At 34.7% G+C, this 57,671-nt stretch carries 53 protein-coding genes and 6 pseudogenes (1 of these 59 only partly in view); 39 read left to right on the top strand and 20 right to left on the bottom strand.

Annotated features, from left to right (window positions below):
• A protein-coding gene (locus F8162_RS04395) for a penicillin acylase family protein (RefSeq protein WP_151634642.1) crosses the window boundary here: on the top strand, positions 1-1,470 show its 3' portion. 921 nt of this gene lie to the left of the window's left edge; the window shows 1,470 of its 2,391 coding nt (coding positions 922-2,391); the start codon falls outside the window, past its left edge; its stop codon occupies positions 1,468-1,470.
• A gap of 259 nt (positions 1,471-1,729) precedes the next feature.
• Here the strand turns inward: F8162_RS04395 and F8162_RS04390 are convergent, their stop codons facing one another.
• From F8162_RS04390 to F8162_RS04380, 3 genes are all read right to left on the bottom strand, one after another.
• A complete protein-coding gene (locus F8162_RS04390; protein ID WP_151634644.1) occupies positions 1,730-3,517 on the bottom strand; it encodes a hybrid sensor histidine kinase/response regulator transcription factor in 1,788 nt (595 codons plus the stop codon).
• A 114-nt stretch (positions 3,518-3,631) separates the two neighbouring features.
• Positions 3,632-4,210 carry a sensor domain-containing protein gene (locus F8162_RS04385; protein ID WP_151634646.1) on the bottom strand — a complete coding sequence of 193 codons (579 nt, stop codon included), beginning with the start codon at positions 4,208-4,210 and terminating at the stop codon, positions 3,632-3,634.
• A 201-nt stretch (positions 4,211-4,411) separates the two neighbouring features.
• Entirely contained in the window at positions 4,412-5,749 is a 1,338-nt protein-coding gene (locus F8162_RS04380; RefSeq protein WP_151634648.1) for an erythromycin esterase family protein, read from the bottom strand.
• A gap of 360 nt (positions 5,750-6,109) precedes the next feature.
• Between F8162_RS04380 and F8162_RS04375 the strand changes: the two genes are divergently transcribed.
• The 3 genes and pseudogenes from F8162_RS04375 to F8162_RS04365 all read left to right on the top strand — a co-directional run.
• Positions 6,110-6,988, top strand: coding sequence for a CPBP family intramembrane glutamic endopeptidase (locus tag F8162_RS04375; RefSeq protein WP_151634650.1), 879 nt, complete (start codon positions 6,110-6,112; stop codon positions 6,986-6,988).
• Positions 6,989-7,038: 50 nt separating this feature from the next.
• Positions 7,039-7,252: pseudogene (locus F8162_RS04370) on the top strand (small, acid-soluble spore protein, alpha/beta type).
• A 660-nt stretch (positions 7,253-7,912) separates the two neighbouring features.
• Positions 7,913-8,504 (top strand): annotated as a pseudogene (locus F8162_RS04365) (WXG100 family type VII secretion target); the annotation flags it as partial.
• Positions 8,505-8,526: 22 nt separating this feature from the next.
• On the opposite strand, the gene F8162_RS04360 reads toward F8162_RS04365, so the two are convergent.
• Positions 8,527-8,943, bottom strand: a complete 417-nt coding sequence (locus tag F8162_RS04360) for a VOC family protein (protein ID WP_151634654.1) — start codon at positions 8,941-8,943, stop codon at positions 8,527-8,529.
• 952 nt (positions 8,944-9,895) lie between these two features.
• Between F8162_RS04360 and F8162_RS04355 the strand changes: the two genes are divergently transcribed.
• The 8 genes from F8162_RS04355 to F8162_RS04315 all read left to right on the top strand — a co-directional run bounded on the left by F8162_RS04355 (position 9,896) and on the right by F8162_RS04315 (position 17,729).
• Positions 9,896-10,723, top strand: a complete 828-nt coding sequence (locus F8162_RS04355) for a helix-turn-helix transcriptional regulator (protein WP_151634656.1) — start codon at positions 9,896-9,898, stop codon at positions 10,721-10,723.
• A gap of 293 nt (positions 10,724-11,016) precedes the next feature.
• On the top strand, positions 11,017-11,256 hold the full coding sequence (locus tag F8162_RS04345; protein WP_151634658.1) for a cupin domain-containing protein: 240 nt from the start codon (positions 11,017-11,019) through the stop codon (positions 11,254-11,256).
• Between the two features lie 925 nt (positions 11,257-12,181).
• Positions 12,182-13,249, top strand: a complete 1,068-nt coding sequence (locus tag F8162_RS04340; protein ID WP_151634660.1) for a glycoside hydrolase family 113 — start codon at positions 12,182-12,184, stop codon at positions 13,247-13,249.
• Between the two features lie 89 nt (positions 13,250-13,338).
• Positions 13,339-13,530 (top strand): DUF378 domain-containing protein, encoded by a 192-nt coding sequence (locus tag F8162_RS04335; RefSeq protein WP_000670801.1) that lies wholly within the window; start codon positions 13,339-13,341, stop codon positions 13,528-13,530.
• A 208-nt stretch (positions 13,531-13,738) separates the two neighbouring features.
• Entirely contained in the window at positions 13,739-14,821 is a 1,083-nt protein-coding gene (gene serC / locus F8162_RS04330) for a 3-phosphoserine/phosphohydroxythreonine transaminase (protein WP_151634662.1), read from the top strand.
• Positions 14,822-14,833: 12 nt separating this feature from the next.
• Positions 14,834-16,006, top strand: a complete 1,173-nt coding sequence (locus F8162_RS04325) for a 3-phosphoglycerate dehydrogenase family protein (RefSeq protein ID WP_151634663.1) — start codon at positions 14,834-14,836, stop codon at positions 16,004-16,006.
• A 13-nt stretch (positions 16,007-16,019) separates the two neighbouring features.
• Entirely contained in the window at positions 16,020-17,267 is a 1,248-nt protein-coding gene (locus tag F8162_RS04320; RefSeq protein ID WP_151634664.1) for a DUF1015 domain-containing protein, read from the top strand.
• A gap of 84 nt (positions 17,268-17,351) precedes the next feature.
• Complete coding sequence (locus tag F8162_RS04315; RefSeq protein ID WP_151634666.1) at positions 17,352-17,729, top strand: enoyl-CoA hydratase; 378 nt, start codon at positions 17,352-17,354, stop codon at positions 17,727-17,729.
• Between the two features lie 214 nt (positions 17,730-17,943).
• Here F8162_RS04315 and F8162_RS04310 read toward each other — a convergent pair whose 3' ends face one another.
• Positions 17,944-18,339, bottom strand: a complete 396-nt coding sequence (locus tag F8162_RS04310; RefSeq protein WP_151634668.1) for a DUF3224 domain-containing protein — start codon at positions 18,337-18,339, stop codon at positions 17,944-17,946.
• A gap of 75 nt (positions 18,340-18,414) precedes the next feature.
• Entirely contained in the window at positions 18,415-19,446 is a 1,032-nt protein-coding gene (locus tag F8162_RS04305; protein WP_151634670.1) for a S66 peptidase family protein, read from the bottom strand.
• 167 nt (positions 19,447-19,613) lie between these two features.
• Between F8162_RS04305 and F8162_RS28675 the strand changes: the two genes are divergently transcribed.
• A complete protein-coding gene (locus F8162_RS28675) occupies positions 19,614-19,751 on the top strand; it encodes a hypothetical protein (protein ID WP_192797602.1) in 138 nt (45 codons plus the stop codon).
• Between the two features lie 270 nt (positions 19,752-20,021).
• Here the strand turns inward: F8162_RS28675 and F8162_RS04300 are convergent, their stop codons facing one another.
• The 3 genes from F8162_RS04300 to F8162_RS04290 form a co-directional block, all read right to left on the bottom strand.
• Positions 20,022-20,309: a hypothetical protein gene (locus F8162_RS04300; protein WP_151634672.1), complete on the bottom strand. Its 288-nt coding sequence runs from the start codon at positions 20,307-20,309 to the stop codon at positions 20,022-20,024.
• Positions 20,306-21,409 carry a tetratricopeptide repeat protein gene (locus F8162_RS04295; protein WP_151634674.1) on the bottom strand — a complete coding sequence of 368 codons (1,104 nt, stop codon included), beginning with the start codon at positions 21,407-21,409 and terminating at the stop codon, positions 20,306-20,308. Before F8162_RS04295 ends, F8162_RS04300 begins: the two co-directional genes overlap by 4 nt.
• Positions 21,410-21,715: 306 nt before the next feature.
• On the bottom strand, positions 21,716-22,189 hold the full coding sequence (locus F8162_RS04290; protein ID WP_151634677.1) for a hypothetical protein: 474 nt from the start codon (positions 22,187-22,189) through the stop codon (positions 21,716-21,718).
• Between the two features lie 468 nt (positions 22,190-22,657).
• On the opposite strand from F8162_RS04290, the gene F8162_RS04285 reads away from it, so the two are divergent.
• Positions 22,658-23,299, top strand: a complete 642-nt coding sequence (locus F8162_RS04285; RefSeq protein WP_151634685.1) for a hypothetical protein — start codon at positions 22,658-22,660, stop codon at positions 23,297-23,299.
• Positions 23,300-23,476: 177 nt separating this feature from the next.
• Here the strand turns inward: F8162_RS04285 and F8162_RS04280 are convergent, their stop codons facing one another.
• Positions 23,477-23,731, bottom strand: a complete 255-nt coding sequence (locus tag F8162_RS04280) for a hypothetical protein (RefSeq protein ID WP_151634687.1) — start codon at positions 23,729-23,731, stop codon at positions 23,477-23,479.
• Between the two features lie 274 nt (positions 23,732-24,005).
• Between F8162_RS04280 and F8162_RS04275 the strand changes: the two genes are divergently transcribed.
• The 8 genes from F8162_RS04275 (at position 24,006) to F8162_RS04240 (ending at position 32,219) form a co-directional block, all read left to right on the top strand.
• A complete protein-coding gene (locus F8162_RS04275; RefSeq protein ID WP_151634689.1) occupies positions 24,006-24,275 on the top strand; it encodes a 2TM domain-containing protein in 270 nt (89 codons plus the stop codon).
• Between the two features lie 407 nt (positions 24,276-24,682).
• Positions 24,683-25,495: a C39 family peptidase gene (locus tag F8162_RS04270; protein ID WP_151634691.1), complete on the top strand. Its 813-nt coding sequence runs from the start codon at positions 24,683-24,685 to the stop codon at positions 25,493-25,495.
• 28 nt (positions 25,496-25,523) lie between these two features.
• Positions 25,524-26,207 carry a response regulator transcription factor gene (locus tag F8162_RS04265; RefSeq protein ID WP_151634693.1) on the top strand — a complete coding sequence of 228 codons (684 nt, stop codon included), beginning with the start codon at positions 25,524-25,526 and terminating at the stop codon, positions 26,205-26,207.
• Positions 26,204-28,051 carry a sensor histidine kinase gene (locus F8162_RS04260; protein ID WP_151634695.1) on the top strand — a complete coding sequence of 616 codons (1,848 nt, stop codon included), beginning with the start codon at positions 26,204-26,206 and terminating at the stop codon, positions 28,049-28,051. Before F8162_RS04265 ends, F8162_RS04260 begins: the two co-directional genes overlap by 4 nt.
• A gap of 258 nt (positions 28,052-28,309) precedes the next feature.
• Entirely contained in the window at positions 28,310-29,149 is an 840-nt protein-coding gene (locus F8162_RS04255; RefSeq protein WP_000747489.1) for a YitT family protein, read from the top strand.
• A gap of 152 nt (positions 29,150-29,301) precedes the next feature.
• A complete protein-coding gene (locus F8162_RS04250; RefSeq protein ID WP_098759280.1) occupies positions 29,302-29,979 on the top strand; it encodes a response regulator transcription factor in 678 nt (225 codons plus the stop codon).
• A gap of 1 nt (position 29,980) precedes the next feature.
• Positions 29,981-31,357, top strand: a complete 1,377-nt coding sequence (locus F8162_RS04245; RefSeq protein ID WP_151634697.1) for a sensor histidine kinase — start codon at positions 29,981-29,983, stop codon at positions 31,355-31,357.
• Positions 31,358-31,715: 358 nt separating this feature from the next.
• Entirely contained in the window at positions 31,716-32,219 is a 504-nt protein-coding gene (locus F8162_RS04240; protein ID WP_000149531.1) for a DinB family protein, read from the top strand.
• A gap of 318 nt (positions 32,220-32,537) precedes the next feature.
• On the opposite strand, the pseudogene F8162_RS04235 reads toward F8162_RS04240, so the two are convergent.
• Positions 32,538-32,690: pseudogene (locus F8162_RS04235) on the bottom strand (MFS transporter); the annotation flags it as partial.
• Between the two features lie 143 nt (positions 32,691-32,833).
• Between F8162_RS04235 and F8162_RS04230 the strand changes: the two are divergent.
• Complete coding sequence (locus F8162_RS04230) at positions 32,834-33,304, top strand: DinB family protein (protein WP_151634699.1); 471 nt, start codon at positions 32,834-32,836, stop codon at positions 33,302-33,304.
• 116 nt (positions 33,305-33,420) lie between these two features.
• On the opposite strand, the gene F8162_RS04225 is transcribed toward F8162_RS04230, so the two are convergent.
• Positions 33,421-34,680, bottom strand: coding sequence for an MFS transporter (locus tag F8162_RS04225; protein ID WP_151634701.1), 1,260 nt, complete (start codon positions 34,678-34,680; stop codon positions 33,421-33,423).
• Positions 34,681-34,895: 215 nt separating this feature from the next.
• Positions 34,896-35,519 (bottom strand): ArsR/SmtB family transcription factor, encoded by a 624-nt coding sequence (locus F8162_RS04220; protein ID WP_151634703.1) that lies wholly within the window; start codon positions 35,517-35,519, stop codon positions 34,896-34,898.
• A 185-nt stretch (positions 35,520-35,704) separates the two neighbouring features.
• Here F8162_RS04220 and F8162_RS04215 point away from each other — a divergent pair, with 185 nt between their 5' ends.
• The gene (locus F8162_RS04215) at positions 35,705-36,769 is read left to right on the top strand and encodes an ABC transporter permease (protein ID WP_151634705.1); all 1,065 of its coding nucleotides are present in this window, start codon (positions 35,705-35,707) and stop codon (positions 36,767-36,769) included.
• Positions 36,769-37,440, top strand: coding sequence for an ABC transporter ATP-binding protein (locus F8162_RS04210; RefSeq protein ID WP_151634707.1), 672 nt, complete (start codon positions 36,769-36,771; stop codon positions 37,438-37,440). Before F8162_RS04215 ends, F8162_RS04210 begins: the two co-directional genes overlap by 1 nt.
• A gap of 54 nt (positions 37,441-37,494) precedes the next feature.
• Here F8162_RS04210 and F8162_RS04205 read toward each other — a convergent pair whose 3' ends face one another.
• The 3 genes from F8162_RS04205 to F8162_RS04195 all read right to left on the bottom strand — a co-directional run bounded on the left by F8162_RS04205 (position 37,495) and on the right by F8162_RS04195 (position 41,189).
• Complete coding sequence (locus F8162_RS04205; protein ID WP_151634709.1) at positions 37,495-38,844, bottom strand: FAD-binding oxidoreductase; 1,350 nt, start codon at positions 38,842-38,844, stop codon at positions 37,495-37,497.
• A 514-nt stretch (positions 38,845-39,358) separates the two neighbouring features.
• Positions 39,359-40,471: an LPXTG cell wall anchor domain-containing protein gene (locus F8162_RS04200; RefSeq protein WP_151634711.1), complete on the bottom strand. Its 1,113-nt coding sequence runs from the start codon at positions 40,469-40,471 to the stop codon at positions 39,359-39,361.
• 145 nt (positions 40,472-40,616) lie between these two features.
• Positions 40,617-41,189, bottom strand: coding sequence for an ATP-binding protein (locus tag F8162_RS04195; RefSeq protein ID WP_151634713.1), 573 nt, complete (start codon positions 41,187-41,189; stop codon positions 40,617-40,619).
• Positions 41,190-41,329: 140 nt separating this feature from the next.
• Between F8162_RS04195 and F8162_RS28670 the strand changes: the two genes are divergently transcribed.
• The 8 genes and pseudogenes from F8162_RS28670 to F8162_RS04155 all read left to right on the top strand — a co-directional run bounded on the left by F8162_RS28670 (position 41,330) and on the right by F8162_RS04155 (position 48,232).
• Positions 41,330-41,506, top strand: coding sequence for a hypothetical protein (locus F8162_RS28670; protein WP_192797601.1), 177 nt, complete (start codon positions 41,330-41,332; stop codon positions 41,504-41,506).
• Positions 41,507-41,535: 29 nt separating this feature from the next.
• A complete protein-coding gene (locus F8162_RS04190; RefSeq protein WP_413226541.1) occupies positions 41,536-41,658 on the top strand; it encodes a hypothetical protein in 123 nt (40 codons plus the stop codon).
• 286 nt (positions 41,659-41,944) lie between these two features.
• A pseudogene (locus F8162_RS04180) lies at positions 41,945-42,352 on the top strand (DUF4188 domain-containing protein); the annotation flags it as partial.
• A 188-nt stretch (positions 42,353-42,540) separates the two neighbouring features.
• A complete protein-coding gene (locus F8162_RS04175; protein WP_151634715.1) occupies positions 42,541-43,461 on the top strand; it encodes a class I SAM-dependent methyltransferase in 921 nt (306 codons plus the stop codon).
• A gap of 199 nt (positions 43,462-43,660) precedes the next feature.
• A complete protein-coding gene (locus F8162_RS04170) occupies positions 43,661-44,086 on the top strand; it encodes an ester cyclase (RefSeq protein ID WP_151634717.1) in 426 nt (141 codons plus the stop codon).
• A gap of 332 nt (positions 44,087-44,418) precedes the next feature.
• Positions 44,419-45,471, top strand: a complete 1,053-nt coding sequence (locus F8162_RS04165; RefSeq protein ID WP_151634719.1) for an aminopeptidase — start codon at positions 44,419-44,421, stop codon at positions 45,469-45,471.
• 281 nt (positions 45,472-45,752) lie between these two features.
• Positions 45,753-46,985, top strand: coding sequence for a DUF4073 domain-containing protein (locus tag F8162_RS04160; RefSeq protein ID WP_151634721.1), 1,233 nt, complete (start codon positions 45,753-45,755; stop codon positions 46,983-46,985).
• Positions 46,986-47,236: 251 nt separating this feature from the next.
• Positions 47,237-48,232 (top strand): D-cysteine desulfhydrase, encoded by a 996-nt coding sequence (locus F8162_RS04155; protein WP_151634723.1) that lies wholly within the window; start codon positions 47,237-47,239, stop codon positions 48,230-48,232.
• A gap of 170 nt (positions 48,233-48,402) precedes the next feature.
• On the opposite strand, the gene F8162_RS04150 is transcribed toward F8162_RS04155, so the two are convergent.
• On the bottom strand, positions 48,403-48,693 hold the full coding sequence (locus F8162_RS04150; RefSeq protein WP_151634725.1) for a hypothetical protein: 291 nt from the start codon (positions 48,691-48,693) through the stop codon (positions 48,403-48,405).
• Between the two features lie 102 nt (positions 48,694-48,795).
• Between F8162_RS04150 and F8162_RS04145 the strand changes: the two genes are divergently transcribed.
• From F8162_RS04145 to tnpB, 4 genes and pseudogenes are all read left to right on the top strand, one after another.
• Positions 48,796-49,218 (top strand): hypothetical protein, encoded by a 423-nt coding sequence (locus tag F8162_RS04145; RefSeq protein ID WP_151634727.1) that lies wholly within the window; start codon positions 48,796-48,798, stop codon positions 49,216-49,218.
• Between the two features lie 943 nt (positions 49,219-50,161).
• Positions 50,162-51,607: a L,D-transpeptidase family protein gene (locus tag F8162_RS04135; protein WP_151634731.1), complete on the top strand. Its 1,446-nt coding sequence runs from the start codon at positions 50,162-50,164 to the stop codon at positions 51,605-51,607.
• A gap of 344 nt (positions 51,608-51,951) precedes the next feature.
• Positions 51,952-52,167 (top strand): hypothetical protein, encoded by a 216-nt coding sequence (locus tag F8162_RS04130; RefSeq protein ID WP_046954849.1) that lies wholly within the window; start codon positions 51,952-51,954, stop codon positions 52,165-52,167.
• Positions 52,168-52,675: 508 nt separating this feature from the next.
• A pseudogene (tnpB, locus tag F8162_RS04125) lies at positions 52,676-53,803 on the top strand (IS200/IS605 family element RNA-guided endonuclease TnpB).
• A 124-nt stretch (positions 53,804-53,927) separates the two neighbouring features.
• Here tnpB and F8162_RS04115 read toward each other — a convergent pair.
• Positions 53,928-55,301, bottom strand: coding sequence for a sensor histidine kinase (locus F8162_RS04115; protein ID WP_151634733.1), 1,374 nt, complete (start codon positions 55,299-55,301; stop codon positions 53,928-53,930).
• On the bottom strand, positions 55,298-55,972 hold the full coding sequence (locus tag F8162_RS04110) for a response regulator transcription factor (RefSeq protein WP_151634735.1): 675 nt from the start codon (positions 55,970-55,972) through the stop codon (positions 55,298-55,300). Before F8162_RS04110 ends, F8162_RS04115 begins: the two co-directional genes overlap by 4 nt.
• 327 nt (positions 55,973-56,299) lie before the next feature.
• Here F8162_RS04110 and F8162_RS04100 point away from each other — a divergent pair, with 327 nt between their 5' ends.
• Positions 56,300-56,770 (top strand): hypothetical protein, encoded by a 471-nt coding sequence (locus F8162_RS04100; RefSeq protein ID WP_151634737.1) that lies wholly within the window; start codon positions 56,300-56,302, stop codon positions 56,768-56,770.
• Positions 56,771-56,790: 20 nt separating this feature from the next.
• Positions 56,791-57,114: a PepSY domain-containing protein gene (locus F8162_RS04095; protein ID WP_151634739.1), complete on the top strand. Its 324-nt coding sequence runs from the start codon at positions 56,791-56,793 to the stop codon at positions 57,112-57,114.
• A gap of 169 nt (positions 57,115-57,283) precedes the next feature.
• Here F8162_RS04095 and F8162_RS29025 read toward each other — a convergent pair.
• Positions 57,284-57,671: pseudogene (locus F8162_RS29025) on the bottom strand (collagen-like protein); the annotation flags it as partial.

Here is a 57,671-nt window from a genome sequence, read left to right as displayed (position 1 = left end):
GTACCGGGTGTTATATTAGGACACAATGACAAAATAGCATGGGGCGTTACGAATACAGGTCCTGATGTGCAAGATTTATATATTGAGAAGCGAAATCCTAATAATGAAAATGAATTTTTGTATAACGATAAGTGGGAAAAAGCTACAGTTGTTGATGAATCTATTAAAGTAAAAGGCGGGAAAACAATTCCTTATAACGTTACTGTTACGAGGCACGGTCCAGTTATTTCAGAGTTTGCGGATAAAGGAAAAGAGAAAACGAAAACAGTATTCGCTTTGAAATGGACTGCTTTGGAACCTTCCGCTGAATTAAAGGCTGTATTAAATATGAATAAAGCGAAAGATTGGAATGAGTTTGAAACGGCACTTCAAGACTTTCATACACCAACTCAAAACTTTATATTTGCATCAAATGATGGCACAATTGCTTATAAAGCGAACGGAAATATACCAGTGCGTAAAAAAGGAGATGGGAGTTTACCAGTACCAGGGTGGACAGATGAATATGAGTGGGAAGGGTATATCCCATATGATCAACTCCCAAAAGTAATAAATCCAAAACAAGGGTTTATTTCAACGGCAAATAATAAAATTGTGGATGATAATTATCCGTACCATATTAGTAATACGTGGGCACAGCCATATAGGCAAATGCGTATTCAAGAGTTTTTACAAGAGAAGGAAAAGTATACGGTGAAAGATTTAGAAGAGTTACAGATGGATCAAAAAAATTTATACGGGAAAGAATTTACTCCTATATTGTTAAAAGAGTTAAATAAATCATCTTTAAATGAAGTAGAGAAAGAAGGTGTAAAACAATTAACAAAGTGGAATTTTTACGATAGTAAAGATGAAGCTGCACCATTAATATTCCATTTATTAATGAAAGAGATTTCGAATACGTTATTTTCAAAAGAAATACCGAAAGACGTAATGGAGTTATTTGAAGGGAAGTCACAAGTTGTTGATGAATTGATTCGAAAAGAAGTAGCAGGAGAAACCGGCGCTTGGTTTACGAAATACGGAGGTTTCACGAAAGTTGTGCATACATCGTACGAAAATGTAATGAAGAAATTACAGAAGGAATATGGACCGAATGTTGCGGAGTGGAAGTGGGGCGATTATCATCAACTTACTTTTACACATCCAATCTCAAAATCGTCTAGTATGTTAGCACTACTTGCATTTAATCGCGAAAAACCAGTTCCAATTGGCGGCAGCCAAGTTACCGTTCAAGCAGCGAGTTACGGAGATAACGGTATTGTCAATCACGGAGCGTCTTGGCGATTCATTATTGATACGAAAGATATGTCAAATGGTTATCATATCGTAGGGCCAGGACAATCGGGACATTTTAGAAGCGATTGGTATCATGATCAAATAGATGATTGGGTAAACGGAACGTATCATACGACAACATTGAATACGGAGGGGATAGAGGGGAAAGTGTTAAATTTAGAGCCGAAGTGATAATATTTCCACTGATGAAAACTGTTAAATTAGAACATAACCAAGTTCTTAAATAATGTTAAAAGCCTACTATCAGTTAAATTGATAGTAGGCTTTTGTATTTTAGAGGATAAGATTCAATGATTTTATTATGACAAAACAGTAAATGTTTTAACATTTACTTATACGATAATGGGCCTTATTTACTCTGTTACAAAAGAAACCACACAAAGCGTTCTGTTTCTTTGTTACTCATTTTTATATATCGCAAAACATTTTGTTATTCAATAATTCCAATTTCTAGAGCCTTTTGAACAGCTTCTTCTTTGTTACGGACGCCTAGCTTTGTATAAGCTGTGGAAGCATAATTTCTGACCGTACCATTTGATAAGTATAACCTTGATGCTATGGTAGTGTATCGAAGTCCTTTTGCTACTAGTTGCAATATTTCTATCTCCCTAGCTGTTAGCTCATAAGCGGTGGCTCTTGATTGTGGTGTCTCTTTTTGCTCATCAAATTTCTCGAATATTTTGTGAGACATTCCCTGATCAATTAGTGTCCCACCTTTGTGAATAAGTCGGATCGTATTAGCTAGCTCCAACGTTTCAATAGATTTAAGTAAAAAACCATCCGCACCGTTGCGAAGCGATTCTAACGCCTGTTCGGTATCTTGAAACGTTGTAAAAATCAATACGCGGATATGTGGCCATTGTTGCTTAATCTTTTTGGTTGCTTCGATTCCATTCATGTGCTGCATATCTAAATCCATAAGTATAACATGGGGTTGAAGGCGCCCACACAAATCGATGGCTTGATTGCCATCCTCAGCCAAACCGACTACATTTAAATCTTCATATCTATCGAGTAGTGTCCTCAAACTTTCCCGAACAAATGGCTGATCGTCTACAATTAACAAACGAATAAGTCCATCTTTTATTTCAGTTTGTCGCGGTATGGTGCATGTAACAAGCATTCCTTCCTCTGGCTTTGTATATACAGACAAATGACCTTGCAAGTTCATTGCCCGTTCTTTCATCGCATTCATACCGAAGCCTTCCTGCCATTCTACATTTCCTTTTCCGTTATCTTGAACTTCTAACCTCGTATATTGTTGTTCAAACTGCAATGAAACTATAATTTCAGTCCCCTGACCATGACGTACTGCATTCGTAAGGGACTCCTGTAAGCAACGAATGAATGCGATCTTCGCTTGCCGAGATAGTTGATATTCCTCTCCGAATGTCCTAAAACTTACATTTACCTGAGCGTGCTCCTGAAATTCGGCTCCAAGATTTTGTAGAGATTGAATCAAGGAAGGGAATTGACACGGAGAATCCATTTGATGTAGGTATCCTCTCACGTCCTCGATGCTTTTACGTCCCATTTCAAGCAGAGAGTCTAGCCTCTGTATACCCATTTCAGTAGCAAGTTCGGTACGCAACGTTTCCATCCCCATAATAATTGAAGTATAAGCGTGACCAACTGTATCATGAAGCTCGCTCGACAGTCTGTTCCGTTCTTCTGCCAGTGTAATGCGTTCAATCTGAGACATATATTGCTCAAGTACTGCGTTTTGTTTACGAATTGCTTCATTTTGCTTATGATTGACGATTAATAAATGGAAAGCGAAGCCCATTACATAAGCAAGTCCATAGTAGGTAACCATAATCCAATAGCTATTACTTGGCGCAACCGCATAGAAAATTCCAGTTGTTATAAAAACTGTTATTGGAGCTGTCCAATAATAGGACAAATGCTTACTATTTGCAGCAATTAGAAACACCGATATAAGAAATGTACTGTAAGCTTCCGGAAATAATGAGGTTAAATATATACATAGTCCACCATATAGCAATATTTCTGTGAACAAATAATATTTATAATTGAATAATAAGGCTACCCATGGAACAGAGAAGGCAATAATTTCCCAAAGAATAATAATCCAAAGTGGTAATGTTAAACCATCCTGAAAATTTAATGTAGCTAGAATGATAGACACACTAGCAAGTATACGGACTCCTAACATAATCCAATCGTACCAAAACCAATACTTAACCATATCTAACAAGTCATTTACCCCCTAAATAGCCTACCTTTTTACTTCCTATATTATAAATTAATCCTTCATACATTGTTGTACTTTTTAATTTTAGACAACAATTCTCTCTTAGAAGGTAAACTTCTATTGATTTAGTTGCCGGATCATGCTACGTGTATAGCCCCCAATTTTCTTTGTCAAACCATCTACTACTCTAATGCTTATGGCGGTAAATACTATACCCATAAACATTACAAAGAGTGATTTGGCAAAAGTATCTATCTGTAAGAATATAATATTCATTTCAATGTAGCGATACAGTAGTGGTGCCAACAGCAACATAAGTGGCATTACATAAAAAATGATTGCACTAATGAGACTGAAAATACCAATTACTAATTTCTGCATTAACCAAAAGACAGCAGACCAAGTGTGACGATCAGTAAGTACTAATTTCACCTGAGTCCAGTTCGATGTATCTATTGTTATATTTCTATCATAAGAGTCTGTTGAAATATCTGTATAAATTTTCGTCTGTATGCGCTCGAATTGGATAAAAAGTGTAGTAGTCTGTAGTACGCGTATAACTAGTGGAATCCCAATTACCGTAAATGAAAGGGTGAAACTGAATAGCAGAGCTATTAGATAAAAACAAAAATAAAACAATCCTGTAACGAAAGTTAGCAATAAAAAATAACCATTCTGAATGAATCTTGATTTCATAAAGTTCTCGCTCCTATCTATGTAATAACCGAATTGTACTGCTTTTTTTGTCATTCTCACTAGTGTAAAAGTGTCATATGACATTTCTAAATGATGCTAAACAGGGGAGAGTAACCTATTTCTGCTTAAAAAAGATGCTTATATGAATCATCATAAAACAATCCCGTTCTTGCAGATGCAAGAAGGGATTGTTTTGTGCTTTTATTGAATATGAGATGGACTTGTTTTTCGAATATGAAAAATAATATCAAATTGCTCAAGTAATGATTTATCAAAGTATACCGATTCGTTCGGGAGGATTTGTCCTCCTATACTTAGTAATGGTCTTTTTGCTTTAACCCATTTCTCTGCTTGTCCTTTAAGGTGACGGTTATCCAATAAAAACATGTTATATGGTACTTTTCCAAGGGTATAATTAAAGCTATTTACATTTTGTGGAATCTCGCGTGTTGTAATCTTACCTCCAGTGGAAGGGGCATATTCGCTATATAAGGTGAAATTCCCCTCCGTAGTTGTACTGCCAATGGTGACATAATTATTGTCTAAACGTTCCTTCAAAAACTGCCCCGCAACATAAGGGTATAATTTCTCATCGATAATTCCTTTAGCTATATGAATATTGTGTCCCCATACCATCGTTTTACCACCCAATGTCTCTTGTGCCCACATTGCATGATCGGCCAAGTATTGCTCATGTAGCTTTAACATACTTGGATAGTCGTTAGGAATTAGCATTGTGGTAAATTTTTCTATTGCACTTGCCGTTGCTTTCGCCCAGATGTACTCGGGTAAAACTATTTCTGTGTTGGCTTGATTATTCTCATCTTTTAGTAATCGAGCTACTTTCTCAGCGTTTGCTTTGAACTTTTCCTTTATTTCAGGAGCAAGGTTCATATATTCCTGTAAACCTCCATTAAAAGCCGACAATTCTTTATAATTTTCTTCTACTTCTGCCAGCAAATCTGGTCGATGCAGCCTTACATAATCAATTACTTTATTGAAGCAACCTTGGTCCAATTCCTTTAAGTCGAGCCCAATAAATTGGATCTTTTTTTTATTGGACGGATCAGCATTATAATCTTTCATCCACTCAATCATGGCTATAATTTCATCAGTAGGATATAACAAGTTTAAAAATTCCTTAGGGTTTCCTTTTCCTGTTTGGATATATTCATTTAGCTTTAAGCCGTTTCCCCAATCTTCTTCCATTGTGAAATTTGTAAACCCCATCTCAGTAACCAAATATTTCACAAGGCGAAACTTCATAGTGAAAATTTCAGAGCTTCCATGAGTATTTTCTCCTAATCCTACATATTGTGCGCCCCCAATCATTTTCTTAAGTGGTTTTAAATCCTCAAATGATTTTGACGGCTCTATCGTTTTTAATGGATAAGCCTGTGATTGTATTGATTTAACTATATTTTTTTGGATTGATTGACCTGAATTTTCGACTGCTACTGTTTGAGCGTTTCCTACTTCTCCACATCCTGTGACTAATAAAGCTGTACTAACCATTGCAATCATTCTTTTCTTATTCATTTTTTTCCACCTCAATTGAATTATTTTTAAAAGCAAGATTGATTCATGTACTTGCACGTATCAATTGCCTTAATTCAATTGTTATCTATCCCATATCATATTTTCTAGTTACATATTGTCATAAGGTGAATTGACACAGGTCATAGACTAATCATTACACTTTTGTACTATCGGCTATGACAACTTATAAATAATAATTACATTGATGAGTCACAAGTAAGACTAGATTATAAATTTGGGAGGGATTTTAAATATGAATGAATCTGTATACAAAAATATTTTTATGCTAAGTTGTGTCTGTGGAAATGACAAGAAGTACATTCGATAAACAAGTGAATGCAAGGGGAAGGACGGATTACAATGATATTACACGCAAAATCGTTCCGCAATAAAGATAAAATCCAACGTGCTAAAATAGGACTTCAACTCTTTCTGAGTATCTTAATCATTACTTCTATTATCTTAAATGTAGCAGTAATAATTACGAAAAGTATGCCGCTTATTGTGGTATATATGTTTACCCCAGCATTTTCTTCTATTTTGACTCGCATAATACTGAAAGAAGGGTTTAAAGATGTATCTTTTAGTCTCGGTAACTTAAAGATATGGAAGGGGATTGGTTTTGCTCTGCTAATACCTATGATTATTTGTGGAATTACTTATTCTATCGCCTGGTTGAGCGGAATTGCGGGGGTTCAGCATCCCGAAGGTGGTATGTTAGAACCGATCTACAATATACTTGGACTTCAGTATCTACCGGAACCATTCAGTTTCATTTATCTAGTAGTATTGAGCAGCATTTTAGGAAGTTTGCTTAACTTAATCCCAGTTTTAGGAGAAGAAATGGGTTGGCGAGGTTATATGCTCACAAGGCTAGTCGATGCAGAGTTTTCACGGCCTATCCTTATTAGTGGATTGATTTGGGCAACGTGGCATGTTCCAATTGTTATTGCTGGTCTATATGTAGAGGGATCATCTATCCTACTTTCAGTACTTGGCATCTATTTTTGTATTGTGCCCTTCAGTTATATTACAGCTTATTTACGACTGATCACAGGTAGCGTTTGGCCGTCGGTTATCATCCATACCACTTGGAATGCCATTATACAAGGCCCTTTCGCACGTGCAAGTACAGGATATCAAACTGAGATTTGGATTGGAGAATCTGGCTTGATAACCGCTATTATTATCTTAATTACTGCAATAATTACGTCTCGAATAGTAAATCTTACTAAATAGCATACGGATGTGTTTTAAATTCAATTAGTGAAATATAACGAGGCGCAATTATGAATGCTCAAAGACATGAAAGTAATACAAATGAGATTCTTATTTCTGCTGAGAGCTATTGAGCAGATGAAGTACGTGATTGCTCGTGAATTAGGAGTCACATTAGGACCGGATACATCAGCACGTACAAATGGTTCTGTCGGTGGAGAAATAACAAAACGCTTAGTTCGAATGGCCGAAGAACAGTTAACAGGACAATATAGGTTACAGTAAGTTAAGGTGATAAATAAAAGAATCTATATATATTTAAATGGATTCTTTTCAGACTGTGGAGAAAATCTTCTCCACAGTCTGTTTTTGTGTAAAAAGAGGAGTAAGGACTTCGGGAAGAAATACAACGGATGCTGAATTAAAGCATGGATTCAATCCTTCTGATTTCATCAGTACTCCAGTTGAAGATTTTTACGATAAGTATAGCATTTTTTTATTTTGAGGATATAATTTTAACTTCGCTTGACGAGCATGTGGCGTTACCCTATTGTGTTTTTCTTACGACTATCAATCGAATACCAAAAATTATGTAATGACCGAAATATATTTTTGGGAAATTTGTTGGTTTTTATTAATTATTTATCTGAATATATAATTGTATTGAATAGATAAATTATTGACAAAGAGAGGGGGCTATAAAATGAATTTCATTGCAAAATTAATAAACCGTTTATTTTATAATACTATCAGTATAAAAACGTGATTTCTTTTATAACAACGAGGGTTATTTAAGGGGGCAGTTCATTTTTCTAATGAGGAATTGGAGCGGTTTTTATGATGGGACATACTTTCAATTTTAGGAACGTATATTTTCAAATGATAAAATTAATGAAATAATGATATGTTATAATTTTCATAATATATATGCAAAGAAGGGATGGAATGAGCACACAAATAAAGGTAACACCGGAACAATTAGAACAAGCTGCTAAAACCGTAAAAAATACGAGATCATCATTAGAATATATACATAAGGATTTATACTCTCAAATTGAATATATAGCTTCTCAGTGGAGCGGAGCAAGCAGTGATCGTTTCTATCAGATGTTTAATGAAGCAAAACCAATGATGTTTAACATTTTGCAAGAATGAGATAAAATCGCAGTAGAATTAGAACGTGCAGCTGTTAAATTTCGAGATGCGGATGAATTGTATGCTGGTAATTTAGTTGACTCTGATATTCAAGAAGGAGCCATGTGTGGAAAGCTCCCTCCAAACCCAGAAGAGTCATTTTTTAATAAAAAGGATTTAAATGCTGCGTCGACTGGTATTTCTACTAGATTTATAGATGGTGTTGTAGATGCATGGGAAGGATTCGTAACTTTAGGAGATAAAGAAACTTGGTTAAATATGCAAGATACGATTGTAAACTATAGTGAGACTATTCCTCCTGCATGGAACACTCTATCAGATACATTTATGAATAATTTTTTGGAATGGAGATCTGGAAAGCAGAGAACAATATGCAGCTTACCAAGCCTTGGTGAACTGTAAAATTACGTTTTTCTAGTCGAACCCAGAACCTCTAAATAATGCTGATTGTACATAATCCCTAAGATGTTCCCAAAGGGATCGACCACGGAAGCAGTAATGAACCCCTCGCCGCGCTCTGTGGGTGCCTCGTATTCTTTCGCTCCCATAGATAGCAGATATTTGAAAGTTGCTGTTACATTATCGACGTGCCAGTACACTACAGCACCGGCCGGTCCGGTCGCTGAACCATTGGGCGCATAGCGGCTATCAATCAGCCCCAGCTCGTGCTGGTAATCGCCAAGACGAAACTCGGTATATCCTGGACGTTCGAAGTAAGGTTCGATGCCCAATAGCTCGGCGTACCACTTCTTTGCCGCTGCTAGATCATCCGTCCAAAAACTGACTGTGGTTAATCCTCGTAATATCTGTGTGTCACTCATAATCGATTTCCTCCTTAATGTTGAGTAGTACGTGCCGATACTATACTAGATAACAGCTTCTGAATTAACTTCGATTTACTTATGAATATTCCTTTCTATTATTCAAGAAAATGTACCTTTAACCGAATAACATCACTGGAATTTTTAAATACCTTTATTGTAAATGTAACAATTTTATTTGTAATTAAACAATTGTATTATTACTTAACAGCAGAGGGAATCTACCTATTACTATAATATTGATATCCATTATATACATGAGTATAATAATACTAATAATGTCAGAGCATGTTCTGAACAGTTAGCGTTATAGGGGTATAACAGATGACACTCATTTTTAAAATCATAAAATCGGATTCACTTATATGAAAGATAAAAGTCCTCCTAATTTTAGGCGGGCTTTTATCCTCGAACAAGAATATTTTCAATCGAGAATGGAGGTTTAAAATATAAAGGGGTTCCTAAAAAATCCATTTATTAAATATACATTGGCCCTAATTTCAGTTATAGCTATAATAAAAACCGGCTATGATTTAGGCTCTTTTATAATAAAATTAAAATACATTTAAATCATAAAAAGAAATTAATCATTTTTAAACAAAAGATTAATTTCTTATTTATCGCAAACTACATTGTAAACAGTCTCGATTTAAAACTTCATACAAACCAAAAATTACACTATGAACACAAACTGAAATCGTATAATTTAATTAACATAATTCACAAATAACATTCATTCATACATACTAATATTATGTAGTAAGGTTAAATTTCTGACTTTCAATAAAGCTGCTTAACAGTAGACTAAATAAATGAAAAACAATATATTTATAGGTTAGTAACCAAATCTTGTTAAGTCGTATGTACTATTTTTAGTTTAGCGTTGCCCAGAATGTACACCAATTAATGTCGCGAATTACAAGAAAACTATTATTGAAATGAGGCGTGCATTGTGAAGTTGGACGTGAATGAGTTAGCAGAGTATCTTGCCAATAATCCTTTCCGAGTAGAAGGAGTATATCGTTATGCTAAAAATCCAGGTGTGCCTTGTGCTGAGTCTACAGATTCTTTCCCAGGATTTGTATTTCCACTTACAGGGAAGACGCAATTTCAATTTAATGGTACGCCGTATACCCTTTCCCCTGGAAAAGTTATACATGGGGGTGCAAAAATGACATTAGCCCATAAAATGCTTGGTGAAATAAACTGGGAATATATTCTTGTTTTATATCGGATAAGTAATTCAGAACGAGAAGACTCTGGCTTTACTCATCAGCATTTTGAATTATTAACAGGACAATCTCCTCGTCTTGTCGAATTACTTATGCGTCTTTGGGATGTGTATAATCAGCGTGGAGGCATTTCGATGTTTCAGACCGAAATACTGTTTCGCGAAGCGTTGAATGAAGCTTTATTAAGTGTTGTCAATAGAGAAAACAACTATGAGTCGCATACTTTATTCGAACGAATATCTAGTTATGTTCATAAATACTATTATAAAGATATTACAATACATACACTTACAGAACAAAATAATGTTAATCGAAATCGTCTTTCTTACGTGTTTAGAAAGCATGCAGGTATGGGGCCAGTAGAATATTTATTGAACTATCGTATAAAGATGGCTCAAAAAATGTTATGTACAAGTGGTGTGCCTGTACAACAAATTGCGCAGGCTGTTGGAATCGCAGACCCTTTATATTTTAGTAGAGTTTTCAAGAAACGAGTTGGCATTTCGCCTACTAAATATCGCGAGAAGTTCATCAATAATCCATACTAATGTCAACAGGGGTCCATTCTTATTTGAAAATCACTGTTCTATACTTATGGAGAGTTAAAGGAAACATTGGATTGAAAAAACTTTCATTGAAATCACTCCTTTGTACTATCTGAATGAAAAGTTCTGGCCTGAGCATTTTCTTTTTAAGCGTAATGACGACTTTTTCACCTAGATTACTGTAATATAATGGAAGTTATAAATGAGGAGGGATTATTATCCATTACCAACCTATTAAACTAAATGACGAGTTGTCTAAAATTAACGATTATTGGTATCCACAAGTGATTGGTGAAATGAATGATGATCAAATTCAGCTTTTTAAGGCTAATGGAGATTTTATATGGCATGAGCATCCTAATACGGATAAGCTATTTATTGTGCTTGAAGGGGAGATGTTCATCGATTTTCGTGATGGACAGGTGAAAATTTCTAAGGGCGAGATGTTTATTGTCCCGAGAGGCGTTGAGATTAAACCTTTCACTGAAGAGGAATCCCACATCATGTTGGTAGAGCCTAAAAGGGAAATAGATTGATAATTGTATCTAATGTTTCGTTGGCAGATAAGAAAGTGTAGATAAAATTGAGAAGTTAGGATTTAAATGCTCTATTATGGAATAAAGCATGCATCTTTATTTGATACCCTATTATAGAAATATTATGCATAAACCTTTTCCTTATTAATTCGCCCGTATTCCTATTCTAATATCTAACATAAAAATACATCACTATTTAATAGTGATGTATTTTTATGTTAGAAAGAATCGTTATACGCAACTGTACCTTTTAATTAACAGATTTGCTATTAAAAATCATGGTAAAGATGTACGTAGATATATATAACTAAAGTAATTCCTTTATAAAAAAGTATCCATTTTCATGTCTTTGTACAACATCTAAGATAGGAGGGAAGTTTAACTTACATCTTTCAACTGTTCGTTAAATTCCGATTTAATGAACACTTGGATCATATATGTATCTCTCTCCCTTCTTTATTTTTTAACTAAAAGAATTAATTATAGGTATAATATTCATGAAGTAATTATTACTTTGTACACAGTTAAGAATATATTTGTATGATGGTATGATTTTTGAAAGAAGAAAGGAATTATTAACTATAAAGATAAAAAATTAATTAAATGTAAGATTAATACAAAAGAGAATGTAGATAAAAATTTTTTGCTACATTTATGAGTATGAAAATTTAATTATACGAAGAAGTAGATTCGGTTAGGTTATCAGATAAAATTTAATAACTTCAATTGTGAAAAGATAGAAAAGGAGCGGAAATTTGCTCCTTTTTTATTTACCTTACTATTTTTAGGAGGTTAGTATGAATAAGGTGTGAATAAAGGATGAATAACATTTTTGTTGATGAAATTTCATTAAATATTCTTGTGGAATATATGTGAAATATTGTATAGAATAAGCAAGAATGCCAAAAATTATAGGAGGAAAATTGTGAAGAAAAATAAGAGTTTAGTAAGTTTTTTAGGAGTGTTTATTATGCTATTTTCTTTTTGTTTTCAAGGAAATGTACATGCGGATGTAAATACTGTTCAATCTGGAAAAATCAAATCAGGAAATGTAACGGTATGGGAAGTTGGAAATGTGGCGAAAGTGTTAGCTGATGTAGAGCGCTTAAATTTAAATACAGTAAATGTACCGATTCAGGTAGATATTCCGAATGTAACTTCTACGAACATGGTAATTAATCAAGCACAAAAGCAACAGGCTATTATTTTAATTCAGGAATTATTAAAGCGTAATATTCAAGTGATAGTGGAACCGTTCCCATATATTCAGCAAGGAAATGTTGGAGAAACGGAATGGAATCCGAGTAATATTAATGATTTCTTCTGGAATTGGAAAACGGTTATTTTACAAGACATCTTTAATTCGATTACAAGTAAATACAATGTGTATGGACTTAAGATTGCCTCTAATTTCGTGAATATGGAATATGCAGAAGGATATTGGAGCGATACGATTGATTTCGTCCGTCAGCAGTATAAAGGAAATGTTTTGTATCAAATGAATTGGTGGTTAACAGCAAGCTTTGATCCTTCATATGAAGCGAAGTTTAAAGAGAAAATCAATCGTCCGTATTTAAAAAAGGTGGATATTGTAAGTATCGATAGTTGGTTTGAAGTTTCGGGAAAAAGAAATCCAACATATGAAGAAGTAAAGAAAAGTTTATTTGCGACGACAGTGTATAATCGTGGGCAAAATGTTGTGCAGCAATTAGAACAATTACATAAAGCAACAGGAAAACCGGTTTACTTTGGTGGATTTAACGTTCCAGCGCGTGAACTTGGATTGCAAAATCCGTGGAATCCAGATGTTTCTAATGTGTTTTCAAAAGACGTACAATTAAACGGATGGCGCGCTTACCGTGATGTATTAGAACCGAAACCATATTTTAAAGGTTTTTCTATTTGGTTTATTGGCTCTCATAATAGTACGCATGCGTATCAAATACATAGTAAAGAGGCAGAAATGGTTATTAATGGCTGGTACCAAAAATAATTTTTATTAAATAGGTAAGTTTTGAATTTTACCACATATATTTCTAGTGAAAGGCCTTTCACCATCTTATCACCTAGGGGGCAATCATAATGAAATTTTTGTCTTACCTTACAGTAATTTTGGTGATTCTTGGAGGTTTGAATTGGTTATTTGTAGCGTTAGATTACAATGTAGTTGAGAAATGGTTTGGTTCTATGCCGGCGCTTGTGGACACTATTTATTGGCTCTTTGGTCTTTCTGCTATTTATCAAATTTTTGATCGGTTCTTTACGAACGATTAGCTATTATTCTATTATTACTAGAGTGTTAAGTACGAGTATGTACTTAACACTTTTTGTATGTTTGTAAAAAAAGTTTACACATGCAAGCGATTCCATTGCTTCTTGCACCGTAATAATAGAAAACAAATTGACCATGTATTATATTTTAGGTTATAATTCAGAAAGTTTAAAAAATAGCAAAATGAGAAATAGGGAGGTTTTCAGGGTGATGGAGAGAGTGTATAATTTTTCAGCTGGACCGTCAATACTCCCTTTGCCAGTTTTAGAGAAAGTGCAAAAGGAGCTTGTAAATTATAACGGGACAGGCATGTCAATTATGGAAATGAGTCATCGATCTTCTTATTTTCAAAGTATTATAGATGAAGCGGGTAACTTGCTTCGTGAACTAATGAACATTCCTGATGATTATGAAGTATTGTTTTTACAAGGCGGTGCGTCATTACAATTCTCTATGATACCGTTAAATGTAATGAATACGTATAAAAAAGCAGGGTACGTGTTGACTGGCTCATGGTCTAAAAAGGCGCTGCAAGAAGCTGAAAAAGTAGGGGAAGTACAAGTGATTGCTTCTTCTGAAAAAGAGAAGTTTACTACAATTCCTAAACTGGATGGTTTATTGAGCGATGAAAAACTAGATTATGTACATATTACAACGAACAATACAATTGAGGGGACGAAATATGTGGATATTCCACATTTAGATAAAGTGCCGCTCGTTGCGGATATGTCCTCAAATATTTTATCAGAACAATACGATGTTACGAAGTTTGGTCTTATATATGCGGGAGCGCAAAAGAATTTAGGGCCAGCGGGTTTAACGATTGCTATTATAAAAAGAGATTTAATTGGGGGAGCAGATCGCTCTTGTCCTACGATGTTAAACTATGAAACTTACAGCAAAAATAACTCCTTATATAATACACCGCCGTCCTTTAGTATTTACGTAACGAAACTTGTACTAGAGTGGTTGAAAGAGCAAGGCGGAGTATCTGCGATTGAAAAACAGAATAGAATAAAATCTTCACTTCTTTACAATTTCTTAGATGAATCAAAATTGTTTACTTCACCAGTTGATCCTACGTATCGATCACTTATGAACATTCCGTTTACAACGCCGTCAGAAGAGCTGAACAATAAGTTTTTACAAAAAGCGAAAGAACGCGGTCTTGTTACGCTAAAAGGACATCGTTCAGTCGGTGGTATGCGTGCAAGTATTTACAATGCGATGCCAGCACACGGCGTACAGCAATTAGTAAATTATATGAAGGAATTTGAGCTTGAGAATAGATAGGGAGATGGGGATATGTTTCGTGTTCAAACGTTAAATCAAATTGCAGAAAAAGGTTTGCAAGTCCTTGGCGGAGAGCGTTATGAAGTAGGGGATAGAATGGACCACCCAGACGGTATTTTACTTCGCAGTTATTCTTTACATCAAGAAGAATTTTCAAGAGACTTAAAGGCGATTGCAAGAGCTGGTGCTGGTGTAAATAATATTCCTGTCGATCGCTGTACAGAAAAAGGAATTGTAGTATTTAACACACCAGGAGCGAATGCCAATGCAGTAAAGGAACTTATTATCGCCAGCCTTATTATGTCTTCACGTAACATTATTAATGGGGTAAGCTGGACGAAAAATTTAGAGGGCGAAGAAGTACCTCAGCTTGTTGAATCAGGAAAAAAACAATTTGTTGGATCAGAAATTGCAGGGAAACGTCTAGGGGTTATTGGACTTGGCGCAATCGGTGCTTTAGTTGCGAATGATGCGTTAGCTTTAGGGATGGACGTTGTCGGATACGATCCTTACATTTCAGTTGAAACTGCATGGCGCCTTTCTACGCAAGTGCAAAGAGCATTTAGTTTAGATGAAATTTTCGCAACATGTGATTATATTACCCTTCATATTCCTCTTACGAATCAAACGAAGGGAATTATTGGTGAACATGCTGTAGAGAAGATGAGAAAAGGTATGCGTCTATTCAATTTCTCTAGAGGAGAACTTGTAGATGAAAATGTTCTTCAAAAAGCGTTAGAAGAAGATATTATTACGCATTACGTAACAGACTTCCCGAATGAAAATGTGATTAAAATGAAAAACGTAACAGCGACGCCTCACCTTGGTGCATCTACGTCTGAATCGGAAGAAAATTGTGCAGTCATGGCAGCACGTCAATTACGTGAATATTTAGAGACAGGAAATATTCGTAATGCAGTAAACTATCCAAACGTAGAACTTCCTTATATCGGAAAGAAACGTATTACAATCATGCATCAAAACGTTCCGAACATGGTAGGACAAATTACAGGATGTTTAGCAGAACATCATATTAATATTGCTGATATGATTAATCGTAGTAAACATTCTTGGGCGTACACAATGATTGATATTGATAACGGAATTGATGATATAATAAAAGAGAATATTGTGGAAAATATAAGCAAAATTACAGGTGTTGTAGCCGTTCGAATGATTGTGTAAAGGAGAGAGGGAATTGGCAAAAATCCGACCGTTTCGGGCCATTCGTCCAGTAGAAGAAAAAGTAGCGGAAGTTGCAGCTTTACCGTATGACGTATTAAATAGTGAAGAAGCAAGAGAGGTTGTAAAAGAGAATCCATATTCTTTCTTACACGTTGATAAAGCAGAAATTGATTTAGACCCGGCACTTTCACCGTATGATGATCGCGTATATGAAAAAGCGGGTGAAAATTTAAATCGATTGATACGAGAAGAAGTGTTCATTCAAGACGAGGAGCCAGCGCTTTACATTTATGAACTGACGATGCAAGGAAGAACGCAGTCAGGCCTTGTCGTTTGTACGTCTATCGATGAGTATGAAGATGATACAATTAAAAAACATGAGAGAACACGTCATGAAAAAGAACTAGATCGCATTCGTCACGTAGATGTGTGTGATGCAAATACGGGTCCTATCTTTTTAACGTATCGTACAAAAGAAGAGGTAAAGCGTTTCATTGCCAGTTGGAAAGAAGAACATGCGCCGATCTATACATTTACAGCAGAAGACGGCGTTAAGCATGTCGCTTGGAAAATAGCTGATGAAGAAGTAATTGCAAGTTTAGTAAACTTATTTGAAGATATTCCTAACTTGTACATTGCAGACGGACATCACCGTTCAGCATCAGCAGCAAAAGTAGGGCTCATGCGAAGAGAACAATATCCGAATTACACAGGAGAAGAAGAGTTTAATTTCTTCCTATCGGTTCTATTCCCTCAGGATGAATTATCCATTTGGGACTATAACCGAGTTGTAAAAGATTTAAACGGCTTATCAGAAGAACAGTTTTTAAAACAAATTGCACAATACTTTTATGTAGAAGATGCATCTGTTTCACCATATAAACCAAATGAGCCAAAAACATTTGGTATGTATGTAAACGAGAAATGGTATCAGCTCACAGTGAAAGAGGAAACGTTTGATGCGAATGATCTCGTTAAAGGTTTAGATGTATCTATTCTGCAAGATCACTTATTAAGCCAAGTACTTGAAATACATGATCCGCGATCTGATTCACGCATTGACTTTGTCGGAGGAATCCGCGGATTAGAAGAACTAGAACGCCTTGTAAATAGCGGTGCATATAAAGCAGCGTTCTCATTATATCCGACATCAATGGAAGCTTTATTAGCAATCGCAGACGCCGGGGAAGTTATGCCGCCGAAATCAACGTGGTTTGAACCGAAACTGCGTAGCGGGTTGTTTGTACATTCATTAAAATAAATAGACTTCTTTAGATTGAAAAACCGAAATGATTTTTATTTTCGGTTTTTCTTATGTTATAAGTGTTTTTGAGGAGGAGTATGGATGAAATTGCAAGTAGGCGAAAAAATCACCTTTGAACGAACTTTTACAAAAGAAGATGTTGTTTTATTTACGGAAGTATCTAAAGATGAAGGTGTTCATCATGTTACGTCAGATGAGCAGGGGAGATTTGTTGTACAAGGACTGTTAACATCAACGCTGCCTACAAAAATGGGCGGTGATTATAACGTACTAGCTCGCAAGATGGATTTTGAATTTGTACGTCCTGTGTTTAGCGGTGATACGATTCGTTGTGACGTAACCATTGAACAATTTGAACCCGATGAAAAAAATCGTACAAAGATTATGGCGATGTTTATATGTAGGAATCAACTTGAAAAGGAAGTTATGAAGGGGAGTTTTTCGGGGATTATTCTTTAGTTAGTAGAAAAAGTAACGAATAGGTGGGGGCCGTGTCACTCGGGCTTAGATTTTTAATTCCACCATAACGAAAATGATATGCACTGCTGAATACTGATAATAAGACGTTATGTAATATACTCTGTTCATTCTTAACTTGAATAAGCTCGTCAGCAAAAAGGACATTCCTAGTATTACAAGAAATGTCCTTTCCACTAAATTATAAGGTATTTTGCTAAATTTCAAACCCTAAAATCAGTTTACTAGTTTGACCTGTAAACTGATAATGATAGGATCCTCTTAGATTTTCTAAGTTACCGGTAGCTTTAATAATTGTTCCTGGGGAATCTAAATTTCCTTTATCAAATATTCCTTGCTCTATAGCTGTAAATGTCCCTTGTTGCCACTTATAAACTCCTTCAAAGTGTAAAAATCCAGAAATTTTAGCAGTAGCTAAGTGACCATCATTTATATTTGAGTCTAAATAATATAATAAGTATTCAACAAAAGCTTTTCCTTTTAATTCACCATCAATATCATATTCGACATGAGCAATATTAATAGGGAAATCTTTTTTAGTATCATCGATTGGTTTTTCATCCCATTTACTTACTGTAAATGTTACTTCCATACACGTAATCTCCCTCCAATTATATACTTTTAAAAAGTATCAATTCACAGTCATATTTCATAGGAGAGTTTTTATTCATTCCACGCCACTCTCCAAAATAGAAAAAGATCCATTTTCACAATCAATTTCTGCCATCGCACCGTAAGGTAAAATCAACTTCGGTTCGGTATGGCCAAAATTTAAATTATAAAGAATCGGCAAATCTTCTAAGTTATGTTCCTTCATAACTTGCAGTATTTCGTGTTTATATTCTTCATAATATGCTTCGTCTTTTGGTTTACCAAAAATAATGCCTTTTGTTTTTTGGAGAATACCTTGCGCTGCGTAATTTCGTAACCAATATTTTATATAACTTGGTTCTGGATGGTCTTCAGAAGTTTCAAAGAAAAGGATACAATTCTCCCAATGTTTTTTCTCAGGCCAAAGTTCCGTTCCTTTTGCAAATTCGAGTACTTCTATACAACCACCAATTAAACGCCCTTGTACAGTGGTAGAGCCTTGAAGTAGCTCATATCCTTTGTTTTGTTGCATCGTACGCCTTGTATCTTTATTTACCTCTATCCATTCTAAACGCTCACTCGTCCATTCAGGAGCTGGTTGAATTTCGCCAATCGTTTCATTTGAAAAGAGAGTTCGATTTACCATTTCAATTGTATATGGATCCATCTCTACATTTTCGGCAAAATCCGTTAAAATGGCTGGACCGTAAAAAGAGGAAATTCCTGCTTTATGACAAAACAAGTGTGAAACAGTAACGTCAGAGTACCCCATAAAAATTTTCGGATTTTCACGTATCACATTAAAATCTATATAAGGGAGTAAACGGATGCTATCTTCACCGCCAATATTCGCAATAATTGCTTTTATGCGCGTATCCTTAAAAGCTGTCATTAAATCTTCTGCACGAGCCTGTGGATTGTTATAAATGAATTCGCTACCTTTTAAACTATTTGGCATTGGGATAACCGTAAGACCGAAAACTTCTTCTAATCTCTTTACGCCTTGTTCATACCGCCATCGTATCTCAGAATCACCTGCGCCTCCCCATGAAGGGCTTACTGTTGCCACGATATCACCTGGCTGTAATCTGTTTGGTTTTATTAACATGTTAACTCCGCTCCTACATAATGTAATGGACTACAACTATACAAACTGTAGCTTTGAAAAAATATGATGCATCACATTATTTTCTTCATCATCAATCTGTTTACCTGCTGTTATTCAAGAATTCAGTCTAAGTGTTGAATTGCATTTGAAAATTACAGTATGCAACATTGCATAAGAAAGATGGTTGCTATTTTTTATTACCTGTAACCATAATGATTACAGGTTGGTCGTATCCAATCGAAAATACAATCATCATGAATGGAGAGGTTACAGCTTTTCCAGAACAAGAAAGCTATCGCCTTTAGGCACTTGGGATGAAAGTGAGATTGGATACGGAGTGTCACTAAAAATCGCAACGTTCGTGATACTTTAAGTGTCTGAAGTATAGGTAGTTTCTTCGGTTTTTTTTGCTGGGATTTTTAGGGGAGGTATTCTTTAATTATTAGATAGAGAGGTAAAATAAAAACACACCTAATTAATAGGTGTATTTTTTAGAATTGAAAACCACATAACATCGAATAGTTTTCTTGTAAACATATAGGAACGTAATCTAAATTGTTTTTAATTTTGTTAACTTACCAATCTGTACCATGCTCAGAATTAGCAGGAGCGCCGCCAGTATTGCCATGAGATTCAACTTTTGGAGCAGGGAAATGTTCATGCCCTTCTTGTTTAGGAGCCCCACCAGTGTCACCGATGTTTAATGCAGGAGCCCCGCCAGTATGACCCTCAGAAAAAGAAGGAGCTGGTGGAGACGGGAAGTGAGTATGTCCAGCTTGATTTGTGAAACCTGCGTTTAAGCCAAATGCAGCAATACCCGTAAATGCAATACCTACAGCGATTTTACCAATTGTTTTTTTCATTTCTTTAACCCTCTTTCATTTGATTTTTTTGCTATTGTACTATTAAAGAAGTATAAACTTGCTTTTTCATGTTGTTGTTTGTTATAAAACGCAAGAGCTAGTTTTTCAAGATACTCAGAAACATAGATATATAAAGATTCTTTATTGAAGTATTCAATTCCTTCTAAAACAATCGGTTCAATTTTGTCTAATTCAGTTTGATTCGTGAAAGCTTCTAGTATAGCAAAGTGATGTTTGTGCTCTTCATTACCAAGTTCAGAAATAAGTTGTTTCCCTATTTTAATGTAGTGGTTTGCTTTGTCGATAAGTCCTAATTTTTCATGTTCTTGTGCAAGTAAGAATATAGCTTTGTAGTGAGATGGGATTTTTTCAACAACTTGTGTCAAGTGACGGATCGCTTCTTCAGAAAGATTCTGGCTAGCATATAGATGACCTAGATTACCGCGCACATACAGTTGTAATGATTCTTCATTTAATTTTTGGAGAATATCTAACGCTTTGTTATAGCTTTCCTCAGCTTGTTCAAAATGTCCTACGTCTACATAAGAAGCACCAAGTACACTTAAACAGGATGAAATATTTCTTTCACATCCGTGTTGCGTTTCAAAAAATTCTAATGCTTTAGAAGCATTTACAATCGCAAAACTTGGTTGTTGTTGGTGACAATGATAAGCAGCGTATCGGTAATGGAAATCAGCTTGTTCAATTTGACTGTGTCCGGATAAAAGTGCCTGTGCTTTTAAGAAATATTCTTCTGCTTCTTGATAATGATTAATTGCTGCAAAATGAATCGCTTTATAATAATGATATAGATAAGATAAATGTTTATCTTCTGGTTTTTCTTGGTCTTCTATGATTTGAAAACTATCCGTCGTGATTGATAGTCCATCTGTCAGAGCTGTATGTCGGAACTGGAGTAATGCGTAATACAAGTGATAAAGTGGAAATGTTTCTGTCTCTTTCAAAAGCATTTCTTCATGTTCTTTGTTAGCTTCCTGAAACTGAATTTGTGCTTCCTTAACGTTTTGCGTTAAGATTGCGTGGTACCAAGCTTCTAAATGTTTTGTTGTATATGTATGTCCCTTTAATGAAATGTTCATATTAGCCTCCTTGTATATTTTTCTATATAATTGTAACTATAATGGTAACACAATGAAAAGTAATTATATGGAATTTTATTTTTTATAAATAATATTCTGAATTTTTAAATCTTGTAAAACCTGTCAATCCTTATGTTTTTATAGTGTTGTCCATGTTTTTTTGGGGAAAGGGATCACGATTGACTATAGAATCTTAATAAAATGATGTCACATGCACAGTACTAAAATAAAAGTTGAGAAAGTATGCATGAGGTGTCAATAGGATGAAAACATAAAACCCCTAGTTACATAACTAGGGGTTTTATGTTAAATAGTCTCACCGTGAGCTTCTAGTTTCGGAGCAGGCGTATCACCACCATTTAAAGCAGGAGCGCCAGTATTACCATGCGCTTCTAACGTAGGAGCAAAGAAGTCAGCGTGACTCTCTTGTTTAGGAGCCATTCCTTCTCCATGAGTATTCGTGTAGGCAGGGGAATCCCCACCATCGCCAATATTGAAAGCAGGAGCCCAAGTATCCGCATGTGAATCTAATTTCGAGCTTAAATCAGCATGTGTCTCTAGTTTCGGAGTCCAAGTATCCCCTTTATTATATGATGAAATAGGGGGTCTTCCATGATCATAAGCAGGAGTGCCACCGTAGTCACCATGATTTTCTAATTTCGGAGCAAAAGTTTCACCGTGTTCAGCCTTTACAACGCCGCCATCCCCAATATTTACACCAAAAAGACCAAAGCTAAATACCGATAAACCTACAACAGCTGTACTAATTTTTCTTTTCAATCTATATCTCTCCTTTTGTTATGTTTTTTTATTTTGTCTAAACGTGGTAGATAAAATGAAATAAATCGTAAAAAATTTCCAATTATATTACGATATACGAATAATTCTGTGTAATATTTTGTAAAACCTCCTTGGAATTTGAATTTTATAAAAATAAATTTCGACATAGTTCATTTTTCCATTAGTTGAATAGATTTTGGTTGAGTTTTTATAAAGGTATTCGCTAACTTTAGGACTGAAAGCAGCTCTTAATTTCTTTATACCGTGCTCATAAGGTTATTTTAGCTTTGAATTAAATTAACTATTGTAATTCGAGAATTTAGTCCTCTTGCTATATATTTAAAAGTTACAGTATGCAACATTGCATAAGAAAGAGGGTTGATATTTTCTATAACCTGTAACTATAATGATTACAGGTTGGTCGATACCAATCAAAAAATATAATCATCATGAATGGAGAGGTTACATATGGGTATGAAAAAAATAATTTTAGCAGGTGCTTTAGGTATCGCAGCATTATCAGGAACAAATGTACCAGGGTTAGAACTAACAAAAGCGAGTGCAGCTTCTATTGAATCGAATTTCTCGACATTAGAAGGACGAGTAGTAGAAGTAGATAACGGTGTGATTGTTGTAACATCTAAGCAATATGAGGAACCTGTTAGTGTGTATATTGATTCACTTTCAAATGTGAAAGTAGGAGATGAAGTAAAAGCTACTGGATCTATGATGCGTAATTTTACGGAATATATGATTGCAACTGCAGTTGAAAATACAACAAACAAGTTAGGTATGCACATGAAAGAAGATGGTTCGCCTGATTATGTGATTGGGGAAGTATCAAAAGTAGCAACGATGGAAGATGAGGGAGACGGTGCTACTAAATATGTCGTAGTTGAGTATCCATCGCTAAATGGTAAGAAAGTTATTATTGATGTTTTCTTAACAAAGGGACAAGTATTTAATACGGGTGAGAAAGTAAAAATTGATATGAAGTATGTAGGCTGGGGCGGAAGTTCTATTAACTGGAATACAACGGACAATATTGAAAAAGTTCATGAGGTAAAGAGCAACGTTGAAAATAATGATGATGTTTGGATTTGGTCTTAATTAGAATTCTGTAATTAACAAATGTATCCCTTAGTACCCAGCAAATGATCATGTGTATGACAATTTGCTGGGTATTTTTTGTTTATTTTTACATCATTGTATCTATAATAATTTTTAAAATGCGGGTATACAGTTGAATCGAATAAACCCATATAGACAAGTGTTTTATCCTATTGCTTATACATTGATTTTATTCAAAATTGAGACTCTATTGGTCGTAAATAATAGATAATTTTGTTTTACTGTTCTGATTAAAATCCGGTCTGTTGTAGCGTATGCTGTTCCAATTCGGGTTACGTTTTCTTCTTCTACACCAGCATAGGTTTCATCTTCTGTAACTTCAATAATTTCACTTAATGGAATTTGAATCTTAGCTAGTTGCCATGAAATAATTAATTCTCCATCTGTTTTTTTGACATCGATACCTAGCATGTTACCAAGACCTTTCTGTATTAAAATATCGCTATTAATTTTATTATACAGATGTAAAGGTTTTATTTCTATTGTGAAATTTGATTTTTCAATTTTTTCACAAGGTATCGTACTACGAACAAAAAAGGGTATCCGCTAGCACCTGCAATCTTCCTGAAATGAAGACGATCTTTTTTATTTTGTGAATTTTTGAGAATAAGAGATTTTTGATTAGAATATGATGTTTAAATCGGAGCGAATTTAAAAAATACAATAATGAAAGAGGTGTTTATATATGGAGAGAGATGAGAATTATTTACGAGCTAAAAAAAGGGTAGAGAATTTACAAGCGTTTTATATTCATTTAACGGTCTATATACTAGTGAACTTAATGCTTTTTATTATAAATATAAGCTCTGATTCAAGTAAATTATGGTTTGTATATCCACTTGCAGGTTGGGGGATTGGTATCGTTATACACGGTTTGACAACTTTTCCGGTTGGGATATTCGGAAAAGAGTGGGAAGAACGAAAGATTAAAGAATATATGGAGAAAGATAAGTAAATTTATTTTGGAATTTATGAATATAAAATTATATAGTAATTATCTTTTAGAGCATAGTATGTTTAAAAAACAACTTAAATTTGATGGAGAAAGGTTCATTTTGATCAATCTTTGTTCAAGATGAATTTTTTGTTTTTTTAGTTGTGTATGTATTTCTTCTTATAAACTGTAGGGGTTTTCCTTACAGTTTATTTTACATGCTGATGAATCCATATTTTGTGTTGAATAGAGATAATAGTTAAATATTGCTTGTTGAAAGCATGATTTTTTACACATACGATTAATACGTATAGAAGGCATCTTTATATAATCTTTATATAAATTTCTCTTTATCTTTCTATAAATATGAGATTATCTAAATATAAAGGAACTAAACTCTCCTTAGAAAGAAGTGAGGAGAGGTATTTATGAAATATATTAGTAAAGAAACATTTTGCTTATTAACGATTGCAGGGCTTGGAATATGTATTGGCATGTCAAATAGTGACAGCCCTACAATTGCTAAAAAACAACCTGCGGTAGCAAATGAAGTGAAACAAAAATCAGAAGTAGAAAAAATGAGTAATGTATCTGTAGAATCCGTAAATGAAGTAGTAGCTGAAAATGTACCTATAGAACAAGAGAAAGAGATCGTAAGGCCATTAGATGTGCCGCTAATTTTACAAAAACCAGAATTGATGCGTGGTTGTGAAGTAACGAGCCTTGCGATGGTATTACAGTTTTCAGGGATGCAAGTCGATAAGATGGAATTAGCTTCAAAAATAAAACATGTATCATTTCAAAGTAATGGTTTGAAGGGAAATATGCATAAAGGGTTTATTGGGGATATGGCTACTTTTGATAAACCAGGACTTGGTGTTTATGTGGAGCCGATTTTAGAATTGGCTAAGTTGTATGTTCCAGATGAAAAAGTGATGGATCTAAGTCACAAAGAACCTGAACAAATTTATGAAGCAATAGATCAAGGACTCCCTGTATGGGTGTTAACAAATGCTCGTTTTAAACTGTTACCTGATGATCAATTTTATACATGGAAAACAGATACAGGGGAAATGAAAGTGACGTATCATCAACATAGTGTCGTTGTTACGGATTACGATGAACAATATGTATATATTAACGATCCATTAAAAACGGATAAACATAGAGCGATTAATCGGAAGGATTTTGAACAATCTTGGATTCAAATGGGAAGACAAGCAATGACTATTTCGATTTAAAGTGAACGTAGATTGGGTGAGAATAGAAATGAAAAAAGTTTTAATCATTGAGGATGAAAAAATTATACGAGAGACTGTGGCACATTATTTCTCGCATGATGGATATGAAGTGGTAACAGCAGAAGATGGCCAAATTGGATTGGAATTGTTTGCTGCACAGGATAATGATATTAGTTTAGTCATATTAGATATTATGCTCCCAGTAATGGATGGGTGGTCAGTTTGTAGACGTATTCGTAAGAACTCTAATGTTCCTATTATCTTATTAACGGCTCGAAGTGATGAGGATGATACATTACTTGGATTTGAACTAGGGGCAGATGATTATGTAACGAAACCATTTAAACCTGCTATTTTACTAGCAAGGGCAAAGCGTTTATTCAAAGAGACAAATCAAATTGTACAATTTCAGAACTGTATTGATTTATGTGGTATTCATTTAGATAAATCGGCACGTTCTGTTTCAATAGATGGACAAAAGGTAGATTTTACACATACAGAGTATGAAATTTTACAATCTTTAATGCAGCATAAGGAACAAGTATTAACAAGGGAAACGTTAATCACGAATATTTGGGGATATGATTATGACGGGGATGATAAAACATTAACGGCACATGTGCGTAATGTACGTGTGAAACTCGGTGAGAAAGCAAAACATATCACTACAGTAGTTCGTACAGGGTATAAATTCGAGGTAGAAATAGAATGAGAAAGAAAATTGTGTTGCAGTTGTTTTTTCTTACATTTTTATTATGCTGCATGATCATCGCTGTTATATTTTTTGGACAAATGTATGTTACGAAATACTTGTATATAGACAAGGAAAAAGAAAGTGTTCAAAAACAATTACAACAGTATGAGAAGTACTATGAGTCTCATTCACAGGATGAGAAGAAAATGCAAATTATAGAAGAGAAGTATGCAAATCAGCACGGCATTATGATTGCGAGACTAGATAAAGAAGCAAATATTAAAATGTTGCCATCAGGGGATTATTATCTAAAGGTGGCAGATAGAAAAAATCCTGAAAAAATTTCTAAAGTTGTGTTTAACAATTTTATGAACTCAAAAGAATTTATTGATACTGATTTTAGTATTATTATAACGAGTTTCATTAATAAAATATCAAATGTCGCTGTTATGGATATAGCTAGTAAGGATTTGAATAGGGAAATAATTATCCCAATGAGCATGAAAATAAAAGGATATGATACGAGCTTTGTTTCTTCAAACTATTATCAGATACGGAAAAATACGTTGCGTGGAAATAAAGAGGGACATCAACTAATAATAGATGATGGGATGAAGACGCTCCATTATTTAGAAGGAATTATACAAGAAATAAGTATGCCTAATTATACAAATCCTGATACTATTACCACTTTGTATAACAATGATGTTTTTGCGAAACGAATTTTAAATTTTCAAGCTGAATGGATATCAGATAAAGTGAAGTTGGAAGAACAAGGTTGGACACAAAATGAAATCCACATCAATGGGATTCAATATATTGAAACGATAAAACCAATAATAAAAAACGGTCAAGTGCAAGAAATCGTATATACTTTATCATCTTTACAACCACTTACAAAGGCAACTGAATTAATGAGTGATTATTATATATACATCATAGCATTTGTGTTAGTTCTATCGCTTATTGTGTCTTTCTATTATTCAAGAATCATTACAAATCCGTTACTAAAAATTAATAAAGCGACGAAAAAGATTATGGAATTAGAGTTTCAAAATAAACTCTCGATCAAGTCTAAAAATGAAATTGGCGAACTTTCCTCTAATATCAATCTGCTTGCAGAAAGAATGGAAGGATATATCAATCAGTTAAAAGAAGACTTAGAAAAAGAAAAGAAATTAGAACAGACAAGAAAAGATTTTATTGCTGGTGTTTCACATGAATTGAAGACACCACTCAGTGTTATGCAAGTATCTGCATCGATGCTACAGGATGGTATTGCGCCTGAAATGAACCAATATTATTGGGAAGCATTAGAAAAAGAGATAGAGAAAATGAATGTACTTATAGATGAGATGCTTAATTTGGCTAAATATGAATCAGGAACGTATCAAATACAAATGGATCCAGTAAATATAGTGGATTTGATTCAACAGGCTGAAAAAGATTTACACGGTCAAATTGATGAGAAATTACTGCAAATCAAAATGAATTTTGATGATGTACGTGTTAAGGGGAAGGCAAATTTACTGGAACAAGTTATAACAAATTTGTTCACAAATGCAATTCGTTATACAGATGCGAAACAAACAATCGTAATAGATATAAAAGAGGAAGCAGATGGCGTATATATAGGGTTTGAAAATAAAGGATCACATATTGCAGAAGAAAATATAGAGAAAATATGGGATCAGTTCTATAGGGTGGATAAATCAAGAAAACGAGTATGCGGTGGAACGGGACTTGGTCTTTCGATTGTAAAAAACATATTAGAATTACATGATGCAGAGTACGGTGTAAATAATACTGAGGGTGGGGTATTGTTCTACTTCCGTTTAGAAAAATGCGATAGAAAACAGTAAGGTAAAGATCTTAGAGGGGATTTACATTCATATAAATCGTTTAAAAAGAAACAAAGATGCGAATTCTATTCTATGACTTCGTATCTTTGTTTTTTGTTCAAATTTTGTGTGAGTCAGCTTATATACAAATACAGAATAATGTTTGATTGAAACCTTATATTAAAATGAAAACTAACCACTGTTCGATTTGAATATTCCACGATATAATGGTGAGAGTTTATGACAGAATAAATATTTACATAAGAAGTGAGGTACTGTATGAAAAAAAGAACGACAGACATTATTTTTATTATTATCGGTGCATTTCTTTTTGCGTTAGGTGTCAATTTGTTTGTTATACCGAACGAGTTTGGTGAGGGTGGAGTAACGGGTATCACGATTATTACGTACTATTTATTTGAATGGTCACCAGGCTTAGTTAACTTAATTTTAAATGCGATTTTGTTAATAGCTGGTTATAAATTTTTAAATAAGATCACAACGATTTATACGATTATCGCTGTAGTTACGAACTCACTATTCCTTCATTTGACAGAAGGATGGACGATTACTTCAGATGAAATGCTCGTAAATGCCATTTTCGGAGGAATATTTATCGGGTGCGGGATTGGTCTTATTATTCGCGTCGGCGGAACAACTGCAGGTACTACCATCTTAGCTAGGATGACGCATAAGTATTTAGGTTGGAGCATTAGCTACGGTCTACTGTTCTTCGATTTAATCGTTGCGTTTTCATCTTATTTCATCATTGGTGCAGAAAAACTGATGATAACAATCATTATGCTATATGTAGCAACGAAAGTGATGGAGTTTGTAATTGAAGGTTTAAATCCGAAGAAAGCCATTACGATTATTTCTGATAACCCGAATGAAATAGCAGGGAAGGTAACTACCTTAATGGGTAGAGGGGTTACTGTGTACTCAGGTCATGGCTATTACACGAAAACTCCGAAGGAAATTCTTTATGTTGTTATTAATAAGCAAGAAGTAGTGAAGCTAAAACGGATTGTTCAAACTACGGATCCAGCTGCGTTTATCGCTATACACGATGTTCGTGACGTATTTGGAGAAGGATTCGTTGATATTTCTAAAGCTTAGAACTTATTTTTCATTAAAATAATCTTAATACTAAAACGTAAGAATCTATTTTGAATAATCTTTTTTCAAAATAGATTCTTTTTCTTTTTCTTGCAAAAAATCCAATTGTTTCTTAAGGTAAGGATGTAGAAGGATGAACAAGAGAGGGTTTAATGAAGATGATACATATTTTATTAGCTGATGATGATAAGCATATTAGAGAGTTGTTGCATTACCATTTACAAAAAGAGGGGTTTAAAGTTTTTGAAGCGGAAGATGGAAAGGTAGCGCAAGGCGTATTAGAGAAAGAAAATATTCATCTTGCGATAGTAGACATTATGATGCCGTTTGTTGATGGCTATACGTTATGTGAGGAAATCCGGAAGTATCATGATATACCGGTTATTTTATTAACTGCGAAAGATCAATTAGTTGATAAAGAAAAAGGGTTCATTTCTGGTACGGACGATTATATTGTAAAACCATTTGAGCCAGCTGAAGTCATTTTCCGGATGAAAGCATTACTACGTCGTTATCAAATGCTGAGTGCTGATATGATTACGTTGCACGGTACGACTATTGACCGAAAAGGCTTTGAAGTGAAGTGTAACGGTCAAACAATTTTGCTTCCACTGAAGGAATTTGAATTGTTATCGCAACTGGCTAGTTATCCTGGAAGAACATTTTCAAGGGAAGAATTAATTGAATTAGTATGGGGAATGGATTTTGAAGGGGATGAACGAACGGTTGACGTTCATGTGAAGCGACTAAGAGATCGTTTTTCAAAACGAACAGATGATTTTCAAATTACAACAGTGCGTGGTCTCGGTTATAAGTTGGAGTTGAAATAAAATGAAATCACTATACTCTAGATTTGTTTTTATGACGGTTGGGATCATGCTACTTAGCAGTATTATCGGTTTTTTATTAACGAATGTATATTATCAAGTGAAGTTAAAACCGTACAATAGTGAAAAGATTTTAATGTATGCGGAAGAAGTTAAATCGTTATATGAAAAGCAAAGTGAAGAGAATCAAGAGACGTACTTACAGTCTATTGCAAAATTAGGATATGAAATTTACATTGTAGATGATCAAAAGAACGGAAAGCGTATCGGCAATGCGTTTCGTAAGACGACAATAAGTGATGATACCGTTCATAAAGTATTGAATGGCGAAACGTTTAATGGCGTTTCTACATATCCGACTCGCCTATTTATTACAGGGTTTTTCGATAATGAATTAATTAATAGTGTCGGTGTACCGGTAAAACACGGTGATAAACAGTACGCTTTATTTATTCGTCCGGACATTCAGAACCAATTTGGCGAGATGCGAATTTTTCTAGCGGTATTACTCGGTTTCATCGTTGTATTAAGTATCATTTTTATAGCGATTGCAGCAGGTTATATCGTTCGTCCCATTCGTACATTTACGAAAGCGACGAAAAAGATTGCAAGTGGTGAATATGATATCGAATTAGATGAAAATCGAAAAGATGAAATTGGTACATTAGCAACTAATTTTCAAAAGATGACGAAAAGTATAAAAGAATTAGATGAAATGAGACAAGAATTCGTTTCGAATGTTTCTCATGAATTTCAATCGCCGCTTTCTTCCATACAAGGGTTCTCAAAAACGTTACAGTCAGAAGAGATGAGTGTGGAAGAAAGAAACCATTACTTACAAATTATTGAGGGCGAAAGTAAGCGAATGTCTAGTTTATGTAAACAGTTACTTACGCTCGCTTCATTAGATAAAGAAGAGAAAGTGTTGCAAATAAAAGAATTCAATTTGCAGAAACAAATTAAAGACGTCATTTTTATGCTCGAATGGAAATGGCGTGAAAAAGATATCGCCGTTGAATTTGATGTGCCGGATATTACAATACAAGGTGATGAAAACTTACTTCATCAAGTATGGAGTAACATCTTTACGAATAGTATTAAGTTTTCAAACGACGCTGGAACAATTGAATTTGTTGTAGAAGAATTAGAATCAAGTGTGATGATCTCTATATCAGACAACGGAATCGGTATGGAAAAAGAAGAGATGGACCGTATATTTGATCGTTTTTACAAAGTAGATACAGCTAGGGCAAGAAACGTAGAAGGTAGCGGTTTAGGATTATCGATTGTGCAGAAGATTGTGGAACTGCATAACGGAAATGTTTCAGTGTATAGTACGAAAGGGGAAGGGACTACTGTTCAAGTGGAGCTTCCGAAATAGATAGAAGAGGCTGTTTTTGAAACTGCCTCTTCTTTTTTGTCATTTCGTTTCGGGAGATCGCTGATATATTTTCGCTTATGTGTAAAGTGACAAAAAGTTGTTTGAAAAAATGCGAGTCATTCTATTCCGCAATTGGGTCATATTCTTGAATAACAATTTGTAATTAATTTGGATATCGATGTGAATAAATAGGGGTTGTGAAGGAATGTACTTATGGTAACAAGTGAGATTAGTTTAGGAAGGAATATTATAAATAAAATGGAATAATAAATTGAACAACAGAATTTATAGATAAATTATTTATCTAGGCATCAATTGTTTCAATACGAAAAAACTATTAGAAATGAGGGACTTTTAGATGACACACCCCGCATTAATAATGTACAAATACCACGTATGGGCAAATGGAGTGATAATTGATCGTTTAAAAGAACTACCACAGGACATTTATCATAAGGAAATTCAGAGTGGTTTTTCTTCGGTATCAAAGGTGTTGTCGCACATTTACCTTACAGATTACGCATGGTTTGACATTATCTTAGGTAAAAGTATGAATGAAGCAATGGTGTCTACAAACCAATTGAGAGAACAGGTGGAAACGAAAAATATTGAGGAAATGAAAAAAATATTTCAAGACTTATCCGAACGAAACAAAGCCCTTTTAAACAGTCAAGAAGATATTGATAAGGTGATAGTGGTGAATAACCCATATGCTGGGGTGCTTGAAACTTCTATTTCTGAATCAGTACTTCACGTTGTCACCCATGGTTCTTATCACCGTGGCAATATAGCTACTATGTTGCGGCAAATGGGGCAAACCTCTGTTATGCAAGATTTTGGACTTTACCTATATTCAAAATAAAACAGAGTTACTCAAGTGTCAATCTTCTTTAAATGGTTCCGTTTTTAAACTAGTGCGTTAGTCAAAAAGAAAAGGAAACAGTCAAAATCATCATCTTGACTTTCCATAATTGGGCGCTTTTTTTGAATAAAACTTAGATTTTTAAATAACTTTATTGTTATATTTTTTAGTGAAGTGAAGTATCTTACATACAAAATGAAATAACTATATTTTTAACCCCGTCCTATATTTAGAACGGGGTTATACTTGGTTGAACTTATAAAATCAAATAACTTTATTATCTTTAAACATTACGGATTAGATAATGTTTTCTTTCCGCTATAAAGCCGCACCTTTCCAGCATCCTTCCTTAAACCGAACACCAAAAATATTTGCCGTAATTTCATCAGCTTTCGATAATGGTCGTAATTTCGGGTGAAGTAGTCATTCAAGAAAACTGAATAAAATTCCGATGTTTCGTAAGTAAAAAATATTTGAAAAATGTGAGTCCTACTATGCTACAATTGGACCAATTTGTGGCATAAGATTAGCAGGAAGTTTATTTAAAAATGTAGAATCTCTACAGAGTTATAAGGATTGAATTAAAACTTGAACCGTGTAGGGAGGAAATTACTTTGAAACGAATTGACTTGTTATTAAACGTACTAGATACAACATTCGATAAAGAGAGTTGGTATGCACCGTTTAAACATGCTATAGAAGGACTTACAGCCGAACAGGCTATGTGGAAACCATCTGGTGAGGCAACGAATACCATTTGGGAGAGCGTTAATCATCTCATTTATTACAAAGAGAGGCTTGCTGCAAACTTGGAAGGCCGTGAATGGGCACATAATCTAGACGGTAATGACACCTTTTATCTTACTAAGCAATCTAATGATGATACGGAATGGAAGGAAGTCGTTGAACGTTCTGAAAATGCTCAGCGTAATTTAAGACAGGTATTAAGTGCAATTTCCGAAAAAGAGCTTGAACAAAATTCACTTGAGGAGAAATTACTGGACATCATGCTTCATGATGCTTATCATACAGGCCAAATTATTCAATTAAGGAAAATGCAGGGGTCTTGGCCATCAAATCGTTAATTGAACGTTTTAGTTGGTGCTATTGTTATATTTTTAGTGAAGTATTTTACATCCAAAATTAAATAACTACATTTTAACCCCGTCCCAAATCTAGAACGGGGTTATGTTTGTTCCTGCTATAAAGCTGTACCTTTCCCGCGCTCTTCCCTAAAATGAACTCCAAAAGTATCCGCTGTAAATTCATCAGCTTTCGGCAATGCTCGTAATTTCGGATGAAGCAGCCATACGAGAGAAATAAATAAAATACCGATGCTAGCGAGCGCAAAAATGAGTTGGCTACTAAATACATTTGCGGTGTATCCGCCAATTAAAGAACCGAACGGCATAGCAATTGTGCCCATACTTCGCATGACTGAGTTAATGCGTCCAAGATATTGATTTGGAATTGCAATTTGACTAATTGTCGCAAATAATATGTTGGTGGCACCGATTGGTATCCAAGCTAGGCCGAATAAGAGAATAGATAGCCATTGAAACGGTACAATCGTAGAGAGAAACCAAAAGATAGAGCCAGTCGCAAAGCTAATAATGGAGACACGGCCAACATTACGTTTGCCAACCCATGAACTGAATAATGCACCGATGAGACTACCTGCTGATATAGCAGCTAAGAAGAAGCCATATGATTTCACGCCTCCTAAAGAATCAGCGTAAGAAGGGAGTATCGCCATTGTCATACCGATTGAAAAATTAGCGACAACTGAACCGATTAAGAAGGCGCCCATTAATGAACGGAAGACGATCGAAAAGCCTTCTTTTAAATCAGAGAAATATTGTTTAGTTGAAAGTGATGTATTGGTTTCTGCTTGCTTTGGCATTTTCAATGAAAAGAACAAAAGGGCAGTAATCGCGAATGTGAAAGAGTCGATTACATATAAAGTGATTGCGCCAAGTAGTGCTACTAATATGCCAGAAAGAGTCGTGCAAATTAAATCGATGCCTTGATACGCAAATGAAAAGAGTGAATTTCCTTTTAATAATTGTGTTTTATTCAATAGAAGTGGTAAAGCTTTTGATTGTGCGGGATAGGTGAATTGTTCGATAAAGGCTACGATGGGCATAATGATGAGTAGTAGTTGAACAGTTAATAGGTCGAAGTAGTGTGTAATAGGAATGATTAATATAAGAATACATTGCAAAACTTGTGTAATGACGAGGGTGTTTTTGATTGACCATCTATCAACGAATGGACCGGTAAGAAATTGAAGTGCAGAAGGTAATAGCGTAAGAAAACCAGCCAATCCAGAATAAAAAGGATTACCACTCAGTTTATATACGAGCCACATCGCAGCTACATAATACAAGCTATCTCCTATGTTTGTAAAAATTCTCCCTAAAAACAATAAGAGGAAATTCCGGTTTTTTAATATGTCCATTTAATCTACTCCTTTATAATAAAGTGAAACTTTAATCAGTGGGAGGTTTATCCCCACTGATTATTAGTTGAACCAATCGGGCATTTACGGGCAGTTAATCTCCTATCTAACTTCTTTGCTCCAGTTGAATTTTCAGGGGGATTCTTACTGCCCGTTACTGCCGGGTAAATTTATTCGGTAAAATAAATTTGACCGTTGGTGTAAAAAAAATCGTATTACGATTTTTCTTCTTTTTTCACAAAGCGCTGCATCGCCCGTTCGTCGATTTGTAGTGCAGTGGTAGAAATGTAATAAGATTTACTATTTGGATCTTTATCCGCGTCTTTTGCGATTTCATTTAATTCAGCCATCAATTCATGAAATTTTTTCACCCACACTTGAAATTGTTCTTGCGTAGCATCAAATTCCCAGCAAGATGAAACGTAATTCCAATCAGCAGGGTCTTCGCTTACTTTTCGTAATGTAAAAGCTTCTTCTGGTGCAGCGAGAATGTGGCCTTTCGTTCTTTCAGTCATTTGTAAAAAGATTTGGCGACCTGATTCGCTTAACATTTCTAAATGAGGTAATAGATCTGCGGCAGGGGTGAAGCCTTTCGCGACAGATTGATAAAACTTTTGAACGATGCCATTTTTCTCTTCTGTATAAACGATTTCTATAAAACCATTCTTTTCTAATTCTTTTAAATGATAATGAATTTTCGCCCTTGGAATGCCGAATTTCTCAGATAGTAATTGTCCTGTATAAGGACGTTCGCATAGACGCATCATCATTTCGACACGTAGTGGATCGCTTATTGCTTTTAGTTGGCTATAAGTAGTTAGTGTGAACATGGGCTTCAAAATGATCAACTCCTTAAATGAAATTACTCGGTCAAGATTATTTGACTGAATTGTATCAAGGATTTCAATTATTTTCAATGTTTTCTGAAAATTAAATCTTATCCTCTGTAATCTTCTGTTCATATTCCGTTCATAATTCCTTTTTATGATAAGTGCATAGAAAGAAAGAGGAAGGAGCGAGCGAAATGTTTTTAGCTCTGCGTGAATTAAAACAATCAAAATTAAGATACGGATTAATCGGATTGATTATGGTGTTATTATCATTTTTAGTCCTTGTTATTTCAGGATTAGCAAATGGACTATCTTATGATAATGCTTCATCGATTCAAAATATGGAGGCAAATAAGTTCGTTTTAGCAGATGATGCGGAAAATAAATTACTTCGTTCACAAATTAAGAAAGAAGATGTAGATAACGTAGTAAATCAAGTAGGTGAGAAAGAGGCTGTTCCGTTTCGTGTGAAAGTTTCAACGTATGAAAAGAAAGATAGTTCGAAAAAAGTGGATGTTGCTATTTTCTCAAGTGAACGTGATTCATTTTTAGAGCCGAACATTGTAAAAGGTGAGAAATTAGGTACAGCAAATAACGAAATGGTTGCTGATGAATCTATTAAAGAAAAAGGAATCGATATTGGAGATACAATTATTGATCCTGTTTCAAAGAAAGAATTTATAATCGTTGGATTTACGAAAGATCAAATGTTTAGCCATACACCAGTCGTTTATGTAAATGAAGGCGTATGGGGGTCTATCTCACAACCGAACCAAAAAGATTATAGTGCAATTGCACTGAATACAGATAAAGAAATTAAAAATGCACATGTTATCGACAAAAAAGAAGTACTGCAAAGTATTCCAGGATTTAAAGAAGAGCAAGGAACATTAACAATGATCATTGCATTCTTACTAGTTATCGCTGCGTTATTAATCGGTGTATTCTTCTACGTCATTACACTGCAAAAAACACAACAATTAGGCGTATTAAAAGCAATCGGTACAAAGAATTCTTATTTAGCAAATAGCTTAGTCGTACAGGCATTATTCTTATCAGTCGTTGCGATGGTAATCAGTATTGTTCTTGTACAAGGATTAGAACAAATTTTACCAGCGGGTATGCCGTTCTTATTAACAACACCGATGATTGCACAATATGCAGCAATCTTTATCGTCATTAGTATTTTAGGAACACTTATTTCGTTATACCAAGTATTAAAAGTTGATGCATTAGAAGCAATTGGAGGCGGGATGTAATGACTTCATTATTGAAATTAGACAAAGTAAGTAAAGTGTACGGAGAAGGGAATACGGAAGTAACAGCCCTTCATCCGATGTCGCTTGATGTGAAAGCTGGAGAATTTATCGGAATCGTCGGTCCTTCTGGATCAGGGAAAAGTACGTTATTATCAATAGCGGGTGCTTTATTATCACCGTCAAAAGGGGATATTTACATTCGTGAGCAAAATATTACGAAGTTATCGGAAAAGGAAATGACAGACATTCGTTTGAAAAAAATCGGCTTCATTTTCCAGTTCGCAAATCTTGTTCCATATTTAAATGTAAAAGAACAATTGCTTTACATTGCAAAGCTAAAAAAAGAAAGCAAGAAAGAATCTGAGAAGCGTGCAGATCATTTATTAGCGGCATTTGGATTAGGAGAAAGAAAAAATCATTATCCAAATCAACTATCTGGCGGGGAAAAACAAAGGGTAGCAATCGCTCGTGCGTTTATGAACAACCCGGATTTAATATTAGCGGATGAACCAACGGCAAGCTTAGACTCAAAACGCGCACGTGAAGTTGTGGAAATGATGAAACGTGAAGTGAAAGAAAGTCAAAAAGCAGCAATTATGATTACGCATGATGAAAGAATGCTTGATGTATGTGATCGTATATTGACGCTTCGAGATGGGAAGCTGGTATAAAAAAAAGAACTCTTACATCGTAAGAGTTCTTTTTCCTATTTGTTTTTTCACATATTAACAAGAGGAAGAGGGTGGTATACTTTGTGGGAAACGGAAAAGATTTTCTGGGTCATATTTTGCTTTTACTTTCCGAAGCTTAGCGAAATTTGCTCCGTAATATTCTTGTCCAAAATTTTCGATGTTTTGATCTGGAACATTAACATAGGAGCCAGTTACGTAAGGTTTTATTAATTGGCGTACTCTTTCAACTGATGCTAGGTTAGCAGCTTCTTCGGATTTGTCTTTCCAGCTAGCAGTCCATTCCGTATAAAATAATGGGCTACGCCAAAAGAAAGCAGTTTTACTGCTAGGTACTTTACTTATAGCACCGCCCCAATTAATAAAGAAGAAATTAGCTTCTGTTCCAGTAGCTTCTTCTAAAAATTGTTTCATAATTGAAATAGGCTCTTCCGGCCAAAGGTTAAGTGCCCAAGCAGAAGAGAACTTAACGCTTTGATCAGACCGACCGGGGATTGGCTCGTCTGGATCTAAGAAATCAATAGCGGCTGGGTAAGGTAATTCCTCTATAACAATTTGTGTTGGAGTTCCAGCATTTGTTAAAGGTTCTAGTAATGTTACAAGCTCGTTTTTTGACCCTAAAAATATACCTTCTGCATGGCAAAGTCCGTTTATTTTGCTGTAAATCTCAAGAAGGCATCCCAGTCGTGAGTCTACAAAAGGTGCCCATTCTTGCCAAACTTTAAAAACAGTTTCTAATTGATCCCATGGCCAAATAATATTAAAAACTGTGGCAGTATTAGGGGCACGATGAAGTTTCAATGTGTATTCTGTATTGTATCCGAAGTTTCCGCCACCACCTCCTCTAGAGGCCCAGAATAAATCTTTATTGCAATATTGATCTGCTTGAATGATTCGGCCTGTCGCATCTACTGTTTCCAAAGCAATAAGGTTATCGCTTATTAGACCGATTGTTCGTGAAACTACTCCAAATCCACCGCCCATTGTAATGCCACCAATTCCAACAGTGGGACTATCTCCAAACGGTGACATAAACCCTTCTCTAGCTAGTCCTTTTACAAGTGGCCCGACGTGAATTCCAGTTTGAACGGTTGCTATACCATTCTTTTTATCTAAACAAACTTTGTTCATATCACTTACATCGATAACAATGCCGCCATTTACTACAGAAAGATTTTTATCTAACGCATGCCGACCGCTTCTAACACGTAAGGGAACATGATTTTCTCGAGCCCATTTTATGGCGTTGCTGACATCATATGAATTTTGTGCAAAAACAAAGACGAGGGGGAAGACATCAACGTAAGGATTCCAATTCTTAATAGCTTCTAGATAACCAGGATCTCCTTTGTAAATGACTCGTCCTGTGAGCTTTGTTGAATCCATGTATTTCACTCCTTATATATATTTATAGATGTCGTTCTAATGTAGCAATGGATCATGGTCATGTAATAATTAGAAGAATAAGAACTTTATGGGAGGGGGGATGAAAGTATCATGTAGAAACTAGTAGAGGATTATATGTGGTCTAGATGATTTGGGAAATTATATAGCTACACAAGTACTATTAGTAGTGTATGAGTTGAGAGTTAACAATGTTAAAGAATTGTACACTTTCCTATCATCATGATTTAGGTGAGTACAGTATGAGCGAAAGTTTTTCAGTTTTGTTAATTTATAAGGAACGAATCTAAGTTTGAAATGTAATAAATTTATTTATTTTGGGTGATTATCATAATGGAAAAGTGAAAGGTTTGCCTTTACAACAAATGATATGTGGATAGAAATAGAATCTAATTTTAGAGGGAAAACCAGTATATTTGGTCCCTTCCTTAAGAAGCCTATGCATAGGCTTCTTAGAGAAGGGACAGTAGATTATATAATATAAATTATAAATGCCTTATAAAAAACTTTTAATTTTATTACGTGCAAGTAATAAAACCCCGCCTAATACAGATAACATACCTAAAGCCATATTGTTTGATTGCTCACTACCAGCGTTAGGAAGTTCTCTAGCATTATTGTCTACATTTGTAGTAACAGTCTTTGTTTCAGTTTGTTTCGATTGAGATACTTCATTAATTTTGTTATCTACATTTTGCTTCGTTGTATGTACCTCAGCTAATTTGTCATCAATTTTTTTCTCAGTATGTTTAAAGTCATTGATTTTAATATCTAAGTCTTGTTTTTTCTTTGTTAAATCGTCTGAAACAGTTTGTTTCGCTTGTTTCATTTCGTTAATTTTATTTAGTAAATCTTCTCTAGCTTTTTGTAATTCAGCAAGTTTGTTTTTTACATCTTGTTTCGCTAGTTCTAAGTTAGCGGAAAGACTATCTAAATTGCCTTTAATTTTCTTAAGTTCCTCTAACGTGTTCCCGGTATTCGGCTTATTTTCTTTTAGCTCAGCAAGTTTGTCCTCAGCAGTTTGTTTCGCTTTCTTTAACTCAGCTAATTTTTCATCTACCTGTTTTTTAACTTCCTTAAGTTCATTAACCTTTTGATCGATGTTCTCTTTATGTTGCTTAATTTCATTCACTTTTTCATCGACAGTTTGTTTATGTTCTTTAATCTCATTCACTTTGTTATCGATATTTTGCTTATGTTCTTTTACTTCAGCAACTTTGTCTTCTACTTGTTTTTTATGCTCTTTCATTTCAGCGATTTTATCTTCGGCGATTTGTTTGTCTTGCTGCAGTTTTGCATCTAACTCTTCTTTACGTTGTTTCATTTCGTTTATTTTTTCATCAGCAACTTGTTTACGCTCATGTAGTTCATTAACCTTCGTATCAACATTTTCCTTAACTTGGTTAAGTTCATTCAACTTTTGATCCACGTTTTCTTTGTGCTGCTGTAATTTCGCATCTAACTCTTGTCTATGTTGCTTAATTTCAGCTAATCGATCTCCCGTACTTTGCTGAGGAGTAGCGTCAGTTACTTCTGCATGGGCAGAGTTTGCGCCAGCAATCATTGCTAAAGCTAGTGTAGACGCAGCAATTGTTTGTTTTGTTTTCATATTTTTGTACCTCTTTCCTATGAATGCACTCTATTGTGTAAAATTGAGCATATAAAAATAGATTATTACATCATTATATACCATGTACGATGTCTAGAGGAAGTATTTGCATAATAATCTATCATTATGTAATTATGAAATTCTCTTATTTTGGAGTAGGGGACAGATCTTTAGCAAGATGAACAATTTCTTCTATAGTAGAGTTTACATCCTTACTATTACGAATAACAAACAAATAATCAGCTTCGTTTTCTATAGGATCTACCACATCTTCTTGAAGTGATTCAGACTGTTGTCGATCAAGTACTTCTTTGAAACTAGAATAACCACCTCTAAAAATATTGGTACTTCGAGCTACTCTTTCGTAAAGTACATCATCTGGAATATCAAAATGAACGAGTATGCGTACATATTCATTTTGTGGAAATAATTCGTTTAGTAAATATAACCTTCCGTTTTTACTGCGATTGGAGTTACTAATAATAAGGTGTAAACTCGTATGTTCTTTTGCATAATCAACAATGAATTTCGAAAGACCGTGCTTAAATGTATTAGCGCCTTCATCCGGCTGTAATTTTTCGTAATGTGTGTTGATAAATTCAGCTTGGTTATCTTGATCCATAACGAAAGAATGGGGTAACTCTTTTTCTAGTTCTTTAGCAAATGTAGTTTTTCCGCTGTGTGTTTTTCCTACTGTAATAATGACGAATCGTTTCATATTGGCCTCTATATGTATTGTTATAATTTGGTACATTCTGTGTGAATCGACAATTTCCCTGCCGAAGAATATACAAATTGGCTGAGTAGTAATGGGGTGGAGATTTCACAAAAAATATTCTGTTTAGAAAGGGGGCGGAAATGCTACCGTTATTGAAATATATTATGAAAATGTTCCTGGTGAAAAGGAAATTTAATAATAAAAAGGTAGGAAATAAATACCCTTTATTATTAAATACAGCCTTTCATAAAATCTATGTTGAAGTGATTGGAAAATTAATGGAAAAGTGGTATGGTTTATTTGGAAGCTGCGCATGATTTATGTTCAGTAAAAAAGGGGGATTAAAGTGGGGGCTAAAATTTTTAACGGCAGGCATATAGCCAATAGCAAGGATCAAGCATTTGTTGTTTTTATTATTGGTATGCGTATTAATAACCTAGTGAACTACTCACCACTTAGCAAAGCTTGAAGTGGGAGCTTCTCAGTTCCACGACGAAAGCAACCTTTCGTCTCCCTGAGCGTTACTTCGGGGCGTTCCATCCCTAGATGACCAACGCTTGGATGTTCTCTTTATACGGTTGATATTTTACGCAGGAACCGAATGGCTTGGTTTTCGCACTCTATTTTCTTCCTGCAACCTTCTATATCAAGTTATCAAAGAGCCTCATATAGCTAGTTTATCAAAATTTTTTGACTACTGTCAAACCGAAATTCATCTCCCACCTATCGTTGGGCTACGCCCTTCACACGCTTGAGGAAGGAGAATTCTTTCGGGAAATTCGTTAAAATTTTGGAAGTGGATACCAGTTTTTAATGCTATGGGACCTATGATTAAAGAATTGTATCAAAACCCACAATGGGGTTTCTTACATACAGAATTCTTCTTTAGTTGGAGAAAGGTGGTCTTAATTCAATACTGGAAGGGATTCGATGAATTAGTAAACTATGCCCACGGAAAAAATCATTCAAATGCTTGGAAATCATACAATAATAAGATTAAAGATAATGGGAGTGTCGGTGTTTTTCACGAAACGTATCAAATAGAAAAAGGCGCTTCTGAAGCCATCTATGTTAATATGCCAAAAACAGGTTTATCTAGAGCTACCGAACATATACCAGTATCTCAAAATACTAATACTGCTCAAAAAAGAATGGACAAATAATTCGAAAACTTGTGTATATAATTACGGTTTTCCTGCCAGAGAATATACAAAGTGTCGGAGTGGTAGCAGGCTAGAAACTTGACAAAAAAACTTATTTATGCTATAATTTACCAATATAAAAATAAAGTGTATAATAGGGTTCTCCTGGCCAGGGGAACCCTATTTTTGTTGTGAAAATGAAGGAGTGTATGTGCGTGAAAAAAGGTGAAGCAAGTGTAACGTCGCTAGTATCAGCTTTCGGAAGGGCGTATCATAGTGAATTTGATAGCCCTAAAATTTTTGATGATTATGTAGCTAAAGATTTCATTCCGCAAAAAGAACGTAATGAAATTGAAATGAACATGGTTCAAGGGATCCATTTTTTCAATACAGACATTGCACAGCAGTTTCAAGATAATCCACAAGAAATATTAAAATGGATTACACAAGTTCAATTATCACCAACACCTTTGGCACGCGCAGCATATTGTGAAAGAGTATTACTACATGAAATTGCATTAGGGGCAAAACAGTATGTCATACTCGGTGCGGGCTTAGACACATTTAGTTTTAGACATCGAGAGTTAGAAAATAAAATAGAAATATTTGAAGTGGATCATCCTTCCACGCAAGCGTTTAAAATACAAAGATTGAAAGAAGCAGAGTATGAAATTCCAAGCAATCTTCATTTTGTTTCGATGGATTTTACTAAAGATTTCTCGAAGCAAACATTAGTAAATGAAGGATTTGAAAATAAAAAGACTTTCTTTAGCCTATTAGGTGTTACGTACTATTTAACGAAAGAGGAGCTTTCTAGTTTAATAGAATACTTATTCGAGATAGTTCCAGAAGGGAGCTCAATCGTTTTTGATTATCCAGATGAAAACTTATTTACGGAAAAAGGACTGTCCAATCGAGTTGAAAATATGGTGAAAATGGCTGCAGTAGGCGGAGAACCGATGAAATCGTGTTTTTCTTATACCGAAATGGAAGCACTGTTAGAGAAGGCGGGCTTACTCATTTATGAGCACTTATCGCCAGGGGATATTCATACATTATATTTTGAAGGACAAAATGATTATTTAGAAGCTTTTGAGACGGTGCATTATGTGCATGCGGTGAAGAAGTAGAGGATTAGTAGTGTGAATTTTAAATAAAGTCATGATGTTTCGAATGGAATTTCGATGTTGCTGAAAAATATGAACCAAGATATCTTAATAATGAAGAGGTCTTGTTTTTTTATACACACGGATCAGATTACTTTAATAGTTAGATGAAAACAAACTGTGATATGATTAATATTGGATTTATTAATAAGGGGGTTTTCAAATGACGCCAGAACAAATTGTTAGAAAATTTTTTGAAGAAGTACGTTCAGGGAAGAATCCTGACTATTCAAATCAGTTGATGGCAGAAAAAGTATTGGCACATCAAATTGTATCTGAAGAAGAACAAACAGTTTGCAGAACACCTGAAGATTATGCTGAACATGTAAGAGAGATGATTGAAGTATATGGTGATTTTTCTTTAGAAATACAAGAGTTTTTAGTACAAGGAAGTAAGGTATATGTACGCTGGAAACAAGTAGGTATACACTTAGGAGAAATCGATGGATATCAACCTACAGGACTTCCAATAATTCAAATGGCAAGTGCTGTATATAGAATAGAAGATGGAAAAATAGCAGAGTATTGGATTCAAATTGATAGGTCAGGAATTCAAAATCAATTTGAGTGCAATAAAATTATTCAGTAGTTAATTTTTAAGAGTAGTAGAAAAATAAAAGAAAGAAACAACATCTTGTTAAGTGAAATACTTCTGTTGTATAAGGTGTACAAAACGATTAAAATTTTTTCGGGATAATTATTTGAATTATCACAAAAAATGTATTTTGATTGACCTTTTTTAAAATAGGATCTTTTCTTTTGTTTATTAAAGTTAATGGTATTATTTCAATTAAACTTTATTTTAAAGCTACAATTAGGCATGGGGAGAAATCTCTGTGTCTCTTTTTTTATGAAAAAAGGAGATGCGGGTAGTGGTGGAAAGTATTAAGTACATAGCTATTGTTTGGACGGAGAGGAGAAATGCTTAAAGAAAGTGGTTCTCAGTGTTACACAGAAATAGATCCTGCAGTCGTTCGTGAAATTATTAAATCAGTGGAAAAGGCAGGTGGATATGCGCATGTATCAATGCGCGATGTTTCTGTTACAAGGCAATTAATTTTATCTGGATCTGAAGAACAATTTAAGTTATTAGCAGATTGGGAGTGTTATCGATTAAGTAAAATGCAAGTGTATATTAATCTCCGTAGCCCTAGAAATGCATATGAATTAGCAGATGTACCAGCAGAAAAAATGAAGTTATATCAAAAGGTATTTGGAAAATCTCATAGTGAAGCTGTATATAAAACGAGATGGGTGACAACTCGCATTCCGAATGAGGCTTCTGCGCAAGAAGCAAATATGAGCACGGAGGCTTATGAAAAATTCTACTATGATGTATGTACGCTAGATTATAACAACATGTCAAAAGCGATGGAGCCATTAAAAGAATTAATGGAAAAGACAAACCGAGTGAGGATTATTGGAGAAGGAACGGATTTGGAGTTTTCCATTGAAGGAATAGGCGTTTTAAAGGGTGATGGTACGGATAATATCCCGGATGGCGAAATATATACAGCACCTGTCAAAGATTCAGTGAATGGAATAATAACATGTAACACAGTCTCCGTTCAACAAGGTTATGCGTTTCAAAATATAAAGTTACATATGAAGCATGGAAAAATAATAGAGGCATATGCAAATGATACAGAGCGAATAAATCGAATTCTGGATACGGATGAGGGAGCAAGATATATGGGAGAATTCGCACTGGCGTTTAACCCCTACATATTACACCCGATGAATAATACGTTATTTGATGAAAAAATTAATGGTAGTTACCATATAGCAATTGGAGATTCGCTACAAGGTGCAGACAACGGGAATACATCAGCGATACATTGGGATTTAGTAAACATTCAAAGGCCAGAGTATGGTGGTGGTGAAATTTGGTTTGATGATGTATTGATAAGAAAAGATGGACGGTTTATTTTACAAAAGTTGTTCGGATTAAATGAAGAAAATTTGAAAAGGTAAAGGATTTTATTGAATTTATGTAAAGTAGATTAAAATACAACGTATCCAACTAAGTAATTTATCGTATAACTTTACATTAGGTTAACATTAATAGATTAGTATAACAAATAGTACTAATTGTTATACTAGACGTGTAAAAAAGACAAAATCTCTTAAAAAACACTTAATTTTTTATCCAATCTACCTTTACAATCCCTCCCTATAATATGAATTGGACAAGCACCTAAGAGAAAGCAGAACATGTCAGTTTGTACATTCTATTATTAGGGGGGAGAATTTGTATGAAAAAGACAGTTGCTTCGTTAGCAGTTATGATGGCATTATTACCGACGTTTTCAGTGCACGCAGAAGGGAAAGAGCAAGTCCGAAAATCAGCTACAACTTTTAATGTTATTAGTGATATTCAAGGGGATTTAGGGGATTTTGATCACGTCTTAAAAGATATGAACAAAGTGACACCGCTATCTAGAGCACTTATTATGAATGGGGATATAACGTCAACTGGACAACAGTCACAATATGATGATGTGAAGCGTGTGTTAAACAAAAATAAGCATCCAGAGAATGTATGGTCAACTGTTGGCAATCATGAGTTTTATGCTGGTAAATGGACAGTTGATGGGAAACTCTCTCAAAGTACATGGCCAAATGGTGTAACGGAAGAAACGCTATTCAACCGTTACTTACAATTTAGCGGGCAAGAAAAGGTGTATCATAAAAAAGAATTAGACGGTTATCCGCTTTTATTTTTAGGAACTGAAAAATATATGAAATACCACGATTCAAAAATGTGGGATGAAGTATTTATGAGTGATGAGCAATTAGGTTGGTTAAAACAAAATTTAGAAGAATATAGTCAAAAAGATAAAAATAAGCCAATTTTCATTTTCTCTCATCACGTTTTACCTGATACAGTATCTGGATCAAGACAATCACCGTACTTACAAGATTATTTGAACGTCGATAAGTTGTACGATATATTAAAAGATTATCCGCAAGTTGTTTTCTTCACGAGTCATACGCATTGGGATTTAAACTTGTCAGACTGGGCTGGTAAAAAGAAAATTGCAGGCGGAGATAAAAAAGGATTTACTGTTGTAAATACCGGCGGAATTGAAACAGGATGGATGTCAGCTGGACCAAATGGCGGAGAGAAGACTGCTCCTGATGGTTATTCATTTAAACAAGGGCTACAAGTGAAAGCATATGGTAACGATGTAATTGTAACAGCTTATGACTATAAACGTGATAAGGATATAAAGAAGCTATTAATTAGTGATGCGAAGGTCGCACAAATGGCACCAAATGTAACCGCTGATGATAGTAAAAATGTAATTGTCGGTGCAACGGAGTATATGGAGTACTCTGTAGAAGGAACGAACGAGTGGCTGACGTATAATCCAGGAAATCCTCCCAAATTTGATGGGAACAAGATTGTATACGTACGACATAAAGGCGAAATGAATTTAGAACCAGGATTAACGCAGCTTCTTCGATTTTCGGCAAATAAGTGATTGGTAAGGGCCTACTTTTGAATGAGTGGGCTCTTTTTAGGTTGTCGGTTTTTGTCGGTAAGTCGATATATTGAAAAAATCGTTGAAATAAATTTCATGTACCGCATTGAAATCCGAAGTGTTAGTACAATTTCGCTAACCGAAACCGAATTCCAATACATTTTTCCTCCAGAAAGGTGACTTCATCATTTTTACATGTAATAATAGTATCGTTACATACATTGTGAAAGAAGTACAAAGGAGCGTTATTAATGAATTTAGCTAAATTCCCGAGAAAAAAATATACAGAATCATATACACCAATTGAAAAATTAAACAATTTTTCTGAGGCACTTGGTGGGCCGACTATTTATTTTAAACGAGATGATTTACTTGGTTTAACAGCTGGTGGTAATAAAACGAGAAAGTTAGAGTTTCTAGTTGCGGATGCACAGGCAAAAGGTGCAGATACGTTAATTACAGCTGGTGGTATTCAGTCCAATCATTGCCGCCTAACACTTGCAGCTGCTGTAAAAGAAAAAATGAAATGTATTCTTGTATTAGAAGAAGGGCTTGAGCCAGAAGAGAAGCCAGACTTTAACGGAAACTATTTCTTATATCATTTACTAGGTGCTGAAAATGTGATTGTTGTACCAAACGGAGCAGATCTTATGGAAGAGATGCATAAAGTAGCGAAAGAAGTAAGTGAGAAAGGTAGTACACCATATGTAATACCAGTTGGAGGGTCAAATCCTACTGGCGCAATGGGATACGTTGCTTGTGCGCAAGAAATTATGGCGCAATCATTTGATCAAGGAATTGATTTCAGTTCAGTCGTTTGCGTAAGTGGTAGCGCTGGTATGCACGCTGGTTTAATTACTGGTTTTGCTGGAACGCAAAGTAACATCCCTGTAATCGGAATCAACGTAAGTAGAGGAAAAGCAGAACAAGAAGAGAAAGTAGCAAAACTTGTAGAGGAAACGGCAGCTCACGTTGGTATTCCAAACTTTATCCCGCGCGAAGCTGTTACATGTTTTGATGAATATGTAGGACCAGGTTACGCTTTACCAACACCAGAGATGGTGGAAGCAGTTCAATTACTTGCGAAAACTGAAGGTATTTTACTTGATCCAGTGTATACAGGTAAAGCAGTAGCGGGACTAATCGACTTAATTAAAAAAGGCACATTTAATAAAGAAGACAACATTTTATTCGTACATTCAGGTGGTTCACCAGCTTTATATGCGAATACATCTTTATTTGCGTAAGTGTGAAAAAGCATTGGGTATCCAATGCTTTTTTGTTATATAATGGGATTATTAAAAGGCGAAAAGGGGGAGTAGATGAGTTCAAACTTACAATGGATTATATACACGGTACTCGGCATTTCTATTTTACTAATTTTATTTGTGGCTTATGGAGTTTATTTATATTTCACTTAAGTGAAATGGTAACCAAACCAAAGGAAAAATAAAATGATCGCTGTGTTAAATAGAGTAAAACATAAACCGATAATGGCTAACATTTTCTTCTCAGCTCGGCTACAAAAAGAGATGACTGCTAATATGATCGCTATAACAGCGGAAGTTAATATGAAGTAGGCGAAAAGCACAACATATTCTACTCCAGCTCTGTCTAAAATAGGTGAGAAGAGAAAGAGATTAATAGTAACGAATATACTTACAATGAGAAACGTATAACTTTTCCAAGTGTATGTTTGTAACTGCATGGAACGACACTCCTTTCTCTTTATTATTTATATTTTTAAGTTTAAATTAATTACCTTTATTTTACAAATTAAAATATTTTGTATTGAAAAGAGGGTATTAATATGAAATTTAGAAATTTGTCTCTAGTTTTTATTGGCATCTGTATACTCATAATAACCGGCTGTTCAAATGTAGTAGGAAATGAAGGACAAAGAATCGAAGTGCAAAAAAATATTGGTGATAATGAATATAAAGATTTTAAGGTAGTGACAGATAATAATGAAGTGATGCAAGTAAAGAAAATATTAAATGATACTACTTTTGAGAATAAAAAAGTGGAAATGTCTCGTCCACCGGATTATCACTTTATTTTTCAATTTAAAAATCCGAAAATAGAGGCGAAAGCAGTGTTGTATCAAATTTGGGTAAGCCCTAATAAGGATAAAGTGGAAATCATCTCGGGAGATAATCGGTACGCTCAATTAGAAGAAAAAAATGCGGCCACTTTGTTTCAGATTGTTACAGGGGAGAAGTTAGCTGAATAAATATATATAAGGTTATAAGAATTCAACTCGTATTTTTCATTTTGAGAGATAATTAGTTTTCTACAAAAATAGCTATCTTTTTATATTGGAATAAACATTGAAAATCGGATAAAATGGAAATTGGACATTGACTCGATGAGCATGAGGTTCTACACGTATAAGCGGATTAATGCACCTTAAGGTATTCAGTAATCTACCAATGGATAATAAAACTAGGAAATATATTGTTTTTATAAAGATTCGATGTTATGTTTAGTTTTCTTAATATAATATTTCCCTTATATAGGAGTGGCTATTTGAAGAAATTAATAGTATTAGTTTTATTGGCTACATGCTGTCTCACTATTGCAGGATGTTCTAATAATAGGATTACAACAAAGGATGAGTCTAAAAATTCAACACCTGTAAAGATTAAACGTATCAATAAAGCGTGGTACAAACATATATAATAGTTTAAAGAATCTTGAAATTGTTGATGATAAAACTTATAAGGTGAAATTAGTTAGGCCGATAGTAAATGTTGTGAAACCTGGCGAAAAGCAGGAGCATGGTTTGCATTTAATCTTATAAAATATGCGGCATTAAAATATTCACAAAAAAGAGTCTACATGTAGGCCATTTTTTGTGGATATTTTTCATAAATAATAGACATCCTATGGTGCCTTCCTCTAATTTGAACCATTCGAAAATTATTTTATCAAGTTAAGTAGTATCGTTCTTCAAAACTCGGCGAATGCGAGGGGCACTTAATAGCTCGATTGTTATGGTTCTTTTTCGCTTTATTTACCATCTTTATATATCTTTCTATTAAAAAATCTACTTTAAACAATTAAATGAGTTAAAATCTGGTTAAAAACAATGAAATTTTAGGAAAAATAAGGTACACTATTCAATGGTTTTGGTTTAAAATCAATTGACGTTTATGTATACGGGGGAAAGATTGATGAACAATAATACAGTAAATGAATCTGTTGAAGAAGTTGAGAAAAAACGGGTAAGATCAAAAAAACGTTTTACAAATTGGAAACTTATCGCAGCGGGTGGCGGTGTAATTGCACTTCTCGTTGGGGGAATGAGTTATTATCAAGCAACTCACTTCAATTCAAATGTTACGATTAATGATACAAAAGTCGGTGGTTTGAGCGCTGATCAGGCAATACAGGAATTAAAAACATCTGGACTTGCAAATAAAGTCTATATTGATCAACAACAAATTTTAGATGAACAAGATACAAAAACGGAACTGACGGAAAAAGATTTGCCACAAGTTAAGAAATTATTAAAAAGCCAGTGGACATTTTTCCCTTCCTCAAAGGAAAAAGATTATTCATTGTTACCGAAAGAAGCGGATCAGTATCGTAGTGAAACGATGAAAAAACTTGTAGAAGAAAAGCTTGTTTCTATGAATGAAAATTTAAAAGCGCCTCAAGATGCTATGGCGAAGCTTGAACAAGGAAAAGTTGTAATTTCGAAGAGCGTTGATGGAAAACAGTATGACGTTACGAATCTACTAAAAAATTACGACAAGCAGAAGCATAAAAGCGAAATTCATTTAAAGTCTGCATACATACAACCTATTAAAGAAGACGATCCAATCATCAAAAAAGAAGAGAAAGCATTACAGAATCTTCTTCAGCAGTCTGTTGATTATAAAGTGCAGGATGAAGTGTACTCATTAAAAGCGAAAGATTTCATTCAAAATGCGTCTATGTCAAAGGATATGAAAGTGACAATCGATGCGAGCGACATTAAGAATAAGATTACTGAAATTAATAAGGTTAAATCTACATTACATAAAGACTTCGCTTTTAAAACACATTCTGGCTCGGTTATTTCAGTAAAGGGACAAGGATATGGCTGGGCACTAGATGTGGAAAAAGAAACAAAACAAGTTCAACAAGCCTTTGAGAAAGGCGAGAAATCGCTTTCTGCTTCTAATATTCACGGGAATGGTTGGGAGAAGGAAGGGATCGGCTATAAAACAACATCGAATAATGGCATCGGAGACACATATGCAGAAGTTTCCATTGCAGATCAACAAATTTGGATTTATAAAGATGGGAAATTAGTAGTCACAACCAATGTAGTAACGGGTAAACATAGCACGGGTGAAGATACATCACCAGGTGTGTGGTATGTTTTATATAAACGAACACCATACACGCTGAGAGGAAGCGCAGTAGGGAAAGCTGATTATGCAGTGAAAGTAGATTACTGGGTTCCATTCACAAATAGCGGTCAAGGATTCCATGATGCAGGCTGGCGAAAAGACTGGGGAAATAATGCTTATGTAACAGGGGGATCAGGTGGGTGTGTAAACCTTCTGCCTAACGTTGCAAAAACTGTGTATGATAGTTTGAACACATATGATCCAGTTATTGTGTACTAGAAAATAGCTACGTATTAAGAAATAAATAAAGCGGGAAATCTTACCTGATGGTATATGAAAAAACACCTCTTGAATTTGCATACGAAGTATGTACATTCAATGGAGGTGTTTTTTGTTTGAAGACAAGAGTTTATTACTTATAAGAAACAAAGTAGAAAGAGATTGAGATGAAGAAACAGGTATTCAAATAGTCAATAAAATTGACACTGAATATCATTTTCATTTATGATGGAATCGTCGCATGTAATTGTATATGATTTTTATGAAAAAGTTTACTAATATAATAGATTTTAATTAAGGTGTCCCATTTAAGAATTAAAAAGTAGGAAAGGGTAATATAAAAAATGAACTGGAAAAAAGGCGGATTATGGATTATTATTTTTTTCATTGTAAAAGGTACGATTTCTACACTTTTAATCGTTACAGGTGCTAAATATTTTGATTTATCATTTATGCAAATTTTCGTACTAATACTGATCTTATTACTGATTTCTCTCATAAGCCGAAAATTGCTGCATAGACATAAACAAAACAAAAAGCAAAAAGAGCTAAATATATAATGAAGCCCCAGAGACCTTTGGATTTCTGGGGTTTTATTTCGATAGTTTTTTCCATATGCATATCAACTTAACAGAGCAGGTTGCTCAACATGATAAAATCGATGCTGTTTAAAATGCGTCGATTACTTTTATCATTTCTCGACAGAAAACTTCCACCTCAAGGAATGGATAGGACATGGTCCAATGAGTAAGTGGGAGCTGAATGACGGTTAGGAAAAAGCCTAAAGGTTCTTTTTGGTGAAGAATCAGTATGAGGTACCGGTATTCTAATCAGTTCGTTCCTATAGAAAGAAAATGTTATAGCTCCGAGGCATTTTTACATCGACGAAATGGTTTCATTGTAAAAGTTCTTTCATTTGTATATTTTTTTTGAAAGGGACAGAGGACTTTCGACAAAAGAGAAGAAATGATACGTGATTAGTATTTTTTGCTATATCATGGTATCGTTCTCATACGTATCGTGAAAAAGATTGTAAACAAATAAAAAAAGGAAGTGAGGTGAAAAGCGGTGCTTATCCATAAAGCGTATCAGTTTCGGATCTATCCTAGTTTAGAACAAAAAATAGCTATTACGAAAACAATAGGTTGTTCACGATTTGTATTTAACTACTTTTTGGAAAAGTGGAATGATAGATATAAAGAAACAGGAAAAGGGTTATCCTATGGTACTTGTTCTTCGCAATTACCTACTCTCAAAAAAGAATTTGTATGGCTAAAAGAAGTGGACAGTATCGCTCTTCAATCTTCTCTTCACAAACTCGCTGACTCGTATGCAAGATTCTTCAAAAAACAAAACAAAGCACCTCGGTTTAAATCGAAGAACAATAAAGTCCAATCCTATACAACGAAACATACAAATGGAAACATTGCGATTATAGATAATAAATTGAAGTTACCGAAACTTGGTCTTGTTAAATTTGTCAAAAGTTGTGAGGTAGAAGGACGAATTTTGAGTGCTACTGTCAGAAGGAATCCAAGTGGAAAATATTTTGTCTCGATTCTTGCTGAAGCGAAAGTACAAGAATTGCCGAAGACCGATTCCGCTGTTGGTATAGATATTGGTGTGAAAAACTTTGCTATTCTTTCAACAGGTGAGGTATTCGGTAATCCAAAATGGTCTCGGGTATTAGAAAAGAAACTCGCTCATGCCCAGCGTATTCTATCTAGACGTACAAAAGGCGGAGCGAATTGGCATAAACAGCGAATTAAAGTCGCTCGTATTCATGAACGAATCAAAAATGCAAGAACGGATTACTTGCAAAAACTCTCTACAAGGATCATCAAAAACCACGATGTGATTGGGATAGAAGATTTGCAAGTATCGAATATGTTACAGAATCACAAACTAGCGAAAGCGATTCAAGAAGTATAATGGTCACAATTCAAAGCGATGTTGTTGTATAAGGCATGCTGGTATGGGAAACAAGTGATTGTGGTGTCGAAAACATTCGCTAGTTCCCAAACTTGTTCGCATTGCGACTACAAAAATAAAGATGTGAAAAGCCTGAACCTGCGTGAATGGAAGTGTCCTTCTTGTGGTATATATCATGATAGAGATGTGAATGCAGCCGAAAATCTGAGAAAAGAGGCCATAAGGCTCCTAACCGTAGGGATTACGGGGATTGCCTACTCATAAAACTGAGGGATACCTTGGTGTTCGTAGGAATCCCCCACTTCAAACAGCTCGTTAGAGTGTTAAGTGGGGGTAGTTCAAATAAGGATTGAAGAATCTTCATTCTGGAGCTACAAACATTCATACATTATGCTTGTTTTTCAATTGGTAGTTTAAAGGTAAAAGTACTACCTTCTCCTAATTCACTTTCAACCGTAATTTCTCCTCCGTGTAGTTCGACAATCCATTTTACCATCGACAATCCTAAACCTGTGTTTCCGATGTTTGAAGATGTTCGTGCTGCGTCAACTCGATAGAAGCGGTCCCATATTTTCGTAATATGTTGCTCGCTGATGCCTATGCCATTATCGGAGACTTTACCTATTATGTTGGTTTCATCACAGAACAGTTGTACATTCACAGTTCCGTTCGCTTTGCTATAAGCAATCGCATTCGTTAGTAAATTCATTAATAAACGCATCATCAATGTTTGATCTGCTTTCATAAACAAGTCTTCCTCTATATGAGTTGTGATATCAATCGAAGCTTCTTGAATCATTAATGAAAGCTCTTCTACAACGATTTCCGTTAACTCACTCATATTGATACATTCAAATTGGAAAGTATTATGGTTTCCTTGGTCAGCTCTTGCTAATAATAAGAGTTGGGATAGTAGCGCGGACATTTTACGTGATTGCTTTAAAATTACTTCTAACGATTCTTCCATTTCTTTCGGATTATTCCTCTGCGATAATGCGTATTCGCATTGCGAAATAATAACAGATGTTGGTGTTCTTAATTCATGAGATGCGTCAGATGTAAATTGTTTTTCACTTTCAAATGATGTCTCCAATCGCTCAAACATTTTGTCAAAGGTTTGTGCTAAATGATACATTTCGTCTTTCGGTGAACCTTGTAAATGAATTCTCTTCGAAAGGTCTTTACCATCACTAATTTTACTAGCTGAATCACTCATTTGTTGCACAGGCCGAAACGCTCTTTGCGTAATAAAATATCCTCCCACTGCCGCAATGAGAATAAGTAATGGAAACGAGATGAGTGTTACTACAATAAGCGTATTCATCGTTGATGATAATTGGTTCATAGTCATTATTCCACGAATCCAGACTTGCTCATCGCCGCCTGCATTATGGAGAAAATCATATACAATCCATTCTTTATTACCGTCTTTAATGGTTTGTATTTCATCGGATTTAAGCGATATTTTTTTATTAAAGTTTGTTGGACTATTTCCTGCCAGCAGCTCACCTTGTTTATTAAAAATGATGATATTTACTCCATCTTCAAAGGTTTCAAAATCATCGTCCATTTTTAATTGTCCATGCTTATATTCGATATCTTCCATGCTTTCTTTTACTGTGCTCTTCAATTGATCTTTCATATTAAAAAGCAAAACTTTATCTGAAGAGGTTAAAATAAAAGCTAACACGAGTGCCATAATAATTACAATTAGCCCCGTATACCACAGGGTTACTCTCATTTTTATTGATAGTCTTTTCATGATTCTACTCGCAATACGTAACCAGTTCCTCGTACTGTATGAATTAACTTCGTTTCAAACTGGCTATCAATTTTTTTGCGAAGATAGCGGACGTAAACATCAATAATATTCGAGCCGCCTTCATAGTCGTAATTCCACACATGTTGCTCTATTTTATCTCGTGTCAACACAACTTCTTTATTACGAATCATATATTCTAAAATAGCAAATTCTTTACTGGAAAGAGCGATAACCTGGTCTCCTCTTGTAACTTTATGCATATTGCAATCTACTACTAGGTCAGCGATTTCAAACACATTAGATGTGTTTCCTGTATTTCTTCGCATTAACACTCGAATTCTTGCTAACAGTTCGTCAAAAGCAAACGGCTTTACTAAATAATCGTCCGCACCTAAGTCGAGTCCTGTTACGCGATCATCAATTGTATCTTTAGCTGTAAGAAGCAAGACAGGAGTTATATTATTGTCTGCACGTAATCTTTGTAATACTTGCAAACCATTTATTCCGGGAATCATAATGTCAAGCACAATCAAATCGTAAGTAGCTATGTTTATATAATCCAAGGCATCTTCTCCATTCCCACATGCATCGACACTATAATGTTCTGCGTTTAAACGTTTTACTAATATATTTTGTAAGTCTTGTTCATCTTCGACAATAAGAACTCGCATTAACATTCTCCTTTTCTTCTTATTAATATGTATCAGTATAATTACAAAACATTAAAGAAAGATTAGAAACGATTTAATTATATCATTTTATCTCGCATTAACGGGCAGTAAGACTCCTCCCTCAAAATTCGGCGAATGCGAGAGAGTTAGGGGGAGTCGGGCTGCCTGTAAGAGCCCAATTGGTGAAGGCTAATAATCAGTGGGGGATGGATAAAACCCTCACTGATTAAAGTTTCACTTTATTTTTTGTACATTAATCTTCCTTTAATGTTTGTTCAGTAATATAAAGGCAAGGATAAGGTGCGCATGTAAAGGGAGGAAAACAGAATGAGACAGTGGATGTTGATTGGAGCAATGTCTTGTTTATTCTTAACAGCTTGTTCTACTCAAGCAGATAACAATACAGAAGTACAACAACTGAAAGTGGAAAATGATACATTGCAAAAAGAAAGTTCTCAACTACAACAAGAACCACACAAAACAGGGCCTGCTACGAATGATGCGAAGCAAATACAAGATTTCAAAAACGAAGTCACATCTATCGTTGGAAAGGCAAATAACACGAAACCAGTTGGAGCAAAAGAAGAAAACTTAAGTACGTACTTAGCAGCAAAAAAAGAAATTGATCAATTAGATGACAAAATAGATCTATCTGATAATCAGCTTGAAGCAGATTATCGAGCTGGAACGATAACTATTGAACAATATAAAGCGCAAGAAAGAGAACACGATATGCTGGAAGATCAATTAGAGCAAGCAGAAAATGCACTTGAAGCAAGATTTGGAATAGATGATTAATCATTAAGGAGTGGATGGAAATGTTAAAACATAAAAAGAAAATAATGATAAGTGTAATTGCTATTTTAGTAAGTGGTATTGCGATTGTTGGTGGATATTATGGTTTGGGTTACAATTATGCAAAAAAGAATGAAAACTACACAGAGAAACAAGTTCGTGAAATTTCTTTAACGCATACAAATGGAGAAATTATTAATGTGAAAAAAGAATTCGAATTAGAAGATGACAGCTTAGCACAATCTAAATTTGAATATGAAGTGGAAATTAAGACACCTGATAATCTGTTAAATATTTTAAAGGTTAGTGCTAGAACAGGTACAATAGAAATCGATAAAGAAGATTAAAAAATATCGACAAATAAAATATCACGTATTTGAAAAAATCCAATAAGCTGCCCATATGGGCAGCTTATTTACATAATTCTCATTATCAGCAGTCAATGTATCTCTAAACCTATAAAAAAAGTCCCTTCAGAAACAGCCTGAATGGACTTTTCGTTCACAAAATTAAGTCTTATGAGATTTTGAAAAAAGACAATCGAGCGGCTGGTTGATTACTACCTGTACTACCTCCTATCGTAATGGGCTGCCCACTAACATTAATAAGAGTAATTGTATCCCCAGCAACGACTTGAAGAAATCCAAAAGCAACAACTTCTTGGCCTGCTGCAGTTCCATAATTTGCTCCATCCAAGCCTGGAGCAAGATTATTAAGAGATATAGATACTCCAACAGGTCCTGCTTGACTTGCAGAAGTCATTAGTGCACCAATAAAATAATAAGTACCAGGCACTTGAATTGTAAATGTGGAAATTCCATCAAATAAAACATTGTTTAATAGAACAGCTCCAGTGCTAAAATTGACTAGAGCAAGATTAGCAAGAGTTTGAGGTGAAATTGTT

Origin of the sequence: Bacillus sp. CH140a_4T (assembly GCF_008923725.1) — a bacterium.
Classification (GTDB): domain Bacteria; phylum Bacillota; class Bacilli; order Bacillales; family Bacillaceae_G; genus Bacillus_A.
The sequence above is the reverse complement of the archived record's forward strand: the minus strand, read 5'-3'. Positions and strand labels throughout refer to the sequence as shown.

Coding starts and splice junctions, on each gene's coding strand:
- F8162_RS04300 (WP_151634672.1), bottom strand. CDS start 20,309: ATGAAAAAAACAATTGGTAAAATCGCTGTAGGTATTGCATTTACGGGT.
- F8162_RS04380 (WP_151634648.1), bottom strand. CDS start 5,749: ATGAATAAGAAAAGAATGATTGCAATGGTTAGTACAGCTTTATTAGTC.
- F8162_RS04270 (WP_151634691.1), top strand. CDS start 24,683: ATGAAATATATTAGTAAAGAAACATTTTGCTTATTAACGATTGCAGGG.
- F8162_RS04110 (WP_151634735.1), bottom strand. CDS start 55,972: ATGCGAGTTCTTATTGTCGAAGATGAACAAGACTTACAAAATATATTA.
- F8162_RS04335 (WP_000670801.1), top strand. CDS start 13,339: ATGAAATTTTTGTCTTACCTTACAGTAATTTTGGTGATTCTTGGAGGT.
- F8162_RS04275 (WP_151634689.1), top strand. CDS start 24,006: ATGGAGAGAGATGAGAATTATTTACGAGCTAAAAAAAGGGTAGAGAAT.
- F8162_RS04155 (WP_151634723.1), top strand. CDS start 47,237: ATGAATTTAGCTAAATTCCCGAGAAAAAAATATACAGAATCATATACA.
- F8162_RS04310 (WP_151634668.1), bottom strand. CDS start 18,339: ATGGAAGTAACATTTACAGTAAGTAAATGGGATGAAAAACCAATCGAT.
- F8162_RS04345 (WP_151634658.1), top strand. CDS start 11,017: ATGAATGATGATCAAATTCAGCTTTTTAAGGCTAATGGAGATTTTATA.
- F8162_RS04150 (WP_151634725.1), bottom strand. CDS start 48,693: ATGCAGTTACAAACATACACTTGGAAAAGTTATACGTTTCTCATTGTA.
- F8162_RS04325 (WP_151634663.1), top strand. CDS start 14,834: ATGTTTCGTGTTCAAACGTTAAATCAAATTGCAGAAAAAGGTTTGCAA.
- F8162_RS04295 (WP_151634674.1), bottom strand. CDS start 21,409: ATGAACATTTCATTAAAGGGACATACATATACAACAAAACATTTAGAA.
- F8162_RS04215 (WP_151634705.1), top strand. CDS start 35,705: ATGTTTTTAGCTCTGCGTGAATTAAAACAATCAAAATTAAGATACGGA.
- F8162_RS04195 (WP_151634713.1), bottom strand. CDS start 41,189: ATGAAACGATTCGTCATTATTACAGTAGGAAAAACACACAGCGGAAAA.
- F8162_RS04245 (WP_151634697.1), top strand. CDS start 29,981: ATGAAATCACTATACTCTAGATTTGTTTTTATGACGGTTGGGATCATG.
- F8162_RS04175 (WP_151634715.1), top strand. CDS start 42,541: ATGTGCGTGAAAAAAGGTGAAGCAAGTGTAACGTCGCTAGTATCAGCT.
- F8162_RS04315 (WP_151634666.1), top strand. CDS start 17,352: ATGAAATTGCAAGTAGGCGAAAAAATCACCTTTGAACGAACTTTTACA.
- F8162_RS04375 (WP_151634650.1), top strand. CDS start 6,110: ATGATATTACACGCAAAATCGTTCCGCAATAAAGATAAAATCCAACGT.
- F8162_RS04200 (WP_151634711.1), bottom strand. CDS start 40,471: ATGAAAACAAAACAAACAATTGCTGCGTCTACACTAGCTTTAGCAATG.
- F8162_RS28670 (WP_192797601.1), top strand. CDS start 41,330: ATGCTACCGTTATTGAAATATATTATGAAAATGTTCCTGGTGAAAAGG.
- F8162_RS04160 (WP_151634721.1), top strand. CDS start 45,753: ATGAAAAAGACAGTTGCTTCGTTAGCAGTTATGATGGCATTATTACCG.
- F8162_RS04100 (WP_151634737.1), top strand. CDS start 56,300: ATGAGACAGTGGATGTTGATTGGAGCAATGTCTTGTTTATTCTTAACA.
- F8162_RS04385 (WP_151634646.1), bottom strand. CDS start 4,210: ATGAAATCAAGATTCATTCAGAATGGTTATTTTTTATTGCTAACTTTC.
- F8162_RS04280 (WP_151634687.1), bottom strand. CDS start 23,731: ATGCTAGGTATCGATGTCAAAAAAACAGATGGAGAATTAATTATTTCA.
- F8162_RS04360 (WP_151634654.1), bottom strand. CDS start 8,943: ATGAGTGACACACAGATATTACGAGGATTAACCACAGTCAGTTTTTGG.
- F8162_RS04205 (WP_151634709.1), bottom strand. CDS start 38,844: ATGGATTCAACAAAGCTCACAGGACGAGTCATTTACAAAGGAGATCCT.
- F8162_RS04285 (WP_151634685.1), top strand. CDS start 22,658: ATGGGTATGAAAAAAATAATTTTAGCAGGTGCTTTAGGTATCGCAGCA.
- F8162_RS04250 (WP_098759280.1), top strand. CDS start 29,302: ATGAAGATGATACATATTTTATTAGCTGATGATGATAAGCATATTAGA.
- F8162_RS04115 (WP_151634733.1), bottom strand. CDS start 55,301: ATGAAAAGACTATCAATAAAAATGAGAGTAACCCTGTGGTATACGGGG.
- F8162_RS04225 (WP_151634701.1), bottom strand. CDS start 34,680: ATGGACATATTAAAAAACCGGAATTTCCTCTTATTGTTTTTAGGGAGA.
- F8162_RS04265 (WP_151634693.1), top strand. CDS start 25,524: ATGAAAAAAGTTTTAATCATTGAGGATGAAAAAATTATACGAGAGACT.
- F8162_RS04130 (WP_046954849.1), top strand. CDS start 51,952: ATGAACTGGAAAAAAGGCGGATTATGGATTATTATTTTTTTCATTGTA.
- F8162_RS04145 (WP_151634727.1), top strand. CDS start 48,796: ATGAAATTTAGAAATTTGTCTCTAGTTTTTATTGGCATCTGTATACTC.
- F8162_RS04165 (WP_151634719.1), top strand. CDS start 44,419: ATGCTTAAAGAAAGTGGTTCTCAGTGTTACACAGAAATAGATCCTGCA.
- F8162_RS04305 (WP_151634670.1), bottom strand. CDS start 19,446: ATGTTAATAAAACCAAACAGATTACAGCCAGGTGATATCGTGGCAACA.
- serC (WP_151634662.1), top strand. CDS start 13,739: ATGGAGAGAGTGTATAATTTTTCAGCTGGACCGTCAATACTCCCTTTG.
- F8162_RS04260 (WP_151634695.1), top strand. CDS start 26,204: ATGAGAAAGAAAATTGTGTTGCAGTTGTTTTTTCTTACATTTTTATTA.
- F8162_RS04255 (WP_000747489.1), top strand. CDS start 28,310: ATGAAAAAAAGAACGACAGACATTATTTTTATTATTATCGGTGCATTT.
- F8162_RS04240 (WP_000149531.1), top strand. CDS start 31,716: ATGACACACCCCGCATTAATAATGTACAAATACCACGTATGGGCAAAT.
- F8162_RS04170 (WP_151634717.1), top strand. CDS start 43,661: ATGACGCCAGAACAAATTGTTAGAAAATTTTTTGAAGAAGTACGTTCA.
- F8162_RS04135 (WP_151634731.1), top strand. CDS start 50,162: ATGAACAATAATACAGTAAATGAATCTGTTGAAGAAGTTGAGAAAAAA.
- F8162_RS04210 (WP_151634707.1), top strand. CDS start 36,769: ATGACTTCATTATTGAAATTAGACAAAGTAAGTAAAGTGTACGGAGAA.
- F8162_RS04095 (WP_151634739.1), top strand. CDS start 56,791: ATGTTAAAACATAAAAAGAAAATAATGATAAGTGTAATTGCTATTTTA.